Raw genomic sequence first — 57,671 nt, 5'->3', positions numbered from 1 at the left:
CGAACCGCAACCCCTGCAGCTTGTCGTCCACCGAGGTCCGCGCGGACAGCATGAGGATCGGCACGTTCGGAACCTCTTTTTTGATCCGCTGCCCGACCGTGAAGCCGTCCAAGCCCGGCAGCATGACGTCGAGCACGACGAGATCCGCGCGCTTCGCCCGCTCCGCCGCCTCCTCGCCCGAGAGCTGCCAGTCCACTTCATAGCCTCTGCGTTCCAAGTCTTCTTTGACCCAGCGTCCAATATCGCGGTCGTCTTCGATATAGAGCACGCGTTTCTTCATTTGATGCACCGCCTCGTTCTACACAATTGTCCCTATCATAGACGAGCGGTTTCGGGAATGGGAAGTTAAATTTCGTTTAAAGTTGCGCGGTCGGCAGACTCGGAGAAGCTCTGACGGATCGCATCTTGGGGATCCCATATCGACCATGCCGCTTCCAGCAGGTTGCCCTCATTGTCCCGGAAGTAAAAGTACTTTGCTTCTCCGGCTCCCAGCGTGTGCAGGTCATCTACGGCTACGCCCTTCTCCAGGAGCATCCGGTGGGTGCGCGCGATGTCCGGGCAATTCAGGGCCATAATCGGGAAGGGGGTTCCGTTCCGCAAGATTTCGAGCGGCCGAGCGTCGGTCGTCTCGACGAGCAGCAGTGCGATGGCATGCACATGAGGGTGGCGTAGAACGGCGAGGTTAGAGCCCCGCTCTTCGAACTTGTTCTCGAGCTTCATCTCCAAATGCTCCGTATACCAGGCAATCGATTCATCTATTCGCGTCGTCGGGACGTAGGCGTAGCCAATGCGAGTAAAGGCAAATCCCGTCTGCGCTTCTTTCGGTTCCCGCGTTAACATGGAATAATCCTCCTTGGTACGGACATCCGAATTTGACCGCCTAATGCACCCATACCTCCGAATAATAGGCTTTCATAAAGTCGAACAGCTGCTCCAGCACTTTGACGCCTTTCTCCTCCGCCGCTTGGGCGTCCGCGAGCAGGACGACGGCGCGATCGGCGATCTCGGCATCCTGGGGCGTGCCGCCCTGCGGGAACGGGAACAACGATTCCATGCCGCGGAACGCTTCCGCGACGGCTTCGTAGTGCGCGGCGGCCTCCGCCGCCCGCTCCCTGACCATGCGTTCCACGATGTTCGCGCCGTTCCACTGCACGGTCAGCCGCCGCAGGAACTCCGCCGCGAACGCGCGCGCGTCCGCGACGACCTCTACGTTGTAGGCGTTGCCGAACGCGTCGGCCTCCCGCTTGCGCATGACGTCGATCCAGGCGCCGTAGCCGGAGAGACCCATCGCGAACTTGTCTTTGAAGACATGATTCCACTCTTCGCCCCGCGCATGGCTGACGATCATATCGAGGGCCATCCGCAGCATCTCGTACTTGGAGTGCGGCAGGCTCTCCGCGATCGTGACGGCGAACAGCACCCCGATCTTCGATTCGACGAACTGCCGATACGAGATCGTCCCGTCATGGGAGACGTCCTTGGCATGGAACAGCTGCCGTTCGTCGTCATACCCGTAGATAAGGCCGAACTCGGGAATGAACAGATCGAACGCGATCGCCGGCGTGCCCCGGTCGATCGCTTGCTGGACGAGCGCGATCGTCCGCTCCGCCAGCTCGGGCGTGACGGGCATCTCGGCATCCGCAAGGTTGGAGATAAAGCCGAGATTCGCCAGATTGCGCCGCAGAATGTATCCCCCGGGGAACGAGGTCGGTCCCGCCGCGTGAATCTGCTTCGGATCGATGTTCAACCGGAACGCGTGCCCGGTCAGGCCCATGACGTCGACCAGCGTCAGATGCTTTTTGTCGGTGTAGCTCACGGCGCCATAGATCGCAGAGGCCGCCGTCGTCATCGTTTTGGTCCAATCCTTCTCCGTTGCTGCTGTCATTTGCCGATTCCTCCTTCGTTTGGTTACGGTGGCGGAGCAAGAATCCGCTTCGGCGGCAGTCCGAGCTCCGACCGCCTCTGGACGTAGTCCCGGATGGCGATCCGGATCCGCTCCCGCTGCAGCTTGACCCGCGAACGGGACAGCGAGTTGTAGACGTTGGCGGTCGACGTATGGAACAGCGTCGCGATCTCGGAAGGCGGAAGCTCGCCGAAGAAACGGGCCTCGAAGATGCCGCGTTCCCGTTTGTTCAGGCATTGGAGCAGCAGGCGAATGCTCTGCAGCATCTCTTTGCGCACGAGGCACGCTTCCGGATTAGTCAGCCTCCTGGCTTCCTCCGCCGCGTGATCCATCAACCGGAAGAGAATGCGGTCGAGGTCGTGCCAATCGGACGGATTCGGATCCCGCTCGGGTCTCCCGGCCGGAGCCGACAGTCCGGTGACCGGAATCTCCCTGCCGTTCGGCCCTCCCCGCCGCAGCTTCATATACGCCTGATTGCGCACGATGCGGTGGAACCAGGGCATGAACCGCCCGGTATCCATGAGCGTCCCCAGATGCAGAAACGCCCGGATCAGCGCTTCTTGCACGACGTCCTCCGCCAGGTGCGCATCCCGCGTCAAAGCGCCCGCCAGTCCCAAGGCTTCGGCCCGATGCCGCCGGACCAGCTCGCCGAAGGCTTCCCGGTCGCCGGAGCGCGCCCGATCGACCAACTCTCTCTCCACGCTCTCGTTCGCGGATGCAGGTTCCGGATTTGCCCGTTCGAGCGTCAAGTAATCCACGTTCTCCCCTCCGTCTATACAGATGCCGGCGGCGGTCCGGATCTATCACGCATCCAAAAAAAGATTTGGCGATATCTGTAACGGCTTCCAATACACCTAATATAGCATCTCTTAGGGGGTCTTCGGTGCGCGGAAAGGAAGAAAAGCGAGTTAAGCTCGCATCGCCGTTCGCGAGCGGACGGCAAAAAGGGATGAGCAGCGCGTGCGCTGCTTCATCCCTTTCGGTTGGCGGTTCGCTGCCGCCCGGCGTGACCGGATGGTCCGGTTGCCTCGGGCGGCGGCGTTCTGGACCGCGTATTTCGTCCGTCGGCGCGAGGGAGCCGGAATCGCTTAGTCCGTCGATTCCCCCCGATCGTTCCCGCCCTGCATATAGATCGGATTGGTCAAGCACGACAGGATCTCGCGTTCCCATTCCGGCAAGTATCGGTACGCTTCCGCGCGGTAGAACAGTCGGTCCGTCGGCACCCGGAAGACGAATTCCCCTTCGCGCTCGACCGTCCATTCCCGCTCCAGTCCGCGGTCGGACCATACCCGGACGGTATCCCCTGCCGCGCCGGTCACGGTCACGGACAGCGCCGTCTCCGTCTGGCCGTCATCCGACCGCGTATCGCCGATGCCCGCTTCGCCGATCGCAAGATCGACGAACGTCTCGTCCGGCGCGAAGGAGAGCACGACGCGTCCGGCGCGGACCGCGTCGAGGATGGCCGCCTTGGAAGCCGCTTCCGCACGGACGTGCGTGGTCGGCATGCCGTGCGCGACAAGGGGGTGCGGCGCATGGGTATCGCTCCCGCCGATCGCGACGATGCGGCGGCCGGTAACGAGCTGCTCGTGCCACCAGCGCACGGCCGTCTCGTTCAGCGGACGCCAAGGCCCGTTCCACACCTCGATCGCGTCGTACGGCACAACGAATCCGAGCTCCCAAGGACAGTCCGGGCAGAACGGATGATTCAGCGACACCAGGGCGCCGGACTCTTGCGCCCGTCGAAGCGCCTCCGCCGCGCGATCCGGCGTCAAGACGCGGAAATCGTCCAGCGCGTCGAGCCGTCCGAGCAGGTTGGCGTGCCCCTTGTAGCTGGTCAGCTCCACGCCCGGGATGAGGACGAGGCGGTCGTCGGCCGCAAGCGTCGCGCGGTTCTGCGAAGCGTTGTTGTGATCCGTGAAGGCGACGAAGTCGAGCCCCTTGTCCTTGCAAGACCGGATCGCGTCTGCGACCTCGTACGCGCCGTCGCTGTGGACGCCGTGCATGTGCAGGTCGCCCTTCAGCCACCGCGGATGCTCGCGCACGATCGTCAGCTCCATCTCCACCTCGCACCCGTCATCGGGCACGCGGTAAGCGCCCAGCAGGACGCGCCACTGCCCGGATGGAATCGGGCCGGCCAAGTAGCCCGGCGTCGCCGTGTCCAGGCCGACGAAGAAGGAAGCCCGCGCGCCGCCGCTCCAGCCGACGATCCGCTCCGGCGAGCGGAGCCCGATGTCGATGACCGTCCGGCCGTCCGGACGCTCGTACGCATAGCGGACTTCGATCCGCTCGACGTCGCCTTCGACCGCGAAGGGCACCTCGGGGTACGTTTTCTCTTCCGTTTTATCGATGAATCGGCGCAAGACGATCGTCTCGGCATGTGGCATGGCAGAATGCCTCCTCTATTCTTTGTTCGCCCCTAGCATGAGCCCCTTCATGAAGTACCGCTGCACGAACGGATAGATCGCCAGCAGCGGGATTATCGAGATGAGGATGCCGGCCATTCGCACGTTCGTCGTGACGAGGAAGTTGCTCGACGTCGCGCTGGCGTCGACGATCATGGATTTGAGCGCGACCTGGAGCGTATTTTTGGCCGGATCGTTGATGAACAGCACCGGCGCCGTCAGCATGTTCCAGCGGCTCACGAATTCGAACAGCGTGACCGTGGCGAGCCCCGTCTTGGCCAACCGCATATACATCGAGGCGAAGATCCGCAGCGGGCCCGCGCCGTCGATCTGCGCCGACTCGGACATCTCGTAGGGGACGCCAAGGAAGTAATTGCGCATGAGCAGGATGGAGAACCCGGAGATCATGCCCGACAGGATAAGCGAGCCTAGCGTATTAATGAGATGCAGGTCTTTGTTGACCAAGTACAGCGGGATCAGGATCGCATCCTGCGGAATCATCATCGTGAGCAGAATGAACGAGACCATGATCTTCTTGCCCGGCAAGTGCGGCTGGATAAGCACGTACCCGGCCATGCTGGACAGCAGCACGTGCAGCGCCGTCCCGGCGACGGTCACGATGACGCTGTTCGCGAAGGGACGCTTGAGGTCCAAGCTGTGCCACACCGTCGCGAATCCTTCGACGCTGAAGTCCTTCGGGAACAGAATGATATCGGGCCGCATCGAAGCCATCCCGGAGGAAAAGGCGAGCGCGGCGACGTTCAGGAACGGCACGATCATCGTCAGCATCAATACGATCAGAAAGACCGCGTTCAGGACGTCGAACGTCCTGTTTTTCCACCCCATGCGTTCAAATCGTTCGATTCCCATGTTACACCTCGTCAAAACGCGTCATTCGGCGGACGACGACCGTGAGCAGCAGCGTGAACAGGACGACGAAGAAGCTCGCCGCGGCGGCCGGGCCGATGCGGATCTCCATGATCCCTTTCTGGAACGTATACATCATCAGCACGTCGACCTTGCTCGCGATCGCCGGATTGCGCATCACGAAGATCTGATCGAAGATGCGGAACAAGCCCAGCGTGTTCAGGAGCAGAATCACCTTCATCGTGCTCAGCAGCTGGGGCAGCGTCACGTACCGCAGCTGCTGCCAGCGCGTGGCGCCGTCCATGCGCGCCGCCTCGAACAGCGACGGACTGATCGCGACGATCCCGGCCAGGAACAGGATGCAGTTGTAGCCCATGTCCTTCCAGACGGCCGATCCGACCATGACGACCCGCGCCCAGCCCTCCTCCGCCATGAAGTTGATCGGCGCGAGGCCGAACCCCTTCGCCAGCAGCAGGTTCACGAGCCCGGTGTCCGGGGACAGCAGGAAGATGCAGATGCCGCCGATAACGACCCACGACAGCAGATGAGGGACGTAAAGGACGAGCTGCGCCGTCTTTTTGAACCCCCGGCTCCACACCTCGTTCAGCGAGAGCGCCACGATCAGCGGCGCGAGAAAGCCGGCGACGAGGATCCCGCCCCCGATCGCGAGCGTGTTCCACAGTGCGTTCCAGAAGGTCGGATCGTGCGCCACCGTCTCATAATTGTCAAAGCCGATATAGGGTCTATCCCCCATCAGCTTGTAATCCTGGAAGCTGGCTTGAAGTCCTCTCGCGAGCGGATAATAGGCGAACAGGACGAAGTACAGAACGACGGGAACCATCATGATGTAGAGCATGCCTTGCCGCTTGAGCGTCCTCATCGGGTCTCGCCCCCCTTTCTCTGCGATTGCCGGATGACCGCCGATGGACGGGAAGCCGCGCTTCCCGTCCGTCCTTGGTTCATCGCGATGCAGCTTCGGTTATTCGTCGATCAACTTGGCGTCTTTCAGTTCCTTCTGCATCTTGGCGACGGCGTCCTTGGCCGCCATCTGGCCGGACATCGCCTTCAGCGCATAGTTCGTGACGATCTTCTCCGCGTCGGGCCACGTGTCGAGCGCAAGCTCCAGCGTCGCGTATTGCTTAGACAGCGCCATCGCTTCCGTCACGCCCGGCAGCGGCGGGAACGGCGACTTGACGTTCGCGTTGTACCAGTACGGGACGCCGTGATCCATGTTCGCCGCCTTGCCGGTCTCCGTTAGCGTATAGGTCCCGTTGTCGACCGTATAATCCTGCCCTTCGACGCCCAGGCTGCCGAGGGTGATCCCTTCCTTGGTGTGCCAGAATTCCAGGAACTTCTTGGCGGCGTCCGGATGCGGCGCGTTCGCCGGAATGATCCAGAAGTCCGGATCGCCGCGGCGCATGAGGATCGTGCCGTCCGAAGCCGGAATACTCGCCATGCCGGCGGCGACGAACGTCGTCTTCGGGTCCTCCTGCTGTTTCAGATTGTTGAACATGCCGACCCAAGCGTCCCAGTAGGTGATCATGCCGACGCGGTCGGTGAGGAACAGGTTGCGCATCTTCGCCGTATCGTTGGTGATAAAGTTCGGATCCATGATGCCTTCCTTCACCAGCTTCGCGAACCATTCGTACATCGGAATCGCGGCGTCCGACGCGTAGGGGATCGTCCGCTTGCCGTCTTTCATGACGTAGCGGTATTTGAGGCCGGCCGCGCTCATGATGCCCTGGATGTCGTAAAGGCCCGACGTGCTCAGTCCGTACGTGTTCGGCTTGCCGTCGCCGTCCGGGTCGCCGTCCTTGAACGCCTTCAGGACGTTGTACAACTCATCCAGCGTCTTCGGCTCCTGCAGCTTCAACTTGTCCAGCCAATCCTTGCGGACGATGGGCATCGTCGCGCCTTGGAATTTGGAGAAGACGCCGTAGATCTTGCCGTCCGCTCCTTTGAGCTGCTCCCACTCGCCGGACGGGATGACCGAAGGATCGGACAGCTCGGCCGAGCCTTGGACGAAGTCCGTCAGGTCGGTGACGACGCCCTGCGCGATGAACGCGCGGAGCTTGGCGACGTCGCTGACCTCGATCAAGTCGTACTTGGCGCCCGAGCCGAGCGCCGTCAGCACCTTCTGGTCGTAGTCGCTGGCGGGCTTGTCGAGCGTCACGTCCAGTCCGGTCAGGCTGCCGATCGCTTTGGCGAATTCCGTGTTGCCTTCCGGCGTCTTGCCGCCGACGTTGCCGGCGAGGATCGCCAGCTTGCCGCCTGCGGCGGGCGACGAAGCCCCGCCGGAAGCCGACGGTGAAGCGGCGGAATCGGATGGCGACGCGGCGGAAGGGGAAGCGTTCGCTCCGTTCTCTTTTCCGCCGCAGGCGGACAATAGCAGGGCGGAGGCGGTCGTTACCGTCAATAAAGCATGGATTTTCCTTTTCACGAATGAATCCCTCCATAAGGTAAAGTTGGCGCCGCGCACGAACTGCGGATGACCATGTCGGTCGGGACGATCGTGCGCTTCACGGTCTTGTCGTCTTCGCGCATCCGCTCGAGCAGCAGAAGCGCCGCCTCCCGCCCCAGCCGTTCGGCATGAAGCCGGACGCCCGTGAGAGGCGGCGCGAACTCCGGGGAGAAGACCGAATCGTCGCTGAACGCGAGCACGGACAGGGCGTCCGGGATGCGGATGCCGAGCGACTCCGCCGCCTTGTAGGCGCCGAGCGCCATCGTATCGGTATCCGCGATGACGGCCGAGATGTCCGGCTCCTCGCGCAGGGCGCGCAGCGTCGTCTCGTAGCCGAAGTCCAGCGACGAGCTGTCGGCATCCGGCTTGTAGACGATTCTGCGCGACGCTTCGGGAATGCCGGCGGCGCTCGCGGCGGCGAGGAAGCCGCGCGCCCGGTCGTCCGCAACGGTCCGGTGTGCCGGCGCGTTCAGGAACAGGAAGCTGCGGTGGCCGAGCCCGAGAAGGTACCGGGTGGTCTCGACCGTCATGCCGACGTTGTCGTTATCCACATAGGCGACGCGGTTCTCGAATTCGGGCGCCGGGCGGCCGATCACGACGACGGGCATCTCACCGGTCAACCGCTCCGCGATCCGGGGGTCGTCGGTCTGGGGATCGAGCAGGATCTCCCCGTCGATCGGATCGGTAGACAGATGCTCGGTCCTGTTCAGATAGGAGAGCGGCAGCGTATTGACGAGCAGCCGGTATCCGTTGTCGTAGCAGACGCCGAGGACGCCGTTGAGCAGCGAGAGGTGGAATTGGCTGAATTTGAACTTCTCGCCCGGAATGTTGATTCCGATAATCCGGGTCGCCTTGCTCGCGAGGCTGCGCGCCCAATAATTCGGCTTGTAATTCAGCGACTTGGCGGCCGCCATCACCCGCTCGGTCACTTCCCGGCTAATCGGGCGTTTCTTGCTGAATACGCTGGAGACGGTGCCTTTGGATACGCCGGACGCTCTCGCGACATCTTCGATCGTTGCCATATCATAAGCCTTTCTTGTCTCCCCGGCGGAGAGTTGGTGGGTGGGGTCGCACGACCGTTCGTTAAACCGGTTTAATAGATACTTAGACGGGTGCACCGCATTTTTTTCGCTTTTCCACCCCCGGCTATCGCAGTTTGCGTCATCTTTCGCACAAGCCTCATATTAAACCGGTTTTATCAACCGTGAATTACGGGATTGTTATCCCTATGTTAGCTTTTTGCCGAATAGACCGATAAAATAAAGCGCTTACCCCACATGGAAATCCCGCTGCTCTTCGAATGGGGCAAGATGCCCGCAAGCCGACTTTGGCCGGACCAAGCCCATTTTCGCCCAAATGCGTCACCGAATTCGGGTCTATGCTATAGCCTATAGAGACAAATGACCCTATTGGAGGTTTTCACGATGGATCGTGGCTTTTTCCCTGGCGGCGGATTTGGCCGGCCGTTCTTCCGTCCTTTCCCCCATCCGTTTTTCCCGAACCGTTTCTTGTTCCCGTTTTTCTTTTTCTCGCCGTTCGGCTTTCCCTTCTTCCGCGACGGGCAGTCGGATGACGCCCTGTTCGCGCAGCACCAAGCTGTTGCGGGCGATACGCTCGCTTCGGTCTGCCACCGTTACAACATGCCGCATGCCATCCTGGAAGAAGCCAATCCGCATCTGTCGAATCCGAATCAACTGAGAGCGGGGGAGACGGTGTACATTCCCCGAATCTCGCACATGCTCTGCCAGAAAACCTATTCGGAAATGTCGGCTCCCATGCAGCAGCAAGCGGCGATGCACCACGGTCATCACGGTTGATCGCAGGCACGGAGAGACAGCACGGTTGATCACAGGAACGGGGAGACATCGCGGTTGATCTCGGGAATGTAGAAACTGCACCGTTGATCGACGAATAGGAGAGAAGCCCCGCCTGCGTCCGATTCGGGCGCTGACGGGGCTTCTCTATTGACGGGCTTGATGATCCTCGGATGCCTAGCGCCGGGTACATCGCACTAGAATACACTAAGGCTGGAGGTGATCGGATGAGCCGATCCGGCAGCCTGACGGTCCACAGCAAATGGGCCAAGACGAAGGCCATTTTGCGCAGCGGAGACGTGCGGTCCTACGTGCCGGATACGCGGCGGATGACGGCGGCCGCCCTGCGCGAGATGCTCTCGCGTTACCGGATGGTCTACATCAAGCCGAATTCGGGGATGTTCGGAAACGGCGTGATGCGAGTGGAGCGGCGCTCGCAGAACGGAAAAACCCTGTACAGCTACCAGCACGATAAGAAACGGCGTGAGTTCCGCGATTTCGGTACCCTTTTCGCCTCGATCGGCCGGCACAAGCGCAAAGGCGCGTACCTCGTGCAGAAGGGCATTCCCTTGCTCACCTATCGCGGGAGACGATTCGATATCCGCGTCATGATTCAGCGAAACGCCAAGCGGGCCTGGGAAGCGACCGGCATCATCGGACGCCTCTCCCATCCCGCCAAGATCGTGACGAATTACCATAGCGGGGGCACGCCGATGAGCATTCGGACGTTGCTGAAGCCCCAGCTAGGCGTTCAGCGAATCGCCAAGCTCGAGCGTACCTTGGCACAGGTGGGCAGAGCCTCCGCGACGGCACTGAGCCGCGTCTATCCGCGGATCAATATGGTCGGGGCGGATATCGGCCTGGACGCCGGCTACAAGCCGTGGATCATCGAGCTCAACACGAGCCCGGACCCTTACCTGTTCCGGCATCTGCCGGACAAGAGCACGCACCGCAAAGTGCTGCGTTACGCCCGCGCGCTCGGACGCATACCGAAGCGCAAATCCAAATAAGCGCCGAACGCGACGGAACGCGCAACCCCAAAAAGCATGCTGCCACTAGAGCAGCATGCTTGGGGGTACGCGGGAAGCTCGCCAAGGCAAGCGTCTGCGCGAGCGCCGCTTTAGCCGTCGGCGCGTCCCTTCCACGATCCTAGCGACGAGACGAAAACGTCGTAGTCCCGCTTGATCGCGATTTGCGCTTCTCCTTCGCGATCGAATCGAATCTCGATCGTATTGACATAGGCCGTCCTAAGCGGCCGGATCGTCAGCTTCAACGTTCCGTCGGACGTCCAAGTGGCGCTAGCCGCGCAAGCGGCGCGATCGTCGGTTGAGCCGTTCACGACCCAAGCGCCGCGTCCGAAACGCACCTGGGCCTCGCCCCGCTCACTCGTCCAAGCGAGGACGACTTCTTCCTCGCCGCAGGTCACTGTCGCTTCTCTTAGTCCAAGCCCATTCGCTTCGAACGCATAACGTCGCCCGTCGACCGCCGGTTCCGTGGCCGATCGGTCGATCTCGCGCGGGGCGGCGATCCGAAGGGATGCCGCCGTCTCTTGGAGGAGGCGCTCGCCTTCCGGGTCCGGCGCGAGCGGCCCATCCGCGCCTTCCAGCAAGGGCAGCAGCTGCGCCCAGATGAGATCGAGGATCGGCTGCGACTCGTACATCGCGGAGGTGAAGGCAAAGACCGCGTCCTGCCGCGGCAGGATGAGGATGAATTGGCCGAATGCCCCGTCCGCGCGGAAAGCGCCGTGACGGCAGCGCCAGAACTGGTAGCCGTACCCCTGTGCCCAATCATGATCTTCGTCCGGCTGCGCCGCCGTCGCGATGCGGACGCCCGTGGCCTCTTCGATCCATGCTTCGCTCAGCAGCCGTTCGCCGTTCCACGTCCCCTTGTTCAGATACAGCTGGCCGAACTTGGCATAGCTCTCCGCAGAGATGCTGAGCCCCCAGCCGCCGACCGTAATCCCGAGCGGACAAGTCTGCCAAGTCGCTTCCCGGATGCCGAGCGGTTCGAACAGGCGCGGCTTGGCGTAGTCGAACAGCGTCATGCCCGTCACGCGCTGCAAGATGGCGGACAGCATGTACGTCGCGCCGCTATTGTAGAGGAAGCGCGTGCCCGGCGCTTCTTCGACGGGCGCGTGCAGGAAGGTCCGCACCCAATCCTTCTTCAGCGCGAGCTCTTGCTCGAATAGGTTCAACGTGTCCACCTGATGGCCGGTCGACATCGTGAGGAGATGCTTCACCCGCATTGCCGCGAGGTGCTCGCTAGGTTCGGACGGCGACTGGTCCGGGAAGAAGGCGATGACCTGGTCTTCCACGGATAACAAGCCCTCCGCAACCGCCATGCCGATCGCCGTGGAGGCGAAGCTTTTGCTTACCGAGTTGCTCAGCCGGGGCAGCGTCGACGAATACGGCGCCCAGCCCCCTTCGGCAATGATGCGGCCGTGCCGCAGCAGCACGAAAGCGTCGATCTCTTGATCGCATCCGTCAAGCGCTTCCAGAAATGCCGCGAGCCCGCGCGAGGACACGCCCTCTCGTTCCGGCGCGCTGCCGATTAGATCCGTATTCCCCATTGCCGTAGACCTCCTTGGGATATGCGCTTTCTGCCCCATTATCAACCATTCCCGCTCGGCTGCCAACCCCCCCTTTTTCGAATCGAGCGACTATTCGCATGCTAATTACGCCGAGCTGCTGAGCTTACAATGCGTAAGCTGTTAATATCGGCTTACAGCTCGCCGCCAGGCGATTCTGCTTCGCGTAAGCCGTAAATATCGGCTTACAGCTCGCCGCCAGGCGATTCCGCCGCGCGTAAGCCGAAAATATCGGCTTACAGCTCGTCGCTAGGCGATTCTGCTTCGCGTATGCCGATAAAACCGGTTTATCCGCTGCCGCCGAAAAAGGCGCCTCTAGTCATCTCATGATGGCTACCAGGCACCTTTTTCTACGTGAACACGACTAGGAGCGAATCTCGCAATACAACTTTATCGAACCTAATGACGCACGCCGACTGCAACTAAACTTGCTAGAAGCATCCTACTCTACTCTACTCTACTCTACTCTACTCTACTCTACTCTACTCTACTCTACTCTACTCTACTCCTCTTTTCCGCCCACGGCCGACAGCTCCGCCAACGCGACGGTACGTTTCGCCTCGTGCGAGCGGACGATCGCCTCCAGCACCTTCTGGTTCTCGTACCCGGCCCTGAAGTCCGGCAAGCCGTCCGCCGACTCGCCGGAGAGCATCTCCGCGAAGTCCTCCCACAGCGCGCGGCGCGCGCGCGACGGCACCTGCAGCTTCTGTTCCGACAGTTCCCCGGTATCCGGGTCGAGACGGATCCAGATCACCTGCTCCTGCGCCAGCGTGCTCGCGTGCAACGTGCCGAGATCGCCGTAGATGGAGACTTCCAGCTGGTTGCCCGAGCCGATGCAGTTGCGCGACGTCTGGAAGATCCCCGCGGCCCCTCCGGTCATGCGCGCCTGGAAGCTGGCGAAGTCGTCGACCTCCACCTCCAGCATCTCGTCCGACGAGAGGCTCTTGCGTTCGGGAATCAACGTCTGCAGCCGCGCGGACAGCTCCTCGAACGGCCCGAACAGATAGTGGGCCAAGTCGATCATATGCGCGCCGAGATCGCCGAGCGTGCCGGTCCCGGTGACGGCCTTGTCGAACCGCCAGACGTACGGCACGTTGTAGACGGCGGCTCCCCAGCCCTGCAGATACTGCATCGAAAAGCTACGCACCGCGCCGATCCGTCCTTCCGCGAGCATCTCCCGCGCGAACCGGAACGCAGGCGTATAGCGGTAGCCGAATCCGATCAAGGCCGACACCGGATGCGCGTCATAGCGCGCCAGCAGCTCGGCCGCCTCCGCGAAGGTTCGCGTGAACGGCTTCTCCGAGAGAAACGGCTTGTTCGCCGCCAGGCAGACGGCCATAATGTCCGCATGCAGCACGTTAGGCGTGATCGAAACGACGGCGTCGACCTCCTCATCCGCGATCAACCCGCGATAGTCCGCATGCCGATGCGTCCGATCGACGCTGAGCCGCTCGCCCCATTCCGCTAAGGCCGCTTCCTGCACGTCGCAGATCGCCGCGATGCGGAATCGGGGCAGCTTTTCCAATTCTCTGACGTGGGCCTGGGCCATGCTGCCCAGTCCGATCAATCCCACCCGTATCGTATCCATCGACTTCGCTCCTCGCTCTCGTTTGCGGTCTCCATCCTTGTTCGCCAACCGGGCGAACATCCGAGGTCTCACTCTCCAAAACGCTCGATCTCCTGCTTCCGTACTTATCCGGGGTAGGCGAGCACCTGGTCGATCGCGGCGGACGCTTCGTTCAAGATGCCGCGCACGTCGCGAACGCCCAGGAAAATGTCTTCCATCGCTTCTTCGTAGATCTTCTCGATCTCGTTCCACCGGGGGAGCGGCGGCCGGTAATACGCATGCTCGATGCCTTTCAGGAAAGCGTCCATATACGTATTCGCGGCACCCGCCTCCTTCACGTCCGCCAACGCGTCCGCATTCGTCGGGATGAGCCCGGCGGCGAACATCGCGGTCTGCGTTTCTTTCCGCATCATCCAACGGATAAAGGTCCATGCTTCCGCCTTGTGCACGGTGCCGCGCGTCATGACCAGACTCTCCCCGCCGATGATCGGCCCGTTCGCCCCGTCCGAAGGGAAAGGCGCGGCCAGCGTCGTCTTCAGCAGATCGGCCTTCGGATTCGCGACGTTCATTAAGATGCTATAGTACCAAGGCCCCTCGTCCATCATCAGCACTTTCCCGCCCCCGGACACCTCCGACCACAGATCGCCGGCTCCGTTCAGCAGATTCGGGTTCAGCACCCCTTCCCGATAGAGGCCCGCCATCGTCTCGGCGGCCCTTATGCTGTCTTCGCTGTTCAGGTAACCGGCCGTCCTCGCGAAACGGTCGTCCGCCAGCTTGCCGCCAAGCGCGAAGAAGTACGGCAGCGACTGCCACATCTCAAGACCGGACATGCCCAGAACCAGATGCTGCTTGCGGGCGATCGCGACGAGGGTCCGCAGCGAATCGGGCGGACGCGTCAGACCCGCTGCTTCCAGCAGGGAACGGTTGTAGATCGCGGCCTTCACGTTCCGATTGAGCGGCAAGCCGTATGTCCGGTCACCGATCCGGTTCAGCTCCAAAAGCCGGGCGCCGATCTGGGACGCGACCTCGCCGTATCCCGGATAGCCGTCGAGCGGCTCCAGCAGCCCATGGCTCGCGAACCGGGGAATCCAGGCATAATCGAGCCGGACGACGTCCGGTGTCTTGTTCGCCGAGGCGCGGGAGATCAGGGCGGCTTGGTACTCCTGATTGGAGGATTGCCGCACCGACTCGATGCGGATTCCCGGATTCTCCCGCTCGAATGCCGGGATGACGCTCTCTTCGAACACCCGGTTCTCCTCGTCGCTATACGTGTGCCACACGACGACCGTCTTGACGGGCGCGTCGTCCAGCCGGCCGACGGCCGCTCCGTTCTCGATGATGCCGTTCTTCGCGCAGCCGCTCGCCAGGACGAGGAAGACAAGATAGCTTAGCGCCGTTCCCCCGAAGCGGCGCGCAGCGCGTCCGCGCCATCCGCTCATTCGCGTCCCTCCCCTTGGGCCGGCTCGACTGGCGTGGGCTTGCGCCCTTCCCGATCGTCGACCGGCTCGGCTTGGTTCAGCTTGCGCCCTTCCCGGTAGTCGACCGGCGCGCAGCCGGCGATCTTCTTGAACAGCTTGCTGAAGTACTTTACGTCGTTGAAGCCCGAGCGTTCGGCGACCTCGTAGACGCGCAGATCGGTATGGGTCAAGAGCGCCTTGGCCTGGTTGATGCGCAGGTCGATCACGTAGTCGATGAAGTTCTGGCCCGTCGTTTTCTTGAACAAGATCGAGAAGTAGTTCTTGCTCACATGGACGGCATCGGCCACCTGCTGCAGCGTCATCGCATCCAGATAGTTCGCGCGGATGTAGGCGAGCGCGATGTCGATCGGATGCGACGCGGCAGCCGCGTCGAGCGTCCGCGAGCCGAGGCCGCTGAGCTCCGACATCTGCTCCTTCAGCAGCTGAGCCAGCTCTGCGAGCGATTCGGCCTGGAACAGCCGTTCGAACGATTCGACGAGCGCATACGGGTCGACGGTCATCTTGAAGCGCATGGAGAGTACCCGGCAAGCGTTCTCTTTCAATTCCGAAGGCGAGATGCCGCCGTTCGCCCATTCCGCCTGCCATAGCGCAAGCTGCCGTTCGAAGGCTTCGTCGCCCGCCGTCAGCCCCTTCACCCGGTCCGGCAGCCGCTGCTCTCCGTGGGCGCGGCTGCGGTCTCCCGCATAGACGTAGAGCCCTTCGCCTTCGAAGAATCCCCGTTCGCAGGCGGTCATGCTCTCCCGGAAGCAGGCCGGAACGGCGGATAGGCCATCGCCCGTCACCCATCCGAGCGTGACGCCCAGCTCGGCCTCTCCCGCCAGCTCCTCGCGCAGCCGCGCCAAGGATAAGGGAGCGTCCGCTTCGCCCGGCAAGAGCAGGAACAGCCCGTTCTCCGCGGTCGTCAGCGCGATGCCTTCGGGGACCCGCGCATAGAACGCTTCGGACAATTGATCCAACAAGATCGACTTGTACAGGTAACCATACGTCTCGTTCAAATCCCGAACGCGGTTCAGCTTTACGCAGGCTGCTTGAAAAGGCCCTTTCAGCCAAGACGGATAGGCATGCTCCGCGATCGCCGCCTCCGGCTTGACGAGATACCGTTTGAGCTCCTGTTCGTACCGCTTGCGCAGCCGCATCCGCTCTTCATGTCCGGCCTCCCGGAGCCGGACGCCCAGCCGCTCGTCCTCCCGTATCAGCTCCTTGCATTTGCGTAGAATCGAGATCAGCTCCTCCGGCTCCAGCGAGTGCTTCAAGATGTAGTCTACGACGCCGAGCTTCAACCCTTCGCGCACGAACGCGAAGTCGTTGTGGCTGCTGACCAGGACGACCTTGATCCGCGGATACTGCTGCAGCGCATGGCGCGTCAATGCCAATCCGTCCATCACCGGCATCTTGATATCCGTGATGAGGATGTCGACCGGCCCGGCGGCGAGACGCTCGAGCGCCGCCGCTCCGTTGGCGTAGTCGCCGACGACCTGCATGTCTTCCTGCGCCCAATCGACCGAAGCTTTGATGCCGAAGCGGGTTACCGGCTCGTCGTCCACGATCATGACGTTAAGCATGCGCTTCTCCCTCCTGTCCCGACGCCTTCGGATACAGCACGATCCGGACGACCGTTCCTCCGCCTTCGGCTTCGCCGATCGTCGCCTCGGAGCCCCGGTCGAAGTACAACTCGATGCTCTCGACGACATGGCGCAGGCCGATGCCGGTCTGACCCGCGCGGACCGTCTCGCGGATCGAGCGAATCATCCTCGCCCGCTCGGGCGTGAGTCCGATCCCGTCATCCTTCACCGTGATGACGACGGCTTCTCCCGACATTTTTGCCTCTATGGCGATCTCGCCGCCCGTATCCTTGGGGACGATGCCGTGGAAAACGGCGTTCTCCACGAGCGGCTGAATCATCATGCGCGGAATGACGAAGGCGGCGGCTGCCGGGTCTACTTGCGTGTTTAGCCGGAAGCGGCGGCTGTACCGGAGCTCCAGAATCGCCAAGTACTTCTCGATGATGTCCAATTCCTCCTCGACGGTGACGAAGTTCCCTTTCTTCCCCATGTTCGCTTCGAGCAGCCGGATCAGCGCGGAGATGCCTTCGTAGGCGCTGGCGGATTGATCGTACTTGATCAGCCAACGCAGCGTCCCGAGCGTGTTGAACAGGAAGTGCGGATTGATCCGGTGGGCGACCGCCCGCAGCTCCGCGTCCTGCTTTTGCCGCTGCTCCCGCGTGACCTGCGCCATCAGCCGTTCGACGTCGGCGATCATCCGGTTGAACTGGCGGCTCATCAAGCCGAACTCGTCGTGGGTGAGCACGTGGGTGCGGGCGGTGAGATCGCCGAGCTGGACCAGCTTCATCTGCCGGGTCAGCTGCTTGATCGGACGCGTGACGCGTCCCGCGATGGCGAGCCCGATCAAGATGCCGATCAGCGTGAACGCGCCGAACGACAGGAGAATATGATTGTGCAGCGTATCCAGTTTGTCCGTGATCTCGTGGATCGGCACCGTGCCCACGATGAGCCAGCCGTTGGCGAGACGCTGCTTGACGCCATAGGAAGGCACGCCGTCGTCGTCGAACTCGAATTCAACCGCGGCGTCGCCCGTAATCTTCGCGAGCAGTCCGGCGTTGGCGACCGGTTTGTTGATCCGGTCATGGTTCGCGTCCACCATGATACGTCCCTCTTCGTTCACCACAAAAAAACCGCCGGTCGCGCCGAGCTTCATGCGCGAGATGTTGTCCAAGATCTTGCGTCCGTTCAGATTGACCAGAACGTAGCCGATCGTCTTCATCGTGTCGAAGTCCTTCATGATCCGGGCGATCGGCAGCACCAGCTCCGTGCTGTCGCCGCCGCCGCTGAAGCGGTCGTCCTGCAGGCCCAGCCAGACGAGGCCGCCGTCCTTCGCCTTCGCCTCCCGGGTCCAGTCGAGGGCGTTCAAGTCGTAATGCGACAGCTTGATCCGGGAGAATGTCCCGCTCCCCCAGCTCTCGTCTTGATTCTTGAGCACGTAGACGATATTCACGAACGAGCTGGAGTAGACGATGTTGTTCAGAAAGCTCTCCAGATACCGCTCGTTCTCCCGCCACGCCTTCAGGTTCTGACTGGCGCCGCCGCTGTTCGCCACGACGTTCTGGATCTTTAGATCGCTATAGATCAGATCGGAGACGTCGCTGCCCGCGTTGAGGATGAAGGAGAGGGAATCCGCCGCCTGCTGCGCGATCTGGACGGACGATTCCCGGACGTTGTTCTTCACCGTGCTGTTCGAGACCAAATAGAAGGAGGCGCTCGTAAACACAGCCGGGAACAAGATCGCGACGACGAACGCGACGATCATCCGCGTCGCGAACCGGTTGAAGATCCGAATGTTGCCCATCCCAGCGCCCCCCTTTCTGGCTCAAGTGTACTACAAAAGCCCGGGATCGGCGTATGCTAGCATTTTCCAAATCGGATCCCCACGCTCGCCGTCGTTCCGGCGACGAACGCGCGATGCCGTCCGATCGCCCGGCGAGGCGGACAGCGCCGGCAACCGCCTTTATCCGCGTCCGTTAAGAACCCTTGTATTCGATGACGACCATGTCCCAATACCGCAGCTTCGGCAGCGTCAAGCGCAGCGATCCGCCCTCCTGCTTAAAGCCCAGTTCCACTGCAGAACCGCCGTAGTAATCCGGGGTCGCCATCCACACCTTGCCGACTTTGCGGTCGGTCCGGACGGCCAGGCGCACGTTCTCCTTCACGGTCGGCTCAGCTTGCGTCCCTTTCGCGTCGTTCCAATTCATGCCCTTCGCGTCCGCGAAGTTGATCAAGTGGAGCATCACGCGGTCGTCCTTCCGCTTGGCGAAGGTCCAGATCTTGCCCGCTTCCGCCTCCCGGGACAAAGCCGTACCCGAATCGTCCGTCACGTCGACCTCGGCATCCTCCGCTCCGTCGCGAAGCAGGTTCTGGTAGCCGGTCAGAAAGTCATAGAAGGCGATCAGATCCCGCTCGAGCGCCGGCGTCACGCTTAGGTTGCGATGGGGGAAATACTCCTTGGACAGCATGTTCTCTCCCAGCTCCAGGTGGGAAGCGCCGGAAGCGAAGATGACGGCGTCCGCCAGCAGAACGCCGGGCCGGTTGAATTCCCCCTTGCGGTCGGACAAGTCGTAGTTCATGTACGCGGCGAGCACCGTGTTCAGCTTGCCGTCCGACAGCTTCCGGTTCTGGTCGACGATCTGCTTCAGGTTCTTGTACTGCGGATGGCTCTCCCACACCTCGGTGTACAGAAACTTGACCGGCGCCTGCTTGGCGATATACGGCTGGGCGAATTGGCCGACCGCGTTCATGACGTAATCGACGTCGAGCCCCTGCTTCGCCGCCTGCAGGAAAGGCGCGTACGTCGCGGCCAGATTGACGCTCTTGCCGGTCGCGGTCCATCGGGCGCCCCGGTCGCCCAACTGGTCGACGTGCCAGCCGTCGAACGGCAGCAGCTCGAACGCCTTCCGCTCCTTGGCGATGAGGTACTGCTGCCAATCCGGATTGGACGGGTCCATCAATAGGATATCGCTGGCCCAACCGTCCGGGAGCGGATGCCGGTCCTGCGTCTCGCCGGTCGGATCCTTGAACAGTCCCCACTCCCGCTTCACGCCGTCCCGTTCCGCATCCTCGTAGGCGCCGAACAGCAAGTTGTAATTCATCGCCTTCATGTTCTTGCCGTGCGCGAGCGCGATATAGTCCCGCATGGTCGCAAGCGACACTTCGCGTCCCGCGATATCGGACCATGCGGCGGCAGGCTGGCCCGCCTCGTCCGTCTTGACCGGGTCGTGGTGCTTCCATTGCCAGTCGTAGAATTGGAGGCCGTTGAGATGATAGCGGTTCAGCCGGTCGATGACCGCTTCCCGATTCGCCCGCTCCATGGACATGAAGTCGGCCAAGTAGCCGTAGCGCGGGAACTTCCCCCAGTCGGACGAAACGTCGACCGCGATCGTGCGACGGTCCGCGAGATGGCCGTCCCGCTCGAGGAAGATCTCCGTCATATAGCCGGTATAGTCGTCTGCGGGCGGCTTCCATTCCCAGACGAGCTCTTTCGCCCCCTTCACCGGCATCTTCGTCTCCCCGACGACGCGGTCCAGCTGCTTGTAGCGGACGACGAGCTTGCCTGAAGGGGCGTCCCCGTTCAACTTCATCGTGTAACGGACGGTCTCGCCGGGCGCATACCGGGCTTTGTCCGTCGATGCGTCGCCGAGCAGGCTCGCCTCCGGAACGTCCTGCGCGCGGATCGGAGCGGTACGCTCGCAGGCGGAGAGAGGGACGGTCAACGCCAGCGCGACGGCAAGCAAGCCGACGGCGCGTTTGCTAATGTCGTTCATGATCGCATTCCCTTCTCTATCGAATCTCTAGACGGCCGACGGCCGCTTTTACCCTTTGACCCCGCCTTCGTTGAAGCCGGACTGCACGAACTTCTTCTGGAAGGCCATGTAGATGAGGATGACCGGCAGCAGGGCGATCATCGAAGCGGCGAAGATCTGGCCGTAATTGGTGGCGTACTTGTCGTTGAACATCAGGATCGCGATCGGCAGCGTCCGCAGCGCTTCGCTCTTGATCAAGGTGAGGGCGAGGAAGTACTCCTCCCACGTGCCCTGGAAGATGAAGATCGCGAGCGTCCCCATCGCTGGCAGCGATTGGGGCAGATAGATGTTCCAGAAGATGCGCCAGCTGCCGCCCCCGTCGATCAGCACGGACTCCTCCAGCTCCTTCGGAATGCTCTCGAAGAAGCCCCGGAGGAAGAACATGTTCCCGACGACGCCGCCGGCAATATAGATCAGCCACAGCCCCCAATACGTATTGACGAGGCCGAGGCCCTTGATCGTGACGAACTGCGGAATGATGTTGATAACGCCCGGAATCATCATGGTCAGCAGGAAGATGCGGAACACGAATTCCTTGCCTGGGAACGCGAACCGGGAGAATCCGTACGCGGTCAGCGCCCCCAGGAACAGCGAACCGACCATGGCGACCGACGTGACGATAACGCTGTTCATGAAGTAGGTCGTGAAGTGATTCTTGTTCCACACCGTCGCGTAGTTCGTGTAGTTAGGCGTGACGTGGAACACCTCGTCCGGCTTCGGCAGCGTGTTCGTGCCGAGGAAGAAGGTCGTCAGAATCATGTAGACGAACGGGAACAGGAACAGAAGGGCGCCGAGAAGAATGGCCGCGTAGACCGCGATTTTGCCGAGCAGCGATGTTTTCATGTGCGCGCCTCCTTTAGAACATTCTCTGCTTGCCGATTTTGGTCATCTGCGAATACGTGAGCAGGAATACCATGATTCCCATCATGAAGCCCATCGCCGCCGCCGGACCGAACTTCAGATGCTCGAACGCTTGGGTATAGATAAGGCTCGGGATGACCTGGGTCTGGTCCATCGGCCCGCCTTTGGTGATGAAGTACACTTGCGGGAAAAAGCCGAACGCTCCGTTCACGAGGTTGATGACGACGAAGATGCTGATCGGCTTCAGCAGCGGGATCGTGATGTGCCAGAACCGCTGGCCCGCGTTCGCCCCGTCGATATCCGCCGCTTCGTACAGGTCCTTGGGGACGCCCTGCAAGGCGGCCATGTAGATGACGACGCCCCAGCCGACGGTCTTCCAGATGTGGAACAGCCAGATCATGATCATGGCCGACCAGTAGTTGCTGCGCCAGGAGATCGCCTGGGGCAGGAGCCCCAACTGTTTGTGCAGGATGTAGTTGACGAACCCGCCGTCGCCGTCCGCGAACAGGTACTTGAACAACAGGGCGATGATGATCCACGACGTCACGATCGGCAAATAGTAGATCGTGCGGAAGGCGATCTTGTACTTGACGAACTTGGCGTTGATGAGCACCGCGAACAGGATCGCCAGGAACCAGTTGACCGGCACGGTGGCGATGACGTTCAGGAACGTGTTGCGCAGGGCGATCCAGAACTTGCCGTTCGGGTCCTGGAATACCTTGGCGTAGTTGGCGAAGCCGACCCAGTCGTTGCTGGCGTTCGGCATGATGCTGAAGTTCTGGAAGCTGATCAGGATATTCTTGATCATCGGATAAAGGACGAATACGGCCGTTCCGATCAGCCCCAGCGCGATATACGGCAGCACGGCCATCCATTGTCTGAATCCGATGGCGAATCTGCTCTTCGGGGACACGGCGCCCACCTCTCCTCTTCGAAGCTCCGGAACGGCCGCCTCGCCGCGAACGCGGTCGGCGTTCGGCGAAGCGGCCGCAGCACGAGCAAGGTGCCTAGCTTATTTCAAGAGCGCGTCGATCTGCTTGGCCGCTTCGTCCAGCGCTTCCTTCGGCTTTTTCTCGCCGCGGATCGCCTTCTCGAAGCTCAGGTTGAAGATGCCTTCCATCTCGCCCCACTGCGGGATCGGCGTCCGCGGCAGCGCCGTCTCGAGCTGCTGCACGAACTCGCCGACGAACGGGATGTCCATCTGCTTCATCGCTTCGGCCGCCGCTTTGTTGGACGGGATCAAGCCGACCTCGGCCATGATCTTCTGCGGCTCTTCGGTCATCATCCATTGGGCGAACGTCCAGGCTTCCTTCGGATGCTTCGAATTCGCGAACACGACCAGATCCTCGCCGCCGATGACGGACCGGCTGCCGCCCGCGCCCGCAGGCATCAAGCCCCGCACGGTCTCCGCCATCGGATCGAACTTCGCGTCCTTCTCGTTCATCAGGATGCTGTAGAACCAGGGACCGTCGTCCGTCATCAGGTAGTCCCCGCTCTTGAGGCCGTCCCAGACGCCCGGCTCGCCGCCCAGCATCGTCGGGATGATCAGCCCTTTTGCGTTCCAGGACACCAGCGTCTCCAGCGCCTTCACGCTCTCGGGACTGTTCAGGAAACCGTCGGACTTCGTGTAGTCGTCATTCGTGATCTTGCCGCCCAAGCTCCAGAACCAAGGCGCGAGTCCCCAGGCGTTCACCCCGGATACGCCGAGCCCGAACTTGCCCTTGCTCTTCAGCGTCTCGGCGGCCTTCACGAGTTCGTCCATCGTCTTCGGCGCTTCCGTGAGACCCGCCTCTTCCAGCGTCTTCTTGTTGTAAATGGCGACTTTGGTGTTCGTATTGACGGGGACGCCGTAGTAGGCGCCGTCATAGAAGTTGGTCGCTAGCGGTCCGTCGAACACGTTGGCCTTGACCTCGTCGAACCCTTCCAGGTCGCTCAGTTTCGCCAAGGCGCCCTGGGAGGCGAACTCCGGGACCCAGACGATATCCATGCGCATCAGGTCCGGCGCCGCGTCGCCCGCCACGCCCGCGATGACCTGCTGCTTCAAGCCCTCATAAGGCATGCGAGTCAGCTGCAGCTCGATATTGGGGTACGCCTTCTCGAACGCGGGCTTGATCTTCTCGGTCAGCACCTTCTCCTCTTGATCGCTGTACGTGTGCCAATACTCGAGCTTCACGCGGTCCTTCGGCGTCTCCGCGCCGCTGCCGCCGCTGTCGGTCGCGCCGGCGCTAGGGCTCGCCGCGGCGTCTCCTCCGCCGTTGCCGTTTCCGCTGCCGCATGCCGCGAGCGAAGCCGCCAGCGCAGCCGCCATGACCCCGCCGAACACTTTTCTCATGCTCCCCATCTCTCTTCGAGCTCCCTTCGGAATGGATTACTCCGTCATTATGACGCCGATTCCGAGCAAGGGTAACCGCTTTCAATCCCATCATGGTGTAAGATTTATCGCTCTTGCGCCTCTACGGACGTCTGCCGGCGGACGCATGGTGTACGATCTACACATGGGATGCCAAATAAAAGACACCCCGGCAACGGAGAGGCGCTCTCCCTGCCAGGGTGTCTCGGTTTCTTGCATAGGGTTCGTCTGGGCCTCTTAGCCTTCGGCCCCCAGCCGCAAGACGTATTCTTCGATCTCCTCGCCTCGCGCGTTCGCGAATCCCCGGTCTTCGCTTACGATCTTGAACCCGTTCCGCTCCAGCACCTTGAGCGAAGCGAGGTGGTCCTTGGCCGCGCGGGCGAACAGCGGACGCTCCTCTTGCACGCGCAAAAATTGCGAGACCGCTGACGTCGCCACGCCTTGTCCCCAAAACGCCCGGCCGATCCAGTAGGTGATCTCCGTCTCGCCGAAGGACGGGTAGCTGAGGATGTGCCCGGCCGCTTGTCCGTCGGCCAGAACGGTCCTGGCCAAGATTCGTTCATCGCCCAAGAGCTTGGTCCAATGCGCAGCGAAAGCCGGCTTGTCGTGCGGGTCCTTCGCCGTAAAGGCCGCCATTCGATTGGCTTCTTCATCTAACTGATGTTCGTAGAAGATCGGCAGATCCGCCTCCACCACTTCCCGGAGCGTCACCTCGGTCATCATTCGCCCCGCCTCCAGGCGTTCCCGGATTAGCGCGAGCAGCGTCGTCTTCTCTTCGTCCGGGACCCCTTCGGCCAACCTCGCGGCCGTCACGGCCAAAAACCAAGATTCAATCTCCGCCATCGTAAGGTCGGAGCCGGCTAGATATTCCGCCAGATAGACTTCGCGGATCCGCGTTCTCGTCCGATTCAGCGCATCCCTTATGGGCACCGGCGTGTCTTCCGGCAACGTCCCATAAGTCAGCAGCAGCAACGTACGGGCGACATCCCCCGCCGGATGGCCGGTCATGCCGTTCATCCAGTCGATCGTCCAAGCGCGCTCGCCTAACATGATGTTGTCGGGATGGAAGTCGCCGTGGCACAGCGCGGACGCGGCGGGCAGCTGCGATAGGTTGCCGAGGATATCGGCTTTCTCCCGTTCGGACAGCCGATCGGTATGCCGAATCTGCCGTGCCAGGTAGTCGGCCTGGTTCAGCAAGCCCGATTCGCCCGGCACGTTGCTGCCATGAATGGCTAGGTGAAGTTGCGCCATCCGGCGTGAAAGGTCGTCGAGCGCCTCCGGCTCGGCGATCATCTGTCGAAGCATGGCCACGCCGTCGATCCGCTCGAAGACGATCCCCTGCCTGCCGTCCGCTTCCGCACGCTCATAGACTTGCGGCACGTCCAGGTCCATGGAAGCGACGAATCGGCTGACCCGGTATTCGTACCGAACGTCCTCCTCCGGTATGAATGCATAGTACAGTTTCAAAATACGGTCTTGACCTTGCGCGAAGATGGCCGCGGTCCGGCCTTCGCCGATCGGCTGCATGGGCGCCTCCGCTCCTTTCCAATCGTCAATCTTTCCTCGCTTAATAATTCTGCGGAGAAACGCCGACTCCTTCGATGACCTCATGAGAGAATAGGAATAGGATTGCGAGAGTAACAACAGGAAATAGAACAGTTGGTCGGGAGGAGATCCATTATCGCAGGGGCTGATCCATCATCTGGAGCTCTACGTCTCCGATTTGCGGCGGACGATCGATTTTTGGGTTTGGTTTTTGGAGGAGATCGGCTATCGTCCTTACCAGGACTGGGAGGAATAGACGGATCGACCTCGCGTCTTCCGTATTCGGAGTCTGATATTCGTTGAACAGGCCGCCGTTTTTTGGGCAGTCTGTTGTTTTTTTGCTATCGCGTCCCGTTTGCCGGTTCATCTTAGAAGGAAGAAGTAGCACAGCGCCGAATACTAGAACTCAACATTCTTTTCAAGCTGGCGCGGGGGAACAATAATGTTATACATAAAAGACATTTTATTGCAACTACTGTTCGCTTTGACGCCCTTTGTTCTGTACAACATCTACTATCGGGATAAAGCCATTAATTATTCAAAAAACTTTATCATAATTACGTGTATGATCTGCCTATTTATGTCGATGACCTTTCCTTCAAGCGTAGAAGAAGGAATCATATTCGATATACGCTATGTGATCATGTTTTTCGGAATGGTTTTCGGCGGCATGGTTACAGGTCTTATACTGCTTATCGAGTTCACGACGTACCGCTTGTTGTTGGGCGGCGCCGGATTGTTTTCGGCGATGGTTATTCTCGCGTTTACTTTTAGCTTATCCATCCTGCTTTCAGTCCTATACCGCCGCCATTCGGAGTGGCGAAAGCTAATCATTTTTATGGCGGGGATCAGTTTTTCCGTTATTCCTATTTGCGTAATGCTGGTCACCAAACATCATTATGTGATCGAGCACTTGACATTCAATATCCTAGCTATGCCAGTACAAAATTGCCTCGGTATTTGGTTATTATTTTCCCTATTTAATAAGGCTGTTTCAGACAAACAGCTTTACCTGGAATATCTTCGAAGCGAGAAAGTCGACACCATTAATCATGTCGCCGCCTCACTTGCCCATGAAGTTCGCAATCCGTTGACTGCAGTTATCGGTTTTTTAAAAATCATTCGGAATGATACGATATCCAAAGAAAAGACCAATCACTTTATTGATATTTGTATGGATGAAATAAAGCGGACCGAGATCATCCTTTCCGAATATCTTTCCATTTCTAAACCTAGTAAACAAGTATATGAACCAATTGATCTTACGAGGTTGTTGAACGCAATCGTCGACATCATGACACCATACGCGAACATGAATAACGTCCATTTAGTCACTAGCGATTACGGGCAAGAAATCAATGTTTCTGCAAATCCAAATGAAATGAAGCAATTGCTTATTAACTTTATAAAAAACGCGATAGAGGCGTGTACTTCCGTCTCTAATGGGCAAGTTTCCATTCGCGTTTACCGCGAGTCCCGTTATGCGAAGATAACGATACTTGATAACGGGATCGGTATGAGTAAGGTGCAAGTTGACCGGCTGGGAATCATTTATTTTTCGACAAAAACCAAAGGCACCGGAGTTGGGCTAACGTATTCTTATCAATTAATACGTTCAATGAAAGGCGATGTATCTGTCCAAAGTGAACCAGGAAAAGGGACTGAATTCATCATTTCGTTACCTTTGCTCGACTGATTTAGCAAGTTGGAACACGATCTCCGGGGGGTGACTGCGTTGCGAAAAATGCTTATGGTTATCGCATTGAGTTTGGTGTCGTCAGGTTGTGAAGGTCAACCACGCTCGGATTCGGTCAGCACTCCATCTGTAGTTGTAGATACAACTGTCGCTCAATTAATAGATACGGTCGGCAATCCAGATCAAGTGAAACGCTCTGCCAGGCTCCCTCGGGAGCAGGCGTTAGCCGCCGCTAACGATTACCATCCGACAACAGGGAAATGGTTTGAAGAGGAAAACGGATTCAATCTCATTACTTCCTACTCTTCCGGAGACACGGAAGCAGATAGTCAAGTTGTGGCTGCATTAGGTATGATTCCAGACGGGCGGTCTGTGCGGTTTCAATTGACAAGCCGGGACCAAACCGGAAAACGAGTCGAACAGATTGCAGAATACGTGGCAGATCATAAAAACACGGTTGATGGACGACTTGATTTTTCACACAAAATGCCCGTACATCCGGATACAAATTATCTCCTTAGCATAGAAATTCTTTCTCCCGAGGGACTTGTGGAAGACACTTTTATCTCTCCCCTTTTTGTCCCCCCCAATGAACTGAATGCTCGTCTCAACTTAAAACCGCCGGCAGCGGATGCAGGACAAACAGCGTTATCCATTTATAATGCAGGACCAACGGATTTATATTTGGGGTATGGATACGGTATCTATAAAAAAGAGGCCGCCGGTTGGAAGTTGGTGCCGAATGAAATGGCGGTACCGGCTGTTGCCACTATCATACCGCCTGGTGGATCTTTTAAGGAAGAGGTCTGGATTACCCGAAAGCTCCAACCCGGACAGTATCGTCTCGTGAAGCAAATCGAAGGAAACCAAACCCCTTTGTCTGCCAAGTTGGCTGCGGATTTTGAAGTGTCGTAGAACAAGATGTCCGCTCCCGCTGCAACGTATTACCCCGAAAGGCCTGCAGAGAAGTGCAGGTCTTTTTGTACGGAATTTATTCCTGAAATTTTGAAAGTTGGCTGAATGTTGATTGAACGAAAATTTCTTTATTTGGGAACCAATTGTTCGCTGCTTGAGTCTAATTGGTGAGGTGAAAGCAGTGGAGCACGAATTTTTGAAGCATATGACGACGATGGACGACGCGTCGTTGCGGGACATTATGGCTCAATACGGGAGCGATATTTGGAATTACGCCTATTTCTTGACCAAGAACAGGGAGCTTGCAGACGATGTTACACAGGATGTCTTTATTAAAGCGTACTACCGCATCGAAACGTTCCGGGGACAATCCTCTTTGAAAACATGGCTGCTGACGATTACGAGAAACACGGCGTTCCGCTATAGGCGCTCCACCTTTTTCCGCAAGGTGAATCTGTTTGCATCGATTACGTCCATCCAATCTGGCCGTTCGGCCGAAACCGAATATATGGAGGACCGGTATGTGGACGACATCTGGGACGTGATTATGAAACTGCCAGACCAATATCGGGAGGTATTGGTGCTTGATATCCGGTACGAGCTGTCAACGGAAGAAATGGCGAAGTTGCTGAACATTGCTACGGGTACGGTCAAATCCCGGTTGCATCGCGCCCGGGAAAAAGTAGAGCAGAACCTGAAGGAGGTGCGGTCATGAGTCATGACAAACCTGCGTGGTATGAACGCGCACGCAAAGGGCCTTTTGTCGGCAACTCTTTCGATGCGAGGGCGCGGCAGGCAATCGAAAAACGAATCGCCGGTAAGGGCGATCCGAGGAGACGAAAGAGCGCCGCGGTGGCGACGTGGCTCGTCGGAGCGGCAGCGGTGCTGCTTGCTGTCTTTATCGTCGTGCGGCTTCAGGACGCGGTGCCATCCGCCCCCTCGGGGAACCACCCTGTTGTCGGCGCAGGAACCGAAGGCAGCGGCAAGAACGAAGGAATTTCTGCCGCCGTTGTACGGGCGGAAGGAACAGCGGAGACGGGCAAGCTGCAGGTCGTGCCGCTGAACGGGGAAAAGCAGGAAACGCTCGGCGCTGCGAGCTGTATGGGCAAAGAGACGGATATGCAATTTCAAGGCAGCTACCGGGTCGTATATACCAGAGGAAAAGAAAGCGGAGTCGTGATTGACGAACTGCCGGAAATGACTTTCATCCAGCCCTCGGCGGACATCGTACAAATGACGAAGCTGGCGTTTGCCGATGCCGACGTCTTTCTGCTCGTTCCGCAGTATGCCGATTGTCACGGACTGAACTTCTATGCCTATGCCGTTGACAAGAACGGCGGCGAAGCATTCCCGCTTTCTTTCCGAATGGCGGACGGAACGGAATCGAACGCCTCGTATTATCCGCCTGGCGAGCTGCCTGCAGTCCGTGACGGACAGCTCGTTTTGCCTTCTGGCGAAGGACCCGGAGGGGAGACCGCGAACGGTCCGCAAGACCGGATCTTCGACTTAAACTTATCGGAAAAAGCGCTGGTTCAGTCGCCAGCCGCCATGGCCGGCGACGTGACCGGCGATTCCGGCAAAAAGGCGCTAACGCGTTCGTTCGTCTTTAGCGGTCAAACCTATACGATCCCCTATCCGGGCGACTACGCCGAATATTTCGTACACGCGGCCGAGGCAAACCTCTTCCAGATCAAGGCCGGCACCAAGAAAAAGTTGACGTCATTCCAAGAAGACGAGAAGGGCATTCACTATGTGAAGGACGGCAGAACATTTACGGCAGTTCCATCCATCTTCTGATTTATTCCACTGAACTGCCCGTTAGGTAAAGAAGGCTGCTGATCGTTATGATCGGCAGCCTTCGCCGTTCATTTCCTGCTAATCATAGTCTGGAACTGCATCAGTTGAACGGACTCTTCAGAAGGCAGATTCGTTTGGGCTCTCGCCCTGATCCCCCTGCTGCACCTGTCCCACTAACCCATAAAAGAACAACTCCATCAATTGCTCGATACTCCGGGTTATGCGTTCTTGATTCGATGCCTCCCAATGCCGGCCCAGCTCATTCTTGAACATCGTGAAGTAACGCATCGTCATCTCTTCCGTTTGACCTTTATGGATATAACCCTCTTGCTTCCCAAGCGCGACAAACTTCCCAAAAAAGCGCACGACCTTCTGTTCGCTGTAGTTCTCCATCATTTGCATCAATCCGCTCAACTCAGAGGATGGGACCTTTGGAAATTCATCCGCTAACATGTTTAAGTTTTTGGCTTCCAACAGCATGATTTCTTTCGTCTTCACGGGAAAAGACAGCCCGGAATCAAGAATGTTCTCATACAGCGCTAGCTGCTTGTCCATCCAGTTCATCAACGTATCGGCATAGAGCCGTTCTTTTGTACCGAAGTAGTTATAAATGGTAGCTGGGGAAACCTTCGCTTTATGCGCAATCTCATTCACGCTGACCTTCTGAAAGCCATGTTTGGAAAACAACTCAAACGACACGCCGTATATTTGTTCCATTTTTTTCTGTTTCCGTCTTTCATAACCATCCATCTTCTCCACCTCATATGTAGTGTAACTCAAGTTTTATAGTAATTCAATGAAATGAGTATAAAACTATTGAATCCTTGAATCTACATAGTTATAATGATTTTATAGTAATTATATACATTTAGTACATAACTATATAAACGGGAGTGTGTAATGAAATGAGATTAATACGAATCCCTTCTTTTTTGCATGATGTTTTTGGCGAGATACAGTCTATTGGGTCTATTCTGGCGATACTGCTTTTTGGCGGAACGCTGACTACTTCGTTGTATTGGATTTTCCCCGAAATGACCCGCCATTTGCCGGTATGGCGCAGCGCTCTGGCATTATTATTGACATTCGATATTTTTTCCGGCTGCATTGCCAATTTTACGGCTTCAACAAGCAACTTTTATGAAGCGAGAAAAACGAATCGAATCGTATTCATTGCGATACATCTCCATATCGTGCTTGTTGCGCTTCTTCTCCATACTGATATTTGGCATTCGGTAGGGGTATGGGCGTATACGATTATCGGAACTTTTGTCGTAAACGCCCTTATCGGAAAGCAATCGCAACGATTTGTTGCGGGCTTGCTCCTGTCTATTGGCCTGGGCTGCATCCCCATGCTGCCGGGAATATCGCCCTATATGCTGATCATCAGTTTATTGTTTATGCTTAAAGTGTTATTTAGCTTCGCCGTTGATCATTATGGTGAATCGGAACGCATTAGCGGTGAAGAAGCATGAAGGCTTCGCCTAGAATATCCATGATATCCAAGCTGTCAAAGTCGGACAAAGCCTTCTTCGTTGCGCTCATGAGCAAGGCATTTTCCCGAGATCCATTATTCCTCTATTTATTCGGCGACTCCGAGCTCGATAACACAGCAAGAAGTCGTGTAAAATCTTTTGTATCCTTTATGTTCGATAAGAGCTTTTTGCTCCATGAAGAAGTGTGGGGATGTTTCGAAAATGAAAGCTTGCTCGGCGCCTATATCGTAGAGAAGCCGCGTGCAAACCAGCTTCAGCGTATATGGGGAGGCCTGTTGCTCATCGGAAGGCTGGTTCCTTTGTTATTTCGCATGTCCGGAAGAACGTTGCATCTCCTTAACGCCTATATGCGAGTCACAAGGTCATCTTCCGCTCCTCCATCGGCGCATCACTACCTCATCATGATCGGCGTGGAACCGGAGATTCAGGGCAAGGGCGTCGGCAAAGCACTGCTGAACCATCTGTTGAATAGGGTCAATGCGGATAAGACCTCCCTGGGAGTCGCGCTGGATACGGAAAATAAAGAGAACGTATATCTGTATCGAAGATTTGGATTTGCCTTAAGTAGAGAAACGAGTTTCGACCGTCTACCGGTCTACTGCATGTTCTATCAAAAAAACATTTCTTGCCTCGAAGATTGGAAAATCAACATCAATAATTAACAGAGCCTGGTTAAAAAACAGGGGCTATCCCTCAGCCGTATGCATGGCTTGGGATAGCCCCTTTCGTATGCGTGCCGTCACCCCTCGTCCCGCAGGCGGAAGAGCTTCGATTCGGCCGGCAGGAGCGGTACGCGCCAGTCGCCGGACAAAATGGTCTGCGTATGCGCCCACAGGTCGGCGCAAGACCAGGTCTTCGTGGGGTTCAGCCCCATGCGCGCCAGATCGACGGAGATCTCGGCCGGCCGATCCCGGTCGTAGTTGAACACCGCGACGTACGTCTCCGTTCCCCGATCTACCCGATCGTGACGATAGAATACCTGCGTTGCCCGGTCTCCGACGTCGCCGGAGAGCGGCAGGAACGTCTCGCCCCGCCGCGCGATCGCGATCGGCGCTTGCTCCGCCAGCCATACGCGCGCGCGGTCTCGGGCTTCCGATATGCGATAGTCGTCGCCCATGAGCAGGAGGGTTCCCGCGATCAGCGAAGCATTCAGCCGGCTGCGCCCTTCGTGTTTGGACGTCGGCGGATGGTTGTAGCTCTTGTGCAGTACGGTATGGTCCGGATCGTTGAAGGCGTACAGCGTGCGGTGAATCCACCAACCGTAGGTGAGCGAGTTCAGCATGTAGGCCGTATCCTTCAGCTCGCCGAATGCGTCGCAGGAGATGCGGCGGCCGTGAGCGTAACCATGCGGGAACAGCGGCGCGATGGACAGATGGATGAAGAACGGCCGGCCGATCTTCGCCGGATCGAGATGCGCGAGAATCTGCCGCATGCCGTAGTTGTACGCCTGAACGCCCGTCTCGATCTCCGGCAGGAAGTGGCACCCCTCCAGGGCGCCGTGACCCATGAAGTCCAGCTTGACGTATTCGAAGCCTTCCTCCACGAACTGCTGCAGCGTCCATGCCGTCCGCATCAAGTTCCCGGGGTGGCTCGGGTCGATCGCGAGCCCTCCGTCCAGATCCGGCAGCACCCGGCCCGCCTCGTCGCGCAGCAGCAGATCCGCGTACGTATAGCGGCCGTCCGTCCCTTCCACCAGGCGATTCGCTGCCTCCTCGACGGTTCCCCAATAGGCGAACGGCGTCCAGTACGTCCCGGCCTTCTGCCCGTTGGCGTGCACGTGGGCTACCGCGCCACGCCGCTCCTCTTCGCTCAGATTCGTCCAGAACGAATCAAAGTTCAGATACGTCGTATCCCGGTCGTGGAAGCCCTTCCCTTGCATCTCCCGGATAAAGTCGGACGCTGTAACGTAGCTGTCGTACGTGAGCTCCCCGCCTACCGCCGACCAGCTGTTCCAGCCGAACGGGACGGGGCCCTCCCACGGCAGCGCCGGCACGACGCGCGCGTTGGCGTCCCCGAATGCCGCGAGCCCCGCGCGGTAATCCGCGAACGCGCCCGCGAAGACGTCCGGCGAGGAGACGACCGCTCCCGTCACGAACCCGTGCGGCAGCGTGTCGCGGGTGTAGTCGCCGGCCGCTCCGCCGTAGACGGCCAGCCGATCCACCGTGCGATCGGACATGCCGAACACTTGAATGCCCGTCTTCCAAGTCTCGTGCGACACGGATCCGAACACGAATCCGCGACGGTCGTTCTCCCGATAGACGGCTGTCGCCTCGTAGCTCTCCATCCGGTCCGGCATCGCCACCGACGCGTAACGCACCCATTTGTCGTTGTCGAACGGCACGAGCAAAGCGAGCAGCGGATCTCCCGCCGCAGCCTCGCCTTCCAGCCGCAGCACCCCGTTGTCTTCCCCGTCCCGCCGCTTCGCATAGATCGGCGCGATCTCGTTCGTCGACAGGCGATCCGCGACAATCGCTTCCAATCGGATCAGACCGTACGGCAGCCCTTCGTAGACGCGGAATACTTGCCGAAGCGTGATCTCTCCGTCCAGCTCGTGAATGACCGATAGCGCGACGCCTTGGCCGAACGCGTCCGCCGTCTCCTCGATCCGGCAGGACCGACGGCGCGCGTCCGCCGTCGACCGCATGACGCCTCCCAGAAGTACCCGTCCGTACGCGCGGCGAAGAGAGCCGAGACCGTCCCATTCGATGGAGAAGCTCCCTTGTTCCAGATCGCATGCGATGCGGATCCGGCCGTTGTCGATCGCCGCTCTATTCTCTTGTTCCGTCCTGGCGATGCTCATCCCGGATTCCCCCAATTCTTCATAGCGGAAGGCCGGGCAAATATCGCGCCGGCCTCCGTCTCGATGATTTACTGCCACAAGCTCAAGCGCTGTTTGTAGTTCTCGTTGATGATCTTCTCGACCTTCTCGCTGCCCGCCGCTTTCATGTCGGCCAGCATCTTGTCGAAGATGGCGTTGGCTTCCGCATCGGTCTTCGCGATGATCGCTTTGGTGACCGATTGCGTCATGATGTCGTTGACCTTCTGCGATAGGAGCGCTTCCGGCGTGCCGCCCTGCGGACCGAGATTGTCGTACGTGTCCGTGCGCCAGGTCGAATCCGCGAGATTCTTGATCGCCATCTTGTCGACCTCGTTGCGTTCATACCGGCCGGCCAGGTCGTATACCGTGCCGTCGGTTCCTTTGCCGCCCTTGATGAACCAAGTCCATTTGCGGATGCCGCTCGTCTTGGAGTAGTTGGTCCAATCGTTCTTGAAGCCCTCCAGCACTTCGGGACGCGGCACGTGCTTGCCGTCCTTCATATCCCAGTACTTGCCTTCGACGCCCCACATGAGCAGGTATTGGCCTTCTTCGCTCGCCAGGAAATTGATGAACTTCATCGTGCGCTCAGGATCCCGGTTCGCCTTCGTGATGCCGATCGCGTCCCAGCCGAGGGAGCCCTTCGGACCGTAGGTCGTCTTGGCCGGATCGACGCCCGGACCGACGACTTTGTACGAGAAGAATTGTTTGTCCGGCCCGCCCGCCTTCTTCAACGCCGTATTGGCGTCGCCGAGATCCCAATACGCGCCCGGCGTGCCGAACACCGCGCCGGAGGACAGCTTCTGCAGCCAGGCTTCCTTCTTGTTGATCGCCCAGTCCGTATCGATCAGACCTTCCCGGTACAGCTTGTTCATATAGAGGATCATCTCGCGGTACTTCGGATCCTCGACGTCGTACTGCAGCTTGCCGTCCGTCTCGAAATAGGTCTTCAAACCGAACATCCCTTTGAACGTACCCGTCACGGCGCCCATATTCGAGCCGTCCATCGTCAGCGCGACCGTCGGCTTGCCGTTGATCGTCGGATACTTCTCCTTGAAGCGCTTGAGCAAGTCCTCGAATTCGTCCGCCGTGAACGGCTGTCCGCCCTCCGCCTTGTCCGGCGCCAGCTCCGTCAGCACGTCCTTCTTCAGGTTGAAGCCGAAGACCGGCTCCCCTTCCTCATAACCGTACCAGTTCGACAGGTAGTAGTTTTTGCCGTCCGTATAGCGCGTCTTGTTCAGTACGTCGCCGTACATCTCCTTCACGTCCGGCCCGTATTGCTCGATCAGGTCGTCGAGCGGCAGCAGCGCGCCAGCGGCGATATACTTGTTCACGATGTCGCTGCTGCGGTCCATGAGCACGAGATCGGGCAGGTCGTCGCTCGCCAGCATCAGATTGAGCTTCTCCGCGGGATTGCCGGTCGGCTGCTGAATCTCGACCGTGACGCCCGTACGCCTCGTAATCTCTTGGGCGACGTCGTTGGTGAACGCGTCCCCGGTGTTCTTGTCGAAGAACGTCAGCTTGATCGGCTTCAGATCGTCGCCGCTGGCGGAAGCGCTCTCGGACGCGCCGGAGCCGGTAGCTTGCGCGCCACTGCCGCCTGCGTCGTTCCCTCCGTTCTTGCCGCTGCAGCCCGCCATGAGCGCGGCGGACAAAGCCAGACTCAGCGAGACGGTACCCCATTTTCGAATTGCGGACATCCGAATGACCCCCTATTGGTTGAATAACAGCTTTACGTCATTCCGCGCCTGGCGCGGTCTTCCCGCTTCGCCGCTCACCTCCCTCATGGACGCCGCCTCTCAGCTCTTCACCGCGCCTAGCGTCATGCCTTTGACGAAAAAGCGCTGCAGGAACGGGTAGACCAAGATGATCGGCAGCGTCGCCACCATCGTCGCGGCCATACGTATCGTATCCGAAGATACCGCCGTTCGCTTGGCCGAATCGGCCATTTGGCTCGCGCCGGAGGTGAACGACTGCGTCTGGTACTGGTTCAGAATCTTGACCAGCACGGCCTGCAACGTCTTGAGCTGGGGCTTGTAGGTGAACACGTAAGAGTCGAACCAGGAATTCCAATGATTGATGGCCGAGAACAGCCCGATCGTCACCAGCACCGGGACGCAGATGGGCAAGACGATCCGCCAGTAGATCTGGACGTCGTTGGCGCCGTCAATCTTCGCCGACTCCTCCACCTCGGCCGGCAGCTCTTGCATGAACGTCCGCACGATGATGACGAAGAAGACGTTCATCAGATTGGGCAGGATGTACACCGCGAACGTGTCGATGAGATGCACGCTCTTGAGGATCATGTAGTACGGGATGAGTCCGCCGCCGAAGTACATCGTGAAGATGAAGAACAGACCGATGGCTCTCCCGCCGACCAGGTCGCGCTTGCTGAGCGCGAAGGCGAGCAGGCTGATGACCGCGACGGCCAGCGGCGTGCCGACGAGCGTCCGAAGGAAGGTGACCTTGATGCCGTTCAGAATCTCTTGGTCTCTTAGAATCTCTTGATAGCTCGCGAAGCTGATGTCCCGCGGCCACAGATAGATGCCGCCCCGCACCGCGTCGGCCGCGCTGTTGAGCGAGAGGACCAGGATGTTCCAGAACGGGTAGAACGTGATGACGAACACGAAAGCCAGGAACAGATAGACGAAGCTGAGATAAGCGCGATCGCCGGCGCTCTTGAACGTGAACATGATGAAGACCTCCTCTCGGCCGGAATCAATAGAGCGATTGCTGGTTCACCCGTCTGGACCAGGCGTTGACGAGCATGACGAGCGCGAAGGCGACGACCGACTTGAACAATCCGACCGCTGCGCCGTACGAGAACATGCCGTTCTGCAGGCCGTACCGATACGTGTACGTGTCGATGACGTCGGAATACTGAAGGACGGTCGTATTCTGCAGCAAGTACTGCTGGTCGAAGCCTGCGTTCAGTACGTTCCCGACCGCCAGGATGGACAGGATGACGATCGTCGGACGGAGCGCCGGCAAGGTGACGTTCCACGTCTGGCGCCAGCGGCTGGCCCCGTCCACCCGTGCCGCCTCGTACAGCTCCGGATTGATGCTCGCGATGGCGGCGAGGTAGATGATCGCGTTGAAGCCCATGTCCTTCCACGTGTTGGAGAGCGCGATGATGCCCCAGAACATGTGCCCGTTCTGCAGGAACGTGATCGGCTTCTCGATAAGATGAAGCGACAGGAGCAGCTCGTTGATCGCGCCTTGGGAGGCGAGCATCGTCACGATGATGTTCGCCGCGATGACCCAGGAGATGAAATGGGGCAAGTAAGACACGGTCTGCACGAGGCGCTTGAACCACCCTCGGCTCACTTCGTTGATCATCAGCGCGAGCAGGATCGGCGCCGGGAATCCGATGAGCAGCGACAGCAGGCTCTGGGCGAGCGTGTTGCGCATGACGAGGTAGAAATCCCCGTTCGTGAAGAAATAGTCGAACCATTCCATGCCTACGAACTTGCTGTGGAAAAACTGCGAGAAAAAAGATCCCCCTCCCGGCGAATAGCTGATAAACGACATATACAGGCCGAACATCGGACCGTACGCGAACACCAGCGTGCACAGGAATGCGGGCAGAATCATGAGGTACAAATATTTCTGCTGCTTCATCCGCTTCCACTTGCTCGGTCTGGGGGTGTCCGCGGCCTTGCCGGGCGTCGGACGCCGTTCGATTGATGCCTCCATGAAAAACCTCCTGTAGACGACGGCCTCATCTGTCTGCCCGTTTGCGTATCCTCATTATAGGGGGGGCTCTCGGACGGATTCTATATCCCGATTCTCGAATCCGCGACGCTATCCTACGCAAATGTCGAAAAGCCATTGTTGAAATCGGATACAAACTCTACAATGAAACAATCGAATCCGGCTATCCCAAACGTTCGAGGGAGCGTGTGCGGCATGTACAAAATCCTGTTGGTAGACGACGAGAAACTCGAATTGGAAGCGATTGCGCAATACATCCGCTGGGAGGACATGGGTATCGTCGTGGCCGGTACCGCCAAGAACGGGCGCGAGGCGCTCGCGCGCATGGAAGCGTGCAAGCCGGACATCGTCATGACCGACGTCCGGATGCCGATCATGGACGGTCTGGAGTTCGCGCGCAAGGCCAGGCAGCTGAACCGCGGCGTGAAGATCGTCTTCCTGAGCGGACACGACGAATTCCACTACATTAAAGCGGCGCTGAACGCGGAAGCGATGGGCTACCTGCTGAAGCCGATCGACGCCGACGAACTGGCCCAGCTCATGCAGAGGGTCGTCTTGAAGTGCGAGGAAGACAAGCAGCTGTCCGCGTCGGCGGAGGGGCTGAAGGAGAAGCTCGTGCGGTCGCTCGCGGCGGAGAAGTCGGCTGCGGAGCGCAAGAGCTGGGCGCAGCGCATCTCGATGCTTCCCGTCCCGCTGCCCGCCGTCGGCGCCTATGCCGTCGCGTACGTCCGTTTGGACGGACCGCCCGGCGCGGACGCCGCGGCCGCCTGGAACGCCATCGTCAGCCGGCTCTCCGCCGCGAGCTACGGGTGGTCCGCGGACGAGCGGGAATACGGCGCGATCTGCTATCTGCCGACCGAAGACGGCTTCGCGGAGATGGAGCTGGGGTGGCGAGAGACGATCGCGGATACGCGGAGCTTAACCGGCATCGCGGTGACCGTCGGCCTGTCCACGACGGGGCGCTACCTGGAGGAGATGCCGGAGCTCTACGAAGAGGCGAAGCGCGCGAGCGAAGACCGGTTCTATGCCGGAACGGGCACGCTTCTGCGTTATCGGGCGAACGCCGTCGATGACGCGGCGGACCCGATGCTGCAAGCTTCGACGGGCGCGATGTCGGAGGTCGGGGAGGACCCGATGCCTGGAATGGCGGCGGAAGCAGAACCGAGAGCCGCGGCGGATCCGATCCCGCACGCCGCGGCGGTCGCGGATCGGCTGACCCAGGCCGTCTCGCGGCTCCGGCGCGAAGAAGCCGGCGAATTGCTGCGCGGGTGCTTCGCGCCGTTCCGGACGAACCGAACCGAGCGGAGCGCCGTCGTCGCGTTCGCGATGCAGCTGGGCGCCGAGCTGGAGCGGTCGTTTGCTCCGCTGCTCGCGGAGGCGTCGGCGAACGGGCGCGGCGCGGGGCTCGACTGGAAAGAGGTCATGGCCGCCGATACGCTGGACGCCCTGCTGGCGCAGCTCGAAGGGCTGTGCGACCGCCTTATCGGCATGATCGGGGACAAGGACCAGGACCAGCACATGCCGATCGTCCATCGGATCATGGAGCTGATCGACAGCCGCTACCACGAAGCGTTGACGGTCGAAGCGCTCGCGGAGTCCGTCTATTTGACGCCCAACTACGTCCGCACCCTTTTCAAACAGAAGACCGGGGAGACCATCCTCGAGTATATGACCCGCGTCCGGATCAGGCGGGCTTCCGAGCTGCTCCGGGACCGAGCGCTTCGCATTCATGAGGTAGCCCGGGCGGTCGGCTACGAGAACGTCTCTTACTTCTGCTCGCTCTTCCAGCGGCACAAAGGCGTCACGCCGAACGAATACCGCAAAAAACGGCTGTAGCGGAGGAGATGCCGCATGTCCCGACTCGCCTGGCATCACCGACTGACCGATCCGTACCTGAATCTAAGCATGCGGGGGAAGCTGTTCATTCTCTTCCTCTTGGTCTCGATTCTGCCGCTGGTGTTCTTCGTCTACTATTCGTACGTCTCGGTGAAGGATCAGCTAATTCGGCAGACGTATACCAGCATGAGCTTGGCCACCTCGCAGATCAGCAGCAATCTGCAGAACAAGCTGAACAACTACAACAAGATCTCGGCCTCGCTCTACCTGGACGCGACGCTGCAGCAATACCTGATCAGGTCCTACGACGGAAGCTCGGACTACCTGGACGCTTACCGGTATATCGACAACGTCATGAACAACGTAATGACGACCAATCCCGAGGTGAACGGGGTCGTGATCTACTCGACCAATCCGCACATGCCGCTGGACGATACGTTCATCAAGCGGCTGGACGACGCGATCCGCGAGAAGCCGTGGTTCGATCTGGTACAGAAGACGTACGGGAACGTGATCTTCACCATCACGCCGGCCCAGCCCGCGGAACCCCCGCGCAAGGCGACGCCGCCGATGTTCACCCTCGTGCGGTTTCTGAACTACAATAGCCTGAACTTTCCGTACGGCATCTTGACGATCGACGTGAAGGAGTCCGACCTGTACGCGCTCATGGGGAAGGAAGACCAGAACAAGGATATTTTCATCGTCAACGAGAACGGCGTCATCGTCTCTTGCAAGAACAAGGATCTGCTGAACACGCGGCTCGGCGTTCTCCTCCCGGACGACTTCAAGGCGGGCCGCTCGGGCAAGTATCAGAGCCTCTACCAGGGGGAGAAAGTGCTCGTCGTCTACGACACGACTCCGAACGGCTGGAAGACGGTCTCCATCGTCCCGTACAGCGGCTTCACGCAGTCGGCCCGGACCTCCGCCAATCGGATACTGGTCATCGCTTCGTTCTGTATCGCGCTTTGCATCGTGCTGATCTATCTGGTCGCCCGCCTGTCCACGAAGCGGATCGAATCGCTGCTCAAGACGATACGCCGTCTGGAGAGGGAAGACTTCGACCTCGAGATGATCCCGATGGGGCACGACGAGATCGGCCAGATGTCCTTCGCGCTCCGCAAGATGGGCCAGCGGTTCAAGAATCTGATCAATGAGGTGTACAAAAAGGAGATCGCCAAGCAGGAAGCCGACATGAACACGCTTCAGGCGCAGATCAACCCGCATTTCCTGTACAACACGCTCGCCTCGATCTCCGCCCTGGCCATGAAGCACCGGGATCCGAAGATTAAAGACATGGTGGCGCACCTCGCGAAGTTCTACCGAATCTCGCTCAATCAGGGCAAGAGCTTGATCTCCCTGAACGAAGAGCTGAAGCTGACGCGGTATTATCTGTCGATCCAGCAGATCCGCTATGAGGACCTGCTCCACCTGCATTTCCAGATCGACGAATCCGTGCTGGTGCACCACACGATCAAGCTGACGCTGCAGCCGTTCGTGGAGAATTGCATCCACCATGCCGTCTGGGACGACGAACGCGGCCTCAACATCGTCATACGCGCCTACCGGGAGGGCGAAGATATCCTCCTCGACGTCGTGGACGACGGCATGGGCATGACGAGGGAGCGGCTGGAGCGCATCCGCGCGGGCGATGCCGTCGGCTACGGCATCGGCAACGTCGATGGGCGCATCAAGCTCGCGTTCGGCGAAGCCTACGGCGTGTCCTACTACAGCCGGCTCGGCATCGGGACGATGGTCCGCATCCGGCTGCCCGCCGGCGGCGCGATGTAACGGTAAAGCCCAAGAGACGTATTAGGTACGTCTCTTGGTGCTTTCATGGGGTAGCCAGGCAAATGTGGTGAAATCCTGCGAATTCATGAGCTTGGGTGAGGAAACTGAATCATTTCGAGGGAGTTCAAAGCCTTAACAATCTTTACTCATCTGTTGTATCAATCCCATCTCCACTAATCTGGATACGAATTGATGGTGGATGGCGTAGACTTATGTCCCCAGGCTCGGGAATATATTCAGAATTCTTTAGTCTTGATTCAAAGTAAACTTTCTTGACATATTCTATTGATTTTAACATTTCAACAAAAGATGCCCCGAATGCATGACATCCTGGCAGTTCCTCAATGAGACCGAAATAATAACCTGACCGATTATTACTCTCGGGTACATATTCTGCAATGAAGTTGTAACTTCTTGCCATATAATATGCAATATCTTTATTCACACATTCACAACCTTTCCTTCACGATAGCCATACGACATAATTTCGGGTTAATACGAATAGAACCTCTTGTTATTTCAATTATCCTGCCCGTTAGTATGCCAATGTTGTAAAAAAATGAGTTTTCCATCAGTTTCACCATTTATTTCCCATTAACATCCTATACGTAAATTCTAAGGGAATTGTTCCGCTGCCAGTAAGCGTAACGAGGCTGCCGATCAATATCGGCAACCTCGTCCTTGTTGTTTCTTGTGCTATCGTGTCCCGTAAGTTTGACCGTTTGTCTCCAGAAGGAACTTCATTTTTCCTGAACAATTGAACCAATCACCGGTGTCCGGGATTGGTTTCACAGCTTAACCTCTATTCTGCAGTGGTCCTTGCTATAGCGCCATGCAGTACAGCCATTTTCGAATATATCTATGCATAAATTTTCAACTGTTTACTCATCTTACTAAAAGGCTGATTATGTTTGACAAGGGAGGTGAGGGATCGATGAATCAGGATTCAAAGGGTGGTATGCTTAACTCTCGGTCTGTCGAGCAGCAGTTAGATCAACTCGAGGAACAAAACACTTCAAAGGAGAAAAACAAAAAAGGCAGTACGAATGAGATTCAACCGATTACTACGGATGAAGGGTTAACTCAATAGTTATATGCGCACGTTCTATCCGCCACAGCCGGTAGAAGATTAGGATCGCTGGTTATAAATCCTGCGATCCTTTTTCATTACTTCCATTTAAAAAGCTTCCATCCCCACTTTTGTAGTGGTTTTGGAAGCTTTATACGTTTCAAATAGGACTTGCTCCACGCTCTTGAGGTGAAAGGAGTGCGATTACTGAACGCCTGATGAAGAGACGGGCCATCCGTCGGCTACAGGTGCAGCGCCTCCAAGAGCAGCGCAAGCGCCTTGGCGGCTTCACCTCGCGAAACTGGATCCGCCGGGCGGAACGTACCGTCCGGATCGCCCGTCATGATGCCGAGTTTTTGCAACTGCCGGACCGCCGGAGCAGCCCAGGCGGGAATAACCGCCGCATCTGCGAAATCCGAGCCCGGCTCCGCCTCATCGCTCTCAGGAAGCGCCCGGGCGAGCGTCGCCGCGAGCTCTGCCCGCGACATCGCCCGGTTAGGCTGGAAGTAGCGCTTTCCCTGCTCCGTCGAACCGGTCATCCATCCAGCGGCGTCCGCAGCCGCGATTCCCGGCACAGACCAAGCCGCCATGTCCGCAGCATCCGCGAACGCCGCGACGCCGGCATCGGCATCCGTCTTCGCTCCCAGCGCGCTGGTCAGCATACGGGCAAACTGTGCCCGGGTGACGCGTCCGTCCGGACGGAAGCTGCCGTCCTCAAAGCCGTTCAGGCTGCCCAAGCCGATCAGGCGGTCTGCATATGGCGCGGACCAATGGCCCGCGAGATCGGCAAAGGTCTTCGGCTGAACGAAGTAGACGGCATACGGCGTCAGGTGGTTCGTCGCTACGGTGACGGTCCCGTCGCCATTGTCGCTGCCGCCCGCGTAGATCCAACGCTGCTGGCGCTCGTGGTAGTAGTAGACAGCGGCCTTTGTGCCGGCAGGCTTCGCTGCGGCATCGTATCGAAGCGTTAACCGAATCGGAACCGCGAAGACGGATGCGGCAGCATGGGTTAGATCGAATACGGGGCTTCCTAGCGCGCCGGGTTCCGCAGCAGCAGGGCGCTCCCGGTCCTCCAAGATGCGGATCGTCCAAGTCCCCGATCCGGCATAGGCGCCGGACGGTACCTGAACCGCGACCCGATCGCCCAGCGTAGCTTGCCCGCCAGCCGCCCCATCGACGACTTGCTCCGTCCGAAGATCGGATCCGGGCTGCGGCGTCGATGGGGACTGCCCCGGTTGGCCCGGCTGTCCTGATTGACCAGGCTGACCTGGCTGTCCAGGTTGGCTAGGACCTCCCGGACCTCCCGGCTCCTCGGGTTGTCCCGGCTGCCCCGGCTCCCCGGGCTGCCCCGGGCCTCCCGTGGTCACCGCAGTCAGCTTAAACAGCTTGGACGCGGCCGGTTGCAGCGTTAGTGCGAACGCGCCTTCGACCCGAGCGGTCTCTCCCGTCCACAAGTCCGTCCGTTCAAATGCCTGACCGGCGGGCAAGCCTGCGCGGGCGAAGTCCAGCGACTTGTCCGCCGGACCGGTTGCATCGTAGTTGAAGACGGCCATGTAGTAGTCGTCCCCCTCGCGAAGCACGAACGTATCTGCCGCGCCCGCGCCGGTATTGCCTTCGACCGGCCGGAAGGCTTGGCCTTTGACCGCTGCCGCGAGAACCCGTTCGTTGCCGTACAGCTCGGCCATGAATTGCCGCGCCTTCTCGTCGCCGACGTCGTCCGAATCCAGGAATACGGTGCCCGAGATGACGGCCGAGTTCACCCGGCTGCGGGCTTCCTCGAGCGATCCGGCCCGCGCGAGCGCCATGTGGTCGGGATCGGTATAGCGGTAGATCGTTCCGTTCTGCCACCATCCGTAAGTTAATGCGTTTAATTCGTATTCGGACTCGTGGATCGTCCCGAACGTGTCGCAGGCGATCCGTCTGCTGTGCGCGTATTGCGACGGGAAGATCGGCGAGATCGACGCGCTGATGAACATGGAGCCGTCCAACGTCTCGTTGATGTACCGCATCCCCGCGTTGTACGCTTGAATGCCCGTCGTGACGGCGGGGTCGTCGTGCGCGCCCTCGAGCGAGCCGTGCGTCAGGAAGTCCAGCTTGATGAACGTGAAGCCGAGCTGCTTGAACTTGTTCAAGTAACGGTCGATCCGCTGCTTCGTCCCGGGATGGGTAGGATCGAGCGCATAAGCGCCGTCCAGCTTGGGCAGCGGCACGCCGGATTTATCCTTCAGCGCGAGGTCGCCATAGGCGTATCTCCCGTCCGTGCCTTCCACCGACTGGTTCATGTCGCTGCCCCAATAGACGAAAGGCCCCCAATAGATGCCCGCCTGCTGCCCATTGGCTTGGATCGCCGTTACGGCCCGCTTCAGCTGATCGTCGGTCAGATTGTCCCAGTACGAATCGAGATTGATATAGACGGCGCCGTCATTGTTCATCTTCGGGAGATGTTCTTTGAAATAGGCCGAAGTGTCCAACACGTCCTGATAGGTCAGGTCGCTGCCGAAAGCGCCCCAGCTGTTCCAGCCGACGGGCACGCCCTGAGGCAGATCGCGGGCCGGCGCGAGCGGAGGCGCGACGACGGCGTTCGCCTCGCCGTACTGCTCCAGGCCGTCACGGTAATCGGCATACCCGCCCGCGAGGATCAACGGCGAAGCGACGCGCGTACCCGTCAGGCTGCCGTGGGGCAGCGTGTCGTGCGTCACGCCGGAAGAGGCGCCTCCGTAGACGCGGAGCGCGTTCAGCCGGTTGCCGGCGCCTCGCCAGTCGATGCCCGTCTTCCAGGCATCGTGCTCGACCGAGCCGAGGATCAGGCCGATCCGCGAAGCATTGTCATAGACGGCCGTCACTTCATAGCTCGTATCCGACCGATTGACGGTCTGCGCCTTGAAGCGGATCCACGCGTCGTTGTCGAAAGGCACGCTGAGCGCCCGGTTGTCCGTCTCCCTTCCCGTCGTTACGCCGCCGGCGCGGTTCACGACGATCGGCGCCATCTCGTTCGTGCGGATCGGCCGATCGCTCTCGGCCACCAGCCGCGTGAGGAAGTAAGCTTTGCCGTCATAGAATTGATAGATCTGCTTCAGAACGGGCTGACCCGCGCTCTTGTGCGCGAAGACGAGCTGTACGCCGCTGCCGAAACCGTCCTTCAGCGGGAGGGTCTCCGCTTCTGCATATTCGTGCGTTTCATAGCCGGTCGTCGTCACCTCTTGATCGTCGAGCTTCATTTGCCCGTAGGCGCCCGTCACCCGCTGACCTTCTCCCCAAGCGTAATCGGCGTAGCCGGTATCGCTATGATACGTCACGGTGTACTTTCCGTTCTCGACAACGACGCCCGCTTCATGCTTGGCGACCGTAATGGCGCCATAACTGCGGGAATCCAACAATGCGCCGATATCCCCTTCGTCTTCGCCCGGATTCTCGGCCCCGCCGCTCGCCGGCTTCACTTGGATACGGTCCAGGTCGGGCGCGTAGCCGTTGCCGTCGGAGAATAGGATCGTATTGGCCCCTGCCGTCAACGGCAGCGTGAGCTGAACCGTCCCGACGGTATTCCAGTCCGCCGACTTCAGGGTGTCGTAGAATTGCGCCTCCCCGCCGTTCGTGCTGACATACAGCGAGCGCGGATCTCCGGAGATGAAGGATAGGGTAACGAGAAAGTCTCCCGTCTCCGCCGCCGTTACGTTCGTGAAGAGCAGCGAGCTGCCCTGGTAGAGGTTGCCGACCTTTTTCCCGCCGGAACAAGCCGCGCAAGCGGCAATCTCCGCCTTGCCGCCGAGGACGTTGCCTTCCGCCTCCGCCTCGTAGGTCACGCCTGCGGAGCCTTCGCCCCCATCGCCCCCGCCGGGGTTGCCGCCGTCTTTCCTGGCTCCCACGACGATACGGTCGATATCCGGCGCGTACCAGTTATTGTCGTCGATTCGAATCGTATTGTCGCCGGCGCTCAGCGTCAACTCGATCTCGTAGCTGCCTACGTTATCCCAATCTGCCGTCTTCGGAAACGCGACATATTGCTTTTCCCCGCCGTTCGCGCTCACGTTGGCCGAACGGGGATCTCCGGATACGTAATAGACCGTTACGGCGTAGATACCGTCCTCGGGTGCCGTAATTCCGTTGAATTGCAGCGCGCTCCCTTGGTACATGCCGCCGACCTTGCGCGCGCCGGAGCACGCCGCGCAATCTGCGACGGACGCTTTGCCCGACAGCGCGTTAATCTCGGACTCGGCTTCGTAGCTGCGCGATTCCCCGGCTTCCGCATGGACGCGCGGCGCCGGATGCCAGACGAACCCGAGCGCCAAGACGAACGTCAACAGACCTGTCATTCCCCGCTTCATGAATCTTCTCAACATCAATGGCCTCCTCGGCTGTAAGTATACGATCCTCCTCATTATGAAGCGTTTACATATGAGGGGACTACAACCGGATGCTCCGATCCATGCCGCATTCCGCCAATCTTTGCCGCCCGTCCGTTTCGCGCAGCAGCATAAAGACGCGAAGCTTCATTCGCTTCGCGTCTTCCGATTCGCCGCCTACCGCTTCTCGTCCTCCCGGGCGCATCTGCCGGTACGTACCCGACGCTTCACGCCCATCTGGTTCCCGCTTCCCGGCCTAAGCCCGGAACGGGTCGTCGCTGATGCCGGCCCGAAGCACGATCTTGGCGTATTCCTGCGCGCTGAAAAGCGAGTGGTCCTTGTAATTGCCGCATTCGAGCGCGGACACGGCCGGGACGTGATCCGTCTCGACGACTTTGTTCAGCACGTTCGTCAGCGCTGCCGCCACGTCCTTGGGCGCGTGCTCGTCCCAGATGATCATATAGAATCCCGTTCTGCAGCCCATCGGCGAGACGTCGATGATCCCCTTCAATTCGTCGCGCAGATAGGTAGCCAGCAGATGCTCGAGCGTGTGCACGGCAGCCGTAGGCAGCGCGTCCGCATTCGGCTGCAGGAAGCGCAGATCGTATTTCTGAATGACGCTGCCCTTTTCGTTTTTCTCCGTGCCGGCCAGCCGAACATAGGGCGCCTTCACGATCGTATGGTCCAGTTCGAAGCTTTCGACTTTAGCCATCTTTCCCTTCCTCCCATACCCATTTAAAATCAAATTATCACAATCGGAATAATAAGTAAAATACAAACTTTCTATCGTACAAACCATTGACAGATCCTTCTAGCGCCCTGTACAGTGTTTTCATTCCTTAAAACCTCAATTTCAAACACGATTACTAGGTATTAAGCATCCAGGCAAAGGCTACGAGCCGTCGCCGACCATGCCGTGTCGGAGGATGCTTCCGTTCCTCTGCTGCCCGTCGTCGTGACGGCTGACCGGGTATTCGACGCCTTCGCGCCTGGAGAATCATGCCGCATCCCGACGAACCACTACGCGAGGAGCAAACCGATGAGACTAGCGATTATCGCCCCTATGGCCGAAGAAGCGGCCCCCTTCCTCCCTCGACTCGGCCGACTTCGCGAGACGTCCGTCGCGGGCGCGCCGTTCTACGCGGGCGAGCTGGCCGGCCAAGACACGATCCTGCTGCAGTGCGGCATCGGCAAGGCGAACGCCGCCTGGACGACGGCCGTGCTGATTGAGCGGTATCGGCCGGAGCTGATCCTGCATTACGGGGTGGCCGGCGGATTAGATCCTTCTTTAAGCGTCGGCGACGCCGTGATCGCCACGGAGCTCGTCTACAGCGACGTGAACGCCACCGCGTTCGGCTACGCCTACGGCCAAGTGCCGCAGATGCCGGCGCGCTATCCGGTGGAGCCGGCCCTGCTTGCGCTCGCGAAGCGCGCGGCGGCGGAAGCTCCGCTCGAAGGCAGGCTGGTGCACGGCTTAATCACGACGGCCGATTCGTTCGTGAATCAGCCCGAGCTGGCCGCCGCTATTCGCGGGCGCTTCCCCTACGCCCAAGCGACCGACATGGAGGGCGCGGCCATCGCGCAGACCGCTTACCGGTTCGGCGTGCCGTTCCTGGTCGTGCGCGCCCTGTCCGATCTGGCGGGCGTCGAAGCCGCGGATAACTACAAATCCCACGTCGACTTCGCGTCCGAACGCGCGGCGGCCGTCGCGGAGGCGCTGGCGCTCGCGTGGCTGCGCGAAACCGAGGTGCCGGCGAAAGCGCGTTGACGAACGGAAGCTGCGGGCGAATGGATCGTCCCCCGGCGTACCGAACCGTCCGTGCACCTTCCATGCCCGAACGAGCAAAGGAGCCGCGCAGCAAGCGCGGCTCCTTCTCCATTCTCAGGTCTCTCTTTTCCGACTGCGGATGCTTGCTCTCATTTCTTGTTCAGCGCTTGGCGGAGCCGGTTCCGTTCGCCGATCAGCGCCCGGAACGATTCCTCCAACGCTCCCGCCTCCGCGGCCGTCGGCTGCATGCCGAGCTTGCCCATGACCTCCGTCAGCTTCGTCTCCGTCACCATGAGCGCTTCCTCGATCGGCTGACGGCTCCCCGACCGCACCGTTCGTTTAGCCTCTTCGTACGCTTCGTAAGTTCCGGAGAAGGAGACGATGCGGCCGTCCTCGATCGCGAGAATCCGGGTCGCCACGCGGCCGACGAACTGCCGGTCATGCGAGACGAACAGCAGCGTTCCCTCGTATTCCCGGAGCAGCTCCTCCAACGATTCGACGGACTGAAGGTCCAGGAAGGTCGTCGGTTCGTCCATCACCAGCACGTTCATGTCGCTCAGGAGCACTTTGGCGAATGCCACTTTGACCCGTTCTCCGCCGCTTAAGTCCTTCACCCGTTTGAACACGTCGTCCTGCCGGAACAGCAAGCGCGCCAGGACGCTGCGGACGAGCGATTCCGTGTGAACAGACGTCTCGAGGACGTTTTCGATGACCGTTCGTTCCGGGTCCAGCAGATCGAGGTTCTGGCTGAAGTAGCCCAGCTTCGCGTTCGCGCCGACGGAGAAGCCGTCGTCTCCGCGGACCAGCCGCCGAAGGAACGTCGTTTTACCCGCGCCGTTCGGACCGATAAGGGCGACCTTCTCCCCGGCCGAGACGCGCAGCGTTACGTCGGCCCACAACGTTCTGCCGTTCGCCGACGCCTCCGCCCGTTCCACCGCGATCAGCTTCTTGTTGCGGATGAGCGCCGCGTTCGGAATGTCCATCTTGACGGACGGCAGCTCTCTCGGCTTCTCGACGCGTTCCAGCTTCGCAAGCCGGGTCTCGATCGATCGGATCACCCGGTGGACTTCCTTTTGTTTGGTGCCGTGCTCCATCTTATAGAGGCGCGACTCCGACGTCCCCATGCGCGAGGGCGGCTTCATCATCTTGTCCGCCTTGCGCGCCTTGAGGCGAACGGCATGCTCGAGCTGTTTCTTTTTCTCGACGTACGCTTCGTACTTCGCCTGATGCTGTTCCCGCTCTTCCCGCTTGCGCGCGAGATAGTCGGTGTAATTGCCTTTGTAGGCGGTCACGGTCTTGCCCTCGAGCGCCCAGATCCGGCTGCATGTCCGGTCCAGGAACGCCCGATCGTGGGAGACCACGACGACGGCGCCCCGATAGCGGTCGAGCTGCGACTCCAGCTTGGCGATGCGTTCGACGTCCAGATGCATGGTCGGTTCGTCCGCCAGCAGCAGGTCCGCATCCCGGGCGAAAGCTTCGTCGATCGCTTTCCCCGTAGCCTCCCCGCCGCTGAGCGACCCGGCATCCGGCTTCAGCTGCGGCAGCCAATAGCGCGTGGCCCGCGTCTCGATCGTCCCTTCGTCGGGACGTTCGACGCCGGCCAGTATTTTCAGCAGCGTCGTCTTGCCGGCGCCGTTGCGTCCGACGATGCCGATCCGGTCGCGCTCTCCGATCCGGAGCAGCGGGATCGCGAACAGCCGCCGGTCGCCGATAGCTTTCTCCAGCTGGCGGGATTCCAATAAGATCTGCATAAACAAAAACCTCCTGATCCGGGATTCCGGATAGGAGGCAGCGGCAGACGAGAACGCCAAGAGACCGAAACTCCCTGTCAGGAGCCCGTCCCTTGCCCGTTAGATGTCCAAGACCGCATACTGATCCTATCCAGAAAAAACCCGTAAAATCGCGATTTTTTCTTGTCCGTGGATAGGATTAGTTGTTCATCGGCCCTTGGTTCACCCATTTCGTCTAAGATGCTAAGACTTTAACACAGAATACGGATCGTGACAAGGGCTTCCGGCGCTCGTTCGGCTGATCTGCATCGTCCGGCAACGGTTGTCTCCCCTCGACTGCCTGCCTAATCCGCCCCGTAGCCCAGCATTCTGCCCAGCGGCGCCGGCACAGAGAAAACGATGGCCTGCACCATCGCGGCGGCTTGACGAGGCCATATGTGGCACTGCTTGCCGATCGAAGGATTTCAGCTCGGACTCGGATACTTCGTCGAAGGACTGGGTCGTTAAGTCCGGCGTTCGCTCCCGACTTTTTCTGCGCCGGCCCCGCCGAATCCGAAGTTGCTCCCCGCAATCGTCGTCTTACGCATCCTAGTCTCGTCTGAGCCTGGCGGATAGCATTCACCGTTCGTTTTCCCGAGTCGCTCCCGCCCGAGCGCCGCGCCGAGACGGCGGACGCCCTCCCCGATCTCCGTTTCGCCGAGGTGTCCGTAACCCAGCAGCAGCGACCGGTCCGACAGGATGCCCGCATAGACGCCGGCTTCCTCCAGCCTCCGCGCCAGGTCCGCCGGGAACGGCGAATCGAACGCGACGGCCAGATGCAAGCCGACCGCTTGGCCGCAGATGCGGTATCCGCCCGTCCAATGCGCCTGCATCGCTTGGACCAGGCACTGCCGTTTCCTCTGATACAGCTTCTTCATCTTCTGAATGTGCGCGCGCAGGTGTCCTTCCTCCATGAACCGGGTCAGCGCGAGCTGATCGAGGATCGGCGTTTGGAAGTCCGACAGCCGCTTGCGCGCTCTGGCGCCGGCCACGAGCGGCTCCGGCAGCACCATATAACCGATGCGGAGCGCGGGGAACAGCGTCTTGCTGAACGTGCCGATATAGATGACCCGCTCCGGATCGAGGCTCTGGAGGGAATGGACGGGCGGACCGTCGAACCGGAATTCGCTGTCGTAATCGTCCTCGACGATGTAGCCGTCGCCGCGGCGTATGTAAGACACCAGCTCGATTCGCCGCTGAATCGGCAGCACGCCGCCCAGCGGGAACTGATGGGACGGCGTCACATAGACGCACTTCGGATTCAGGCCAGGAGTCAGCCGCCCGGTATCGAGCCCTGCGTCGTCTGCGGGAATCAAAGTGAGCGCCGCGCCCGTAGAGGTTAGGATCGTCTTGAGATCCTCATTGGTCGGATCTTCCAAGAGTACGGCGTCTCCCTCGGTCAGCAGCAGCCGGGAGATCAGATCCAGCGCCTGAACCGCCCCGTTCGTCACGATGATCTGTTCCGGACGGCAGACCGCGCCTCGGGTCCGCCAGAGATGATCCGCCAGCGCGCGCCGCAGGGCGGGCCATCCCGCCGAATCGCCATAGCCGAGATCCGCCGGGGCCGCGTCCGCCGCGGCGCGCTGAAGCGAAGCCCCCCACTGGCGCAGCGGAAAGCGGTCCACCGCGGGCAGTCCCGTCCGGAAGGAGATCCCTTCGTCTTCGGCCCGCCAACCGACAGCCGGATCGTCGGGGCGCTTGGCGTCAGACGCTGCCGGCGTCTCCGCGAAGCCCGTCATGCATGCGCCCTCCGCGACATACGTTCCCGCCCCCGGACGCCCCTGGATATACCCTTCGGCCAGCAACTGTTCGTATGCCTCCAATATGACGTTGCGCGAGATATCGAGCTCTCCGGCAAGCTCACGCGTCGAGGGAAGCTTGGTTCCGGCCGGCAGCCGGCCGCTCAGAATCGCGCCGCGATAGGCTTCGAACACTTGACGGAACATCGGCATCGGATCATGCCGATCGATGGAAAACCACATTCGGATCGCTTCTCCTCCCAAATGGTACTGTCAAAATCGCTGGAAATCGGCACTTCTGCCAACCAGCTGATCTTGCTACAGTATACCTCATCCCCTTGTGAAGGAGTTGCCCGAATTGCTGCAATCGCGCAAGCTCGCCTATGCCGAGCTGACCCTCGCCGCCATCATCATCGGCAGTTCCGTCGTCGTCGGCAAGATGACGACGATGCAGATGCCCGTTTTTTTCTCCCAAGCGGCCTCCCTCGCGGTCGCGCTCCTTGCGCTCGTCCCGATCCTGGTCTTCCGCCGCGACGTCATCTTCAAGGTCGGCAAGAAAGACTTGCTCCTCCTGATCGTGCAAGCCTTCCTCGGCATGTTCATGTTCCGCGTCTTCATGCTGTACGGCCTGCGGGCGGTGCCCGCCGCCGAAGCCGGAATCGTCACCAGCCTCACGCCGGCCGTCGTCGTGCTGTTCTCGTTTTTCCTGCTCAAGGAACGGATGAGCCGGCGTCTTGCGATCGGCGTCCTCTGTTCGCTGCTGGGCGTCGTCAGCATCCGGGCGCCGGAATGGCTGGCTGCCGGTCCTTCTACTTCGACTCCAGCCTCCTATCTCGGACTTCTGCTCGTGTTCGGGGCCGTATGCGGCGAAGCCATGTTGATCATTCTGCGAAAAATGACGGCCAGCCATGTGTCTTCCTTGGTAGGCACCGCCTACGTGACCTTCTTCTCGTTCCTGATGTTCCTCCCGTTCTCGTTCGTCGAGCTCCGCCGATTCGATGTCGCCCGGGTCGATGCGCAAGGCTGGGGCATGCTGCTGTATTACGGCCTGTTCATCACTCTACTGGCTTATGTGCTCTGGTTCCGCGGCGTCTCGAAGGTTCCGGCGGGGACGGCTGCGGTCTATTCGAGCTATACGCCCGTCAGCACGCTGCTGTTGTCCTATGCCATCCTCCGCGAGCCCTTCTCCTGGGCCCACGTCATCGGATGCGGCTTCGTCCTCCTCGGCGTCGTACAAGTCTCGCGGAACCAAGCCGGGAGCGGCAGACGGGAGAAAGCCCCCCGCCGAAGGCGCGAGGGGCGTTCGCTCACGGATCCGAACGATCCGCCATCCGTTCATACAAGAAGTCGACGACGTGTTTGACCTCCATCGCCTCGGGATCTCCGTGCTTCAGGACGCCAAGCTTCATCTGGAGCAGACAGCCGGGATTGCTGGTCAGCAGGTAACGGGCGCCGGTGCGGTTCGCGTGAACCATCTTGTGATCCAGAATCTGGCCGGCCATCTCCGGTTGGGTGACGTTGTAGATGCCCGCCGAGCCGCAGCACCGATCCGCCTCGTGCATCTCGGTGAAAGTCGCATTCGCGACCTGCTTCATCAGCTGTCGCGGCGCGTTCGAGCTCTTCATGACGTTGCGCAGATGGCAGGAGTCTTGATAGGTGATCGTCACCGGCTCGGAGCCGGACGCGGCGGCTTCGTCGAAAGCGGGAATCCGGCCGCGCGCGACGAGGAGCTGGCTGACGTCGACGACGCGGGCGGCGAACTTCGCGGCCAGCTCGCGGTATTCGGCGTCCTCGTGCAGCAGATGGTCGTATTCGACCAGCAGCGCGCCGCAGCCGCCCGCGTTCGAGACGACGTACTCGACGCCGGCCTCCTCGAACGCCTTCAGATTCGCGCGCGCCAGCTCCCGTGCCTGGTCCATCTCGCCGCTGTGCGCATGCAGCGCTCCGCAGCAGACTTGCGCGGTCGGGATGACGACCTCAAAGCCCGCTTCGGACAGCAGCTTCACCGTGTTCACGTTCGTCTCGGCGAACAGCACGTCCATGATGCAGCCCCTGAATAGGGCGACGCGCGCGATCTTCGCGCCCTTGGCCGGATAGAAGGTGCCGATCCGCTCGACGACGCCTTGGCCGGACGCCTCCGGCAGAATCTGCTCCATCTCGCGCATCGCCTTCGGCAGCAGGCGCATCAACCCGCTGCCCCGGACGACGTGGCGCAGGCCCGACTTCTGATAGAGGGCGAGTCCCTTCCCCATCCACTTCAGCCTGCCGCGGTGCGGGAAGACGCCCTTGAAGAAGAGCTTCCGGATCCCCGCGACCGGCAGGCCGTGATCGGCATGGTCTTCGATGGCATCCCTGGCCTGCTCGATCAGCTGTCCGTATTTGACGTCGGCCGGACATGCCGGCTCGCAGGCGCGGCAGCCCAGACAGTGATTCATCTGGTCCGCGAACGCCTGATCCGGATCCATGACGCCGTCGGCCACGGCCTTCATCAGGGCGATGCGCCCGCGCGGCGATTCCGGCTCCAGCCCCGTCTCCCGAAAGGTGGGGCAGGCCGGCAGACAGAAACCGCAGCGCATGCAGTTCGTCAGCTGATCGTAATCGAGCTTGGCGAGCAGCGTCTTGGACAGCGGATTGACGTGATCGATGGCCGGCTTGTTCTGGATCGGGGACGTTTCGCTCGCATTAGCCACGTTCGATCACCACCCTTTTTCTCGTCTCCTTGGCGAACATCTTGCCCGGATTCAGCAGATTGTCCGGGTCGAAGGCGCGCTTGATTCCTCTCATCACTTCGATGCCCGCCGAGCCGACCTTCCATTCGAGGAACGGCGCCTTGACCAGGCCTACGCCATGCTCGCCCGTGATCGTCCCGCCCAGCGCGATCGCCGCTTCGAAGATCTCCTCGAACGCCTGCTCGACGCGATGCACCTCGTCCGCGTCCCGCGCGTCCGTCGTCGCGGTCGGGTGAAGGTTGCCGTCTCCGGCGTGGCCGAACGTGGCGATCGACACGCCGTACTTGCGGGCGATCTCGTCGATGCGCAGCACCATGTCCGCGATCCGCGAGCGCGGGACCGTCGCGTCCTCCAGGATCGTCGTCGGCCGCAGCCGCGCGAGCGCCGTGAACGCGCTGCGCCGCGCCGTCAGCAGCTTCTCCGCCTGCTCGCGGCTCTCCGCGACTTCGATCCGGTCCGCCCGTTCGAACTCGCAGATCTCGCGTATCCGCGCGATATCGCGTTCGACCGTCTCCGCGTCGCCGTCCTGCTCGATCAGCAGGATGGCCGCCATGTCGCGCGGCAGGCCGAGCCCGGCGAAGTCGTCGACGACGCGAATCGTCGGGTTGTCCATGATCTCCAGCGTCGCGGGGATGATCTTGTTCTCGATGATGCGGGAGACGGTCCGCGCCGCACCGTACAGATCCTTGTACATCGCGAGCATCGTCTTCTTGCTGGCGGGCGGCGGCACCAGCTTCAAGGTCGCCTCCGTCACGATGGCGAGCGTCCCTTCCGAGCCGACCAGCAGCTTCGTCAGGTCGTAGCCCGCGACGTCCTTCATCAGCTTGCCGCCGGTGCGGATGATCTCGCCGTTCGCCAGCACCGCCTCCAGGCCGATGACATAGTCTTTGGTCGTGCCGTACTTCAGGCCGCGCAGCCCGCCCGAGCATTCCGCGATATTGCCGCCGATCGTCGAGATCTTCATGCTGCTCGGGTCCGGCGGATAGAAGAGGCCTAGCGCTTCGATATGCGCGATGAAGCTCGCCGTGATGAGGCCAGGCTGCACGGTCGCCGTCAGATTCTCCAGATCGACTTCCAGAATCCGGTTCATGCGGTGCATGACCATCACGACGCCCCCTTGCACGGGCACCGTGCCGCCGCACAGATTGGACCCGGATCCGCGGGAGACGACGGGCACCCGATGGGCGGCCAGCGCGGTCATGATCCGCGAGACTTGCTCCGTCGTCTCCGGATAGATCACGCCGTCAGGCAGCGCCTGCAGCATCGGCGTCCCGTCGTACGAATGGGCCACCCGCGCCTCCTGGTCGTCCCGAAAATGCTTGTCTCCGACAATGCTCCGCAGCTGTCGGGTCAACGCCGCATCCAACATCGCTTTTTCCTCGCTCTCGAATTAGTCAGGTCATCTGATGACTTTGGGTAAAGTATAGGCGATGATTGACGCTTTGTACAGATGATCTTGCGCGCAAATGCGCTTTTTGGGTTCCGACAGCCCATCCGAAGTCGCGCAACGCCTTTCCTTTCCGCGAAAAACGATCGGAAGCCGGGAGTCCTGCTGCTAGAATGGCGCGAATTGACTTAAGGCATTGTCGAGCATTTCTTGGTGGAGCGCATTCCAGCCTTCATAGTAGGAAGAGACGTCCTGAGGAGGAACGAACATTCGCCGGGAGGATTCATATTGCGCTTCGAAGGGAAGCAGGCGAAGAATCTTCATGCCGTAGAAAACTTGGTAACCGACCAGTGGATAGGGACCGCTCTCGTTCCATAACGGATTGTCGCTGTGGTCGACCGTGACCGCTCCGAGCAGCTCGCTGTTCCCTTCGACATATCCTTCCTCCAGCGCTTCCCGCCGGAAGCATTGTTCGGGGGATTCCTCCGGCTCGATATGCCCGCCCGGAATATCCCATCCGCGATGGTTTAAATCCACCAGCAGCAGCTCGGAACCCCGAAAGCAGAAACCGTGCACGCTGGTAATCAGCGCTCTCTGCGGCATGAGATGGCGATTCCAAGTCAGCTTGACCTTCGATTCGCCCCAATTCACGTAGATACTCGTCATCCAGCTCTCTCCCATCCCGGCAGTATGGATATGCCGATCGCATATGGAAATACGGGATCCGTCTACGGTTCCCGCGAGTCGAAGCGCTATCGCGCGACGCCGCGGACCGGATCGACCGGAACTAAAGGGGACCGATGAAGGTCCCCTTCGCTCATTCTTGACTCTCCGCCTTATCCGATTGCCCTTGCAGCTCCTGAAGATAGCGATCCAGTTGATCGAACCTCTCTTCCCAGATCCGGCGGAACGATTGCAGCCAATCGTCCAGCTCGTTGAAGGGCTGCGGCCGAAGCTTGTATATCCGCATCTGAGCGATCGGCTTCACCTCGACGAGACCGGCATCGCTGAGTACCCGCAGATGTTTGGACACTTGCGGTTGATGAAGCTGCAGCCGATCGGCGATCTCTCCCACCGGACGGGGACCGTCTCGCAGAAGCTCGACGATGTGCAGGCGGTTGGGCTCGGCAAGCGCGCTTAGCGTCGTCGTGTTCATGGTTGAATCTACTCCATTCGCAGGCTTGATAAACGATACGTCCAGAATTGCTTAAACTCCATTATAACATGAGGAGCGTGCGAATGGCTTCAATCAACTGCGGAGGGAGCGACGACCTCGTCTCGCTTCGTTAGGAACGGTGGTTCTAACCGGCATACCGCTCGTTAAATTCCGGATCGCTCATGGTGAGATACAATACCCCTTCGATGATACCGACGATGCTCGGGATTCCCGTCCAACAGAAAAGCAGGTAGAGAACGCCCATCTTGATCCGGCCCAGATAAAATTTGTGGACCCCCAATCCTCCAAGTACGATGCCGAAGACGCCGGCTGCGATTTTGTTTTTCATGTCATCGTCACTCCTTTTCGCATATTCGGGGTTTTTGAACTGACTGGTCAGTGCATATTTGGCAAAAACATTTGTCAGACCTCCAGACTTCCAGACTTCCAG

The 57,671-nt window shown here is 59.8% G+C and carries 48 protein-coding genes (1 of these 48 running past the window's edge); 13 read left to right on the top strand and 35 right to left on the bottom strand.

The window, feature by feature from the left end:
* From H7C19_RS11710 to H7C19_RS11670, 9 genes are all read right to left on the bottom strand, one after another.
* A protein-coding gene (locus H7C19_RS11710) for a response regulator transcription factor (RefSeq protein WP_185142826.1) crosses the window boundary here: on the bottom strand, positions 1 to 280 show its 5' end (the start). It extends 395 nt beyond the left edge of the window; only the first 280 of its 675 coding nucleotides appear in the window; its start codon is at positions 278 to 280; the stop codon falls past the left edge of the window.
* A 65-nt stretch (positions 281 to 345) separates the two neighbouring features.
* On the bottom strand, positions 346 to 840 hold the full coding sequence (locus H7C19_RS11705) for a VOC family protein (protein WP_185142825.1): 495 nt from the start codon (positions 838 to 840) through the stop codon (positions 346 to 348).
* Between the two features lie 40 nt (positions 841 to 880).
* On the bottom strand, positions 881 to 1,885 hold the full coding sequence (locus H7C19_RS11700; protein ID WP_185142824.1) for a hypothetical protein: 1,005 nt from the start codon (positions 1,883 to 1,885) through the stop codon (positions 881 to 883).
* A gap of 23 nt (positions 1,886 to 1,908) precedes the next feature.
* Positions 1,909 to 2,661 carry an RNA polymerase sigma factor gene (locus H7C19_RS11695; protein WP_313731578.1) on the bottom strand — a complete coding sequence of 251 codons (753 nt, stop codon included), beginning with the start codon at positions 2,659 to 2,661 and terminating at the stop codon, positions 1,909 to 1,911.
* Positions 2,662 to 2,991: 330 nt separating this feature from the next.
* Positions 2,992 to 4,287, bottom strand: coding sequence for a CehA/McbA family metallohydrolase (locus H7C19_RS11690; RefSeq protein WP_185142823.1), 1,296 nt, complete (start codon positions 4,285 to 4,287; stop codon positions 2,992 to 2,994).
* A gap of 15 nt (positions 4,288 to 4,302) precedes the next feature.
* Positions 4,303 to 5,175: a carbohydrate ABC transporter permease gene (locus H7C19_RS11685; RefSeq protein ID WP_246469445.1), complete on the bottom strand. Its 873-nt coding sequence runs from the start codon at positions 5,173 to 5,175 to the stop codon at positions 4,303 to 4,305.
* A gap of 1 nt (position 5,176) precedes the next feature.
* Positions 5,177 to 6,052, bottom strand: coding sequence for an ABC transporter permease subunit (locus H7C19_RS11680; RefSeq protein WP_185142822.1), 876 nt, complete (start codon positions 6,050 to 6,052; stop codon positions 5,177 to 5,179).
* A gap of 99 nt (positions 6,053 to 6,151) precedes the next feature.
* Positions 6,152 to 7,612 carry an extracellular solute-binding protein gene (locus H7C19_RS11675; protein ID WP_313731573.1) on the bottom strand — a complete coding sequence of 487 codons (1,461 nt, stop codon included), beginning with the start codon at positions 7,610 to 7,612 and terminating at the stop codon, positions 6,152 to 6,154.
* A complete protein-coding gene (locus tag H7C19_RS11670; protein ID WP_185142821.1) occupies positions 7,609 to 8,655 on the bottom strand; it encodes a LacI family DNA-binding transcriptional regulator in 1,047 nt (348 codons plus the stop codon). The genes H7C19_RS11675 and H7C19_RS11670 overlap by 4 nt, the downstream gene beginning before the upstream one ends.
* 402 nt (positions 8,656 to 9,057) lie before the next feature.
* On the opposite strand from H7C19_RS11670, the gene H7C19_RS11665 reads away from it, so the two are divergent.
* Together H7C19_RS11665 and H7C19_RS11660 are read left to right on the top strand one after the other, a co-directional pair.
* On the top strand, positions 9,058 to 9,450 hold the full coding sequence (locus tag H7C19_RS11665) for a LysM peptidoglycan-binding domain-containing protein (RefSeq protein WP_185142820.1): 393 nt from the start codon (positions 9,058 to 9,060) through the stop codon (positions 9,448 to 9,450).
* A gap of 224 nt (positions 9,451 to 9,674) precedes the next feature.
* Positions 9,675 to 10,457: a YheC/YheD family protein gene (locus H7C19_RS11660; protein WP_185142819.1), complete on the top strand. Its 783-nt coding sequence runs from the start codon at positions 9,675 to 9,677 to the stop codon at positions 10,455 to 10,457.
* 110 nt (positions 10,458 to 10,567) lie between these two features.
* Here H7C19_RS11660 and H7C19_RS11655 read toward each other — a convergent pair whose 3' ends face one another.
* The 10 genes from H7C19_RS11655 to H7C19_RS11610 all read right to left on the bottom strand — a co-directional run bounded on the left by H7C19_RS11655 (position 10,568) and on the right by H7C19_RS11610 (position 25,188).
* The gene (locus H7C19_RS11655; RefSeq protein ID WP_185142818.1) at positions 10,568 to 12,016 is read right to left on the bottom strand and encodes a serine hydrolase domain-containing protein; all 1,449 of its coding nucleotides are present in this window, start codon (positions 12,014 to 12,016) and stop codon (positions 10,568 to 10,570) included.
* Positions 12,017 to 12,536: 520 nt separating this feature from the next.
* Positions 12,537 to 13,622 (bottom strand): Gfo/Idh/MocA family protein, encoded by a 1,086-nt coding sequence (locus H7C19_RS11650; protein WP_185142817.1) that lies wholly within the window; start codon positions 13,620 to 13,622, stop codon positions 12,537 to 12,539.
* A gap of 104 nt (positions 13,623 to 13,726) precedes the next feature.
* A complete protein-coding gene (locus tag H7C19_RS11645) occupies positions 13,727 to 15,040 on the bottom strand; it encodes an extracellular solute-binding protein (protein WP_185142816.1) in 1,314 nt (437 codons plus the stop codon).
* Positions 15,037 to 16,641 carry a response regulator transcription factor gene (locus tag H7C19_RS11640; protein WP_185142815.1) on the bottom strand — a complete coding sequence of 535 codons (1,605 nt, stop codon included), beginning with the start codon at positions 16,639 to 16,641 and terminating at the stop codon, positions 15,037 to 15,039. Before H7C19_RS11640 ends, H7C19_RS11645 begins: the two co-directional genes overlap by 4 nt.
* Positions 16,634 to 18,442: a cache domain-containing sensor histidine kinase gene (locus H7C19_RS11635; RefSeq protein WP_185142814.1), complete on the bottom strand. Its 1,809-nt coding sequence runs from the start codon at positions 18,440 to 18,442 to the stop codon at positions 16,634 to 16,636. The genes H7C19_RS11640 and H7C19_RS11635 overlap by 8 nt, the downstream gene beginning before the upstream one ends.
* A gap of 172 nt (positions 18,443 to 18,614) precedes the next feature.
* Positions 18,615 to 20,411 carry a glycoside hydrolase family 66 protein gene (locus H7C19_RS11630; RefSeq protein WP_185142813.1) on the bottom strand — a complete coding sequence of 599 codons (1,797 nt, stop codon included), beginning with the start codon at positions 20,409 to 20,411 and terminating at the stop codon, positions 18,615 to 18,617.
* A 48-nt stretch (positions 20,412 to 20,459) separates the two neighbouring features.
* The gene (locus tag H7C19_RS11625; protein WP_185142812.1) at positions 20,460 to 21,293 is read right to left on the bottom strand and encodes a carbohydrate ABC transporter permease; all 834 of its coding nucleotides are present in this window, start codon (positions 21,291 to 21,293) and stop codon (positions 20,460 to 20,462) included.
* Between the two features lie 13 nt (positions 21,294 to 21,306).
* Positions 21,307 to 22,224 carry a carbohydrate ABC transporter permease gene (locus tag H7C19_RS11620; RefSeq protein WP_185142811.1) on the bottom strand — a complete coding sequence of 306 codons (918 nt, stop codon included), beginning with the start codon at positions 22,222 to 22,224 and terminating at the stop codon, positions 21,307 to 21,309.
* A gap of 99 nt (positions 22,225 to 22,323) precedes the next feature.
* On the bottom strand, positions 22,324 to 23,643 hold the full coding sequence (locus tag H7C19_RS11615; protein WP_185142810.1) for an extracellular solute-binding protein: 1,320 nt from the start codon (positions 23,641 to 23,643) through the stop codon (positions 22,324 to 22,326).
* A gap of 255 nt (positions 23,644 to 23,898) precedes the next feature.
* Entirely contained in the window at positions 23,899 to 25,188 is a 1,290-nt protein-coding gene (locus H7C19_RS11610; protein WP_185142809.1) for a GNAT family N-acetyltransferase, read from the bottom strand.
* A gap of 460 nt (positions 25,189 to 25,648) precedes the next feature.
* On the opposite strand from H7C19_RS11610, the gene H7C19_RS11605 reads away from it, so the two are divergent.
* The 4 genes from H7C19_RS11605 to H7C19_RS11590 all read left to right on the top strand — a co-directional run bounded on the left by H7C19_RS11605 (position 25,649) and on the right by H7C19_RS11590 (position 29,614).
* A complete protein-coding gene (locus tag H7C19_RS11605; RefSeq protein ID WP_185142808.1) occupies positions 25,649 to 26,902 on the top strand; it encodes an ATP-binding protein in 1,254 nt (417 codons plus the stop codon).
* Positions 26,903 to 26,956: 54 nt separating this feature from the next.
* Positions 26,957 to 27,817 (top strand): immunoglobulin-like domain-containing protein, encoded by an 861-nt coding sequence (locus H7C19_RS11600; protein WP_221469200.1) that lies wholly within the window; start codon positions 26,957 to 26,959, stop codon positions 27,815 to 27,817.
* A gap of 172 nt (positions 27,818 to 27,989) precedes the next feature.
* On the top strand, positions 27,990 to 28,532 hold the full coding sequence (locus H7C19_RS11595; protein WP_313731569.1) for an RNA polymerase sigma factor: 543 nt from the start codon (positions 27,990 to 27,992) through the stop codon (positions 28,530 to 28,532).
* 137 nt (positions 28,533 to 28,669) lie between these two features.
* The gene (locus H7C19_RS11590) at positions 28,670 to 29,614 is read left to right on the top strand and encodes a hypothetical protein (RefSeq protein WP_221469199.1); all 945 of its coding nucleotides are present in this window, start codon (positions 28,670 to 28,672) and stop codon (positions 29,612 to 29,614) included.
* Between the two features lie 117 nt (positions 29,615 to 29,731).
* On the opposite strand, the gene H7C19_RS11585 is transcribed toward H7C19_RS11590, so the two are convergent.
* On the bottom strand, positions 29,732 to 30,364 hold the full coding sequence (locus tag H7C19_RS11585) for a TetR/AcrR family transcriptional regulator (protein ID WP_185142805.1): 633 nt from the start codon (positions 30,362 to 30,364) through the stop codon (positions 29,732 to 29,734).
* A gap of 155 nt (positions 30,365 to 30,519) precedes the next feature.
* Here H7C19_RS11585 and H7C19_RS11580 point away from each other — a divergent pair, with 155 nt between their 5' ends.
* Both H7C19_RS11580 and H7C19_RS11575 read left to right on the top strand, forming a co-directional pair.
* A complete protein-coding gene (locus H7C19_RS11580; RefSeq protein ID WP_185142804.1) occupies positions 30,520 to 31,089 on the top strand; it encodes a hypothetical protein in 570 nt (189 codons plus the stop codon).
* Between the two features lie 20 nt (positions 31,090 to 31,109).
* Entirely contained in the window at positions 31,110 to 31,772 is a 663-nt protein-coding gene (locus tag H7C19_RS11575) for a GNAT family N-acetyltransferase (RefSeq protein ID WP_246469444.1), read from the top strand.
* A 77-nt stretch (positions 31,773 to 31,849) separates the two neighbouring features.
* On the opposite strand, the gene H7C19_RS11570 is transcribed toward H7C19_RS11575, so the two are convergent.
* The 4 genes from H7C19_RS11570 to H7C19_RS11555 all read right to left on the bottom strand — a co-directional run bounded on the left by H7C19_RS11570 (position 31,850) and on the right by H7C19_RS11555 (position 37,621).
* The gene (locus H7C19_RS11570) at positions 31,850 to 33,910 is read right to left on the bottom strand and encodes an alpha-galactosidase (protein WP_185142802.1); all 2,061 of its coding nucleotides are present in this window, start codon (positions 33,908 to 33,910) and stop codon (positions 31,850 to 31,852) included.
* Positions 33,911 to 33,978: 68 nt separating this feature from the next.
* Positions 33,979 to 35,625, bottom strand: a complete 1,647-nt coding sequence (locus H7C19_RS11565) for an ABC transporter substrate-binding protein (protein WP_185142801.1) — start codon at positions 35,623 to 35,625, stop codon at positions 33,979 to 33,981.
* A 99-nt stretch (positions 35,626 to 35,724) separates the two neighbouring features.
* Positions 35,725 to 36,618 (bottom strand): carbohydrate ABC transporter permease, encoded by an 894-nt coding sequence (locus tag H7C19_RS11560; RefSeq protein WP_185142800.1) that lies wholly within the window; start codon positions 36,616 to 36,618, stop codon positions 35,725 to 35,727.
* A gap of 25 nt (positions 36,619 to 36,643) precedes the next feature.
* Positions 36,644 to 37,621, bottom strand: coding sequence for an ABC transporter permease (locus H7C19_RS11555; RefSeq protein WP_185142799.1), 978 nt, complete (start codon positions 37,619 to 37,621; stop codon positions 36,644 to 36,646).
* 213 nt (positions 37,622 to 37,834) lie between these two features.
* On the opposite strand from H7C19_RS11555, the gene H7C19_RS11550 reads away from it, so the two are divergent.
* Together H7C19_RS11550 and H7C19_RS11545 are read left to right on the top strand one after the other, a co-directional pair.
* The gene (locus H7C19_RS11550; RefSeq protein ID WP_185142798.1) at positions 37,835 to 39,475 is read left to right on the top strand and encodes a response regulator; all 1,641 of its coding nucleotides are present in this window, start codon (positions 37,835 to 37,837) and stop codon (positions 39,473 to 39,475) included.
* 15 nt (positions 39,476 to 39,490) lie between these two features.
* Entirely contained in the window at positions 39,491 to 41,263 is a 1,773-nt protein-coding gene (locus H7C19_RS11545) for a cache domain-containing sensor histidine kinase (RefSeq protein WP_185142797.1), read from the top strand.
* Between the two features lie 142 nt (positions 41,264 to 41,405).
* Here the strand turns inward: H7C19_RS11545 and H7C19_RS11540 are convergent, their stop codons facing one another.
* Positions 41,406 to 41,708: a type II toxin-antitoxin system HicB family antitoxin gene (locus H7C19_RS11540; protein ID WP_185142796.1), complete on the bottom strand. Its 303-nt coding sequence runs from the start codon at positions 41,706 to 41,708 to the stop codon at positions 41,406 to 41,408.
* A 489-nt stretch (positions 41,709 to 42,197) separates the two neighbouring features.
* Here H7C19_RS11540 and H7C19_RS11535 point away from each other — a divergent pair, with 489 nt between their 5' ends.
* Positions 42,198 to 42,353: a hypothetical protein gene (locus H7C19_RS11535; protein WP_185142795.1), complete on the top strand. Its 156-nt coding sequence runs from the start codon at positions 42,198 to 42,200 to the stop codon at positions 42,351 to 42,353.
* Between the two features lie 221 nt (positions 42,354 to 42,574).
* Here the strand turns inward: H7C19_RS11535 and H7C19_RS11530 are convergent, their stop codons facing one another.
* The 3 genes from H7C19_RS11530 to H7C19_RS11525 all read right to left on the bottom strand — a co-directional run bounded on the left by H7C19_RS11530 (position 42,575) and on the right by H7C19_RS11525 (position 47,384).
* A complete protein-coding gene (locus tag H7C19_RS11530; protein ID WP_185142794.1) occupies positions 42,575 to 46,669 on the bottom strand; it encodes an S-layer homology domain-containing protein in 4,095 nt (1,364 codons plus the stop codon).
* A gap of 64 nt (positions 46,670 to 46,733) precedes the next feature.
* On the bottom strand, positions 46,734 to 46,877 hold the full coding sequence (locus H7C19_RS34270; protein ID WP_221469198.1) for a hypothetical protein: 144 nt from the start codon (positions 46,875 to 46,877) through the stop codon (positions 46,734 to 46,736).
* Positions 46,878 to 46,928: 51 nt separating this feature from the next.
* Positions 46,929 to 47,384, bottom strand: coding sequence for an S-ribosylhomocysteine lyase (locus tag H7C19_RS11525; RefSeq protein WP_185142793.1), 456 nt, complete (start codon positions 47,382 to 47,384; stop codon positions 46,929 to 46,931).
* Between the two features lie 327 nt (positions 47,385 to 47,711).
* On the opposite strand from H7C19_RS11525, the gene H7C19_RS11520 reads away from it, so the two are divergent.
* Positions 47,712 to 48,440 carry a 5'-methylthioadenosine/adenosylhomocysteine nucleosidase gene (locus H7C19_RS11520; protein ID WP_185142792.1) on the top strand — a complete coding sequence of 243 codons (729 nt, stop codon included), beginning with the start codon at positions 47,712 to 47,714 and terminating at the stop codon, positions 48,438 to 48,440.
* Positions 48,441 to 48,589: 149 nt separating this feature from the next.
* Here the strand turns inward: H7C19_RS11520 and abc-f are convergent, their stop codons facing one another.
* Together abc-f and pdxR are read right to left on the bottom strand one after the other, a co-directional pair.
* Positions 48,590 to 50,191: a ribosomal protection-like ABC-F family protein gene (abc-f, locus tag H7C19_RS11515; RefSeq protein ID WP_185142791.1), complete on the bottom strand. Its 1,602-nt coding sequence runs from the start codon at positions 50,189 to 50,191 to the stop codon at positions 48,590 to 48,592.
* 482 nt (positions 50,192 to 50,673) lie between these two features.
* On the bottom strand, positions 50,674 to 52,191 hold the full coding sequence (gene pdxR, locus H7C19_RS11510) for a MocR-like pyridoxine biosynthesis transcription factor PdxR (protein WP_185142790.1): 1,518 nt from the start codon (positions 52,189 to 52,191) through the stop codon (positions 50,674 to 50,676).
* 97 nt (positions 52,192 to 52,288) lie between these two features.
* Between pdxR and H7C19_RS11505 the strand changes: the two genes are divergently transcribed.
* The gene (locus H7C19_RS11505; RefSeq protein ID WP_313731568.1) at positions 52,289 to 53,311 is read left to right on the top strand and encodes a DMT family transporter; all 1,023 of its coding nucleotides are present in this window, start codon (positions 52,289 to 52,291) and stop codon (positions 53,309 to 53,311) included.
* Here H7C19_RS11505 and H7C19_RS11500 read toward each other — a convergent pair.
* The 5 genes from H7C19_RS11500 to H7C19_RS11480 form a co-directional block, all read right to left on the bottom strand.
* Entirely contained in the window at positions 53,256 to 54,638 is a 1,383-nt protein-coding gene (locus tag H7C19_RS11500) for a (Fe-S)-binding protein (RefSeq protein WP_376775352.1), read from the bottom strand. The two genes, H7C19_RS11505 and H7C19_RS11500, sit on opposite strands and share 56 nt — an antisense overlap.
* A complete protein-coding gene (locus H7C19_RS11495) occupies positions 54,631 to 56,046 on the bottom strand; it encodes an FAD-binding oxidoreductase (protein ID WP_185142789.1) in 1,416 nt (471 codons plus the stop codon). Before H7C19_RS11495 ends, H7C19_RS11500 begins: the two co-directional genes overlap by 8 nt.
* 186 nt (positions 56,047 to 56,232) lie before the next feature.
* Positions 56,233 to 56,730 (bottom strand): NUDIX hydrolase, encoded by a 498-nt coding sequence (locus tag H7C19_RS11490; RefSeq protein WP_185142788.1) that lies wholly within the window; start codon positions 56,728 to 56,730, stop codon positions 56,233 to 56,235.
* A gap of 151 nt (positions 56,731 to 56,881) precedes the next feature.
* Positions 56,882 to 57,220, bottom strand: coding sequence for an ArsR/SmtB family transcription factor (locus H7C19_RS11485; RefSeq protein ID WP_185142787.1), 339 nt, complete (start codon positions 57,218 to 57,220; stop codon positions 56,882 to 56,884).
* 145 nt (positions 57,221 to 57,365) lie between these two features.
* A complete protein-coding gene (locus tag H7C19_RS11480) occupies positions 57,366 to 57,569 on the bottom strand; it encodes a TM2 domain-containing protein (protein ID WP_185142786.1) in 204 nt (67 codons plus the stop codon).
* Positions 57,570 to 57,671 lie beyond the last annotated feature (102 nt).

The organism is Cohnella nanjingensis, assembly GCF_014212125.1.
Lineage (GTDB): Bacteria > Bacillota > Bacilli > Paenibacillales > Paenibacillaceae > Cohnella > Cohnella nanjingensis.
This window is presented reverse-complemented; position numbering and strand designations above follow the sequence as displayed.

What these genes read in the sequence shown, in the direction of transcription:
- H7C19_RS11705 (WP_185142825.1), bottom strand. Translation starts at nt 840, where the DNA reads ATGTTAACGCGGGAACCGAAAGAAGCGCAGACGGGATTTGCCTTTACT.
- H7C19_RS11700 (WP_185142824.1), bottom strand. Translation starts at nt 1,885, where the DNA reads ATGACAGCAGCAACGGAGAAGGATTGGACCAAAACGATGACGACGGCG.
- H7C19_RS11690 (WP_185142823.1), bottom strand. Translation starts at nt 4,287, where the DNA reads ATGCCACATGCCGAGACGATCGTCTTGCGCCGATTCATCGATAAAACG.
- H7C19_RS11685 (WP_246469445.1), bottom strand. Translation starts at nt 5,175, where the DNA reads ATGGGAATCGAACGATTTGAACGCATGGGGTGGAAAAACAGGACGTTC.
- H7C19_RS11680 (WP_185142822.1), bottom strand. Translation starts at nt 6,052, where the DNA reads ATGAGGACGCTCAAGCGGCAAGGCATGCTCTACATCATGATGGTTCCC.
- H7C19_RS11670 (WP_185142821.1), bottom strand. Translation starts at nt 8,655, where the DNA reads ATGGCAACGATCGAAGATGTCGCGAGAGCGTCCGGCGTATCCAAAGGC.
- H7C19_RS11665 (WP_185142820.1), top strand. Translation starts at nt 9,058, where the DNA reads ATGGATCGTGGCTTTTTCCCTGGCGGCGGATTTGGCCGGCCGTTCTTC.
- H7C19_RS11660 (WP_185142819.1), top strand. Translation starts at nt 9,675, where the DNA reads ATGAGCCGATCCGGCAGCCTGACGGTCCACAGCAAATGGGCCAAGACG.
- H7C19_RS11655 (WP_185142818.1), bottom strand. Translation starts at nt 12,016, where the DNA reads ATGGGGAATACGGATCTAATCGGCAGCGCGCCGGAACGAGAGGGCGTG.
- H7C19_RS11650 (WP_185142817.1), bottom strand. Translation starts at nt 13,622, where the DNA reads ATGGATACGATACGGGTGGGATTGATCGGACTGGGCAGCATGGCCCAG.
- H7C19_RS11645 (WP_185142816.1), bottom strand. Translation starts at nt 15,040, where the DNA reads ATGAGCGGATGGCGCGGACGCGCTGCGCGCCGCTTCGGGGGAACGGCG.
- H7C19_RS11640 (WP_185142815.1), bottom strand. Translation starts at nt 16,641, where the DNA reads ATGCTTAACGTCATGATCGTGGACGACGAGCCGGTAACCCGCTTCGGC.
- H7C19_RS11635 (WP_185142814.1), bottom strand. Translation starts at nt 18,442, where the DNA reads ATGGGCAACATTCGGATCTTCAACCGGTTCGCGACGCGGATGATCGTC.
- H7C19_RS11630 (WP_185142813.1), bottom strand. Translation starts at nt 20,411, where the DNA reads ATGAACGACATTAGCAAACGCGCCGTCGGCTTGCTTGCCGTCGCGCTG.
- H7C19_RS11625 (WP_185142812.1), bottom strand. Translation starts at nt 21,293, where the DNA reads ATGAAAACATCGCTGCTCGGCAAAATCGCGGTCTACGCGGCCATTCTT.
- H7C19_RS11615 (WP_185142810.1), bottom strand. Translation starts at nt 23,643, where the DNA reads ATGAGAAAAGTGTTCGGCGGGGTCATGGCGGCTGCGCTGGCGGCTTCG.
- H7C19_RS11610 (WP_185142809.1), bottom strand. Translation starts at nt 25,188, where the DNA reads ATGCAGCCGATCGGCGAAGGCCGGACCGCGGCCATCTTCGCGCAAGGT.
- H7C19_RS11605 (WP_185142808.1), top strand. Translation starts at nt 25,649, where the DNA reads ATGTTATACATAAAAGACATTTTATTGCAACTACTGTTCGCTTTGACG.
- H7C19_RS11600 (WP_221469200.1), top strand. Translation starts at nt 26,957, where the DNA reads ATGGTTATCGCATTGAGTTTGGTGTCGTCAGGTTGTGAAGGTCAACCA.
- H7C19_RS11585 (WP_185142805.1), bottom strand. Translation starts at nt 30,364, where the DNA reads ATGGATGGTTATGAAAGACGGAAACAGAAAAAAATGGAACAAATATAC.
- H7C19_RS11580 (WP_185142804.1), top strand. Translation starts at nt 30,520, where the DNA reads ATGAGATTAATACGAATCCCTTCTTTTTTGCATGATGTTTTTGGCGAG.
- H7C19_RS11575 (WP_246469444.1), top strand. Translation starts at nt 31,110, where the DNA reads ATGATATCCAAGCTGTCAAAGTCGGACAAAGCCTTCTTCGTTGCGCTC.
- H7C19_RS11570 (WP_185142802.1), bottom strand. Translation starts at nt 33,910, where the DNA reads ATGAGCATCGCCAGGACGGAACAAGAGAATAGAGCGGCGATCGACAAC.
- H7C19_RS11565 (WP_185142801.1), bottom strand. Translation starts at nt 35,625, where the DNA reads ATGTCCGCAATTCGAAAATGGGGTACCGTCTCGCTGAGTCTGGCTTTG.
- H7C19_RS11560 (WP_185142800.1), bottom strand. Translation starts at nt 36,618, where the DNA reads ATGTTCACGTTCAAGAGCGCCGGCGATCGCGCTTATCTCAGCTTCGTC.
- H7C19_RS11555 (WP_185142799.1), bottom strand. Translation starts at nt 37,621, where the DNA reads ATGGAGGCATCAATCGAACGGCGTCCGACGCCCGGCAAGGCCGCGGAC.
- H7C19_RS11550 (WP_185142798.1), top strand. Translation starts at nt 37,835, where the DNA reads ATGTACAAAATCCTGTTGGTAGACGACGAGAAACTCGAATTGGAAGCG.
- H7C19_RS11545 (WP_185142797.1), top strand. Translation starts at nt 39,491, where the DNA reads ATGTCCCGACTCGCCTGGCATCACCGACTGACCGATCCGTACCTGAAT.
- H7C19_RS11535 (WP_185142795.1), top strand. Translation starts at nt 42,198, where the DNA reads ATGAATCAGGATTCAAAGGGTGGTATGCTTAACTCTCGGTCTGTCGAG.
- H7C19_RS11530 (WP_185142794.1), bottom strand. Translation starts at nt 46,669, where the DNA reads ATGTTGAGAAGATTCATGAAGCGGGGAATGACAGGTCTGTTGACGTTC.
- H7C19_RS34270 (WP_221469198.1), bottom strand. Translation starts at nt 46,877, where the DNA reads ATGCGCCCGGGAGGACGAGAAGCGGTAGGCGGCGAATCGGAAGACGCG.
- H7C19_RS11525 (WP_185142793.1), bottom strand. Translation starts at nt 47,384, where the DNA reads ATGGCTAAAGTCGAAAGCTTCGAACTGGACCATACGATCGTGAAGGCG.
- H7C19_RS11520 (WP_185142792.1), top strand. Translation starts at nt 47,712, where the DNA reads ATGAGACTAGCGATTATCGCCCCTATGGCCGAAGAAGCGGCCCCCTTC.
- abc-f (WP_185142791.1), bottom strand. Translation starts at nt 50,191, where the DNA reads ATGCAGATCTTATTGGAATCCCGCCAGCTGGAGAAAGCTATCGGCGAC.
- pdxR (WP_185142790.1), bottom strand. Translation starts at nt 52,191, where the DNA reads ATGTGGTTTTCCATCGATCGGCATGATCCGATGCCGATGTTCCGTCAA.
- H7C19_RS11495 (WP_185142789.1), bottom strand. Translation starts at nt 56,046, where the DNA reads ATGTTGGATGCGGCGTTGACCCGACAGCTGCGGAGCATTGTCGGAGAC.
- H7C19_RS11490 (WP_185142788.1), bottom strand. Translation starts at nt 56,730, where the DNA reads ATGACGAGTATCTACGTGAATTGGGGCGAATCGAAGGTCAAGCTGACT.
- H7C19_RS11485 (WP_185142787.1), bottom strand. Translation starts at nt 57,220, where the DNA reads ATGAACACGACGACGCTAAGCGCGCTTGCCGAGCCCAACCGCCTGCAC.
- H7C19_RS11480 (WP_185142786.1), bottom strand. Translation starts at nt 57,569, where the DNA reads ATGAAAAACAAAATCGCAGCCGGCGTCTTCGGCATCGTACTTGGAGGA.